56 protein-coding genes and 1 pseudogene (2 of these 57 running past the window's edge) are annotated in these 57,671 nt (G+C 37.4%); 19 read left to right on the plus strand and 38 right to left on the minus strand.

All coding sequences use genetic code 11. The annotated features are described in order from the left end of the window. Together E6H07_14310 and E6H07_14315 are read left to right on the plus strand one after the other, a co-directional pair. Positions 1-378 (plus strand): annotated as a pseudogene (locus tag E6H07_14310) (N(4)-(beta-N-acetylglucosaminyl)-L-asparaginase) (it extends 652 nt beyond the left edge of the window). A gap of 131 nt (positions 379-509) precedes the next feature. Then, a complete protein-coding gene (locus E6H07_14315; GenBank protein ID TMI62585.1) occupies positions 510-1,262 on the plus strand; it encodes a copper homeostasis protein CutC in 753 nt (250 codons plus the stop codon). A gap of 57 nt (positions 1,263-1,319) precedes the next feature. Here the strand turns inward: E6H07_14315 and E6H07_14320 are convergent, their stop codons facing one another. After that, entirely contained in the window at positions 1,320-3,248 is a 1,929-nt protein-coding gene (locus tag E6H07_14320; GenBank protein TMI62586.1) for a TlpA family protein disulfide reductase, read from the minus strand. 274 nt (positions 3,249-3,522) lie between these two features. On the opposite strand from E6H07_14320, the gene E6H07_14325 reads away from it, so the two are divergent. Next, the gene (locus tag E6H07_14325) at positions 3,523-4,527 is read left to right on the plus strand and encodes a hypothetical protein (protein TMI62587.1); all 1,005 of its coding nucleotides are present in this window, start codon (positions 3,523-3,525) and stop codon (positions 4,525-4,527) included. Positions 4,528-4,634: 107 nt separating this feature from the next. Here E6H07_14325 and E6H07_14330 read toward each other — a convergent pair whose 3' ends face one another. From E6H07_14330 to E6H07_14350, 5 genes are all read right to left on the minus strand, one after another. Beyond that, entirely contained in the window at positions 4,635-5,393 is a 759-nt protein-coding gene (locus tag E6H07_14330; GenBank protein ID TMI62588.1) for a hypothetical protein, read from the minus strand. A 260-nt stretch (positions 5,394-5,653) separates the two neighbouring features. After that, positions 5,654-6,010 carry a hypothetical protein gene (locus tag E6H07_14335; GenBank protein TMI62589.1) on the minus strand — a complete coding sequence of 119 codons (357 nt, stop codon included), beginning with the start codon at positions 6,008-6,010 and terminating at the stop codon, positions 5,654-5,656. Further along, positions 6,003-6,296, minus strand: coding sequence for a hypothetical protein (locus E6H07_14340; GenBank protein ID TMI62590.1), 294 nt, complete (start codon positions 6,294-6,296; stop codon positions 6,003-6,005). The genes E6H07_14335 and E6H07_14340 overlap by 8 nt, the downstream gene beginning before the upstream one ends. Positions 6,297-6,535: 239 nt before the next feature. Continuing rightward, a complete protein-coding gene (locus E6H07_14345) occupies positions 6,536-6,910 on the minus strand; it encodes a hypothetical protein (GenBank protein ID TMI62591.1) in 375 nt (124 codons plus the stop codon). Positions 6,911-7,650: 740 nt separating this feature from the next. Beyond that, on the minus strand, positions 7,651-7,728 hold the full coding sequence (locus tag E6H07_14350; GenBank protein TMI63076.1) for a hypothetical protein: 78 nt from the start codon (positions 7,726-7,728) through the stop codon (positions 7,651-7,653). Between the two features lie 1,033 nt (positions 7,729-8,761). Here E6H07_14350 and E6H07_14355 point away from each other — a divergent pair. Continuing rightward, complete coding sequence (locus tag E6H07_14355; GenBank protein TMI62592.1) at positions 8,762-10,474, plus strand: TlpA family protein disulfide reductase; 1,713 nt, start codon at positions 8,762-8,764, stop codon at positions 10,472-10,474. 614 nt (positions 10,475-11,088) lie between these two features. On the opposite strand, the gene E6H07_14360 is transcribed toward E6H07_14355, so the two are convergent. From E6H07_14360 to E6H07_14400, 9 genes are all read right to left on the minus strand, one after another. Beyond that, positions 11,089-11,586, minus strand: coding sequence for a hypothetical protein (locus E6H07_14360; GenBank protein ID TMI62593.1), 498 nt, complete (start codon positions 11,584-11,586; stop codon positions 11,089-11,091). Between the two features lie 189 nt (positions 11,587-11,775). Further along, positions 11,776-12,456: a hypothetical protein gene (locus E6H07_14365; GenBank protein TMI62594.1), complete on the minus strand. Its 681-nt coding sequence runs from the start codon at positions 12,454-12,456 to the stop codon at positions 11,776-11,778. A gap of 206 nt (positions 12,457-12,662) precedes the next feature. Further along, positions 12,663-13,232, minus strand: coding sequence for a hypothetical protein (locus E6H07_14370; GenBank protein TMI62595.1), 570 nt, complete (start codon positions 13,230-13,232; stop codon positions 12,663-12,665). A 310-nt stretch (positions 13,233-13,542) separates the two neighbouring features. Next, positions 13,543-14,193 (minus strand): hypothetical protein, encoded by a 651-nt coding sequence (locus E6H07_14375; protein ID TMI62596.1) that lies wholly within the window; start codon positions 14,191-14,193, stop codon positions 13,543-13,545. Positions 14,194-14,376: 183 nt separating this feature from the next. Next, positions 14,377-14,700 (minus strand): hypothetical protein, encoded by a 324-nt coding sequence (locus E6H07_14380; protein TMI62597.1) that lies wholly within the window; start codon positions 14,698-14,700, stop codon positions 14,377-14,379. 202 nt (positions 14,701-14,902) lie between these two features. Beyond that, complete coding sequence (locus E6H07_14385) at positions 14,903-15,430, minus strand: hypothetical protein (protein ID TMI62598.1); 528 nt, start codon at positions 15,428-15,430, stop codon at positions 14,903-14,905. A gap of 132 nt (positions 15,431-15,562) precedes the next feature. Further along, positions 15,563-16,015: a hypothetical protein gene (locus E6H07_14390; GenBank protein TMI62599.1), complete on the minus strand. Its 453-nt coding sequence runs from the start codon at positions 16,013-16,015 to the stop codon at positions 15,563-15,565. A 181-nt stretch (positions 16,016-16,196) separates the two neighbouring features. Then, complete coding sequence (locus tag E6H07_14395) at positions 16,197-16,592, minus strand: hypothetical protein (GenBank protein ID TMI62600.1); 396 nt, start codon at positions 16,590-16,592, stop codon at positions 16,197-16,199. A gap of 164 nt (positions 16,593-16,756) precedes the next feature. After that, the gene (locus tag E6H07_14400; protein ID TMI62601.1) at positions 16,757-18,217 is read right to left on the minus strand and encodes a PLP-dependent aminotransferase family protein; all 1,461 of its coding nucleotides are present in this window, start codon (positions 18,215-18,217) and stop codon (positions 16,757-16,759) included. Between the two features lie 184 nt (positions 18,218-18,401). On the opposite strand from E6H07_14400, the gene E6H07_14405 reads away from it, so the two are divergent. Both E6H07_14405 and E6H07_14410 read left to right on the plus strand, forming a co-directional pair. Further along, positions 18,402-18,890 carry a GNAT family N-acetyltransferase gene (locus E6H07_14405; protein ID TMI62602.1) on the plus strand — a complete coding sequence of 163 codons (489 nt, stop codon included), beginning with the start codon at positions 18,402-18,404 and terminating at the stop codon, positions 18,888-18,890. A gap of 5 nt (positions 18,891-18,895) precedes the next feature. Continuing rightward, positions 18,896-19,984, plus strand: coding sequence for a branched-chain amino acid aminotransferase (locus E6H07_14410; protein TMI62603.1), 1,089 nt, complete (start codon positions 18,896-18,898; stop codon positions 19,982-19,984). Positions 19,985-20,024: 40 nt separating this feature from the next. Here the strand turns inward: E6H07_14410 and E6H07_14415 are convergent, their stop codons facing one another. Together E6H07_14415 and E6H07_14420 are read right to left on the minus strand one after the other, a co-directional pair. Continuing rightward, entirely contained in the window at positions 20,025-20,483 is a 459-nt protein-coding gene (locus E6H07_14415; protein TMI62604.1) for a DUF2716 domain-containing protein, read from the minus strand. 688 nt (positions 20,484-21,171) lie between these two features. Continuing rightward, positions 21,172-21,567 carry a hypothetical protein gene (locus E6H07_14420; protein TMI62605.1) on the minus strand — a complete coding sequence of 132 codons (396 nt, stop codon included), beginning with the start codon at positions 21,565-21,567 and terminating at the stop codon, positions 21,172-21,174. Between the two features lie 260 nt (positions 21,568-21,827). Between E6H07_14420 and E6H07_14425 the strand changes: the two genes are divergently transcribed. Continuing rightward, positions 21,828-22,265 (plus strand): hypothetical protein, encoded by a 438-nt coding sequence (locus tag E6H07_14425; protein TMI62606.1) that lies wholly within the window; start codon positions 21,828-21,830, stop codon positions 22,263-22,265. A 53-nt stretch (positions 22,266-22,318) separates the two neighbouring features. Here the strand turns inward: E6H07_14425 and E6H07_14430 are convergent, their stop codons facing one another. From E6H07_14430 to E6H07_14470, 9 genes are all read right to left on the minus strand, one after another. Then, positions 22,319-23,383, minus strand: a complete 1,065-nt coding sequence (locus tag E6H07_14430; GenBank protein ID TMI62607.1) for a Fic family protein — start codon at positions 23,381-23,383, stop codon at positions 22,319-22,321. A 170-nt stretch (positions 23,384-23,553) separates the two neighbouring features. Continuing rightward, positions 23,554-23,994 carry a hypothetical protein gene (locus tag E6H07_14435; GenBank protein ID TMI62608.1) on the minus strand — a complete coding sequence of 147 codons (441 nt, stop codon included), beginning with the start codon at positions 23,992-23,994 and terminating at the stop codon, positions 23,554-23,556. A gap of 93 nt (positions 23,995-24,087) precedes the next feature. Continuing rightward, positions 24,088-24,951 (minus strand): sugar phosphate isomerase/epimerase, encoded by an 864-nt coding sequence (locus E6H07_14440; protein ID TMI62609.1) that lies wholly within the window; start codon positions 24,949-24,951, stop codon positions 24,088-24,090. A 21-nt stretch (positions 24,952-24,972) separates the two neighbouring features. Beyond that, a complete protein-coding gene (locus E6H07_14445) occupies positions 24,973-25,617 on the minus strand; it encodes a gluconate 2-dehydrogenase subunit 3 family protein (GenBank protein TMI62610.1) in 645 nt (214 codons plus the stop codon). A 33-nt stretch (positions 25,618-25,650) separates the two neighbouring features. After that, positions 25,651-26,037, minus strand: a complete 387-nt coding sequence (locus E6H07_14450; GenBank protein ID TMI62611.1) for an endonuclease domain-containing protein — start codon at positions 26,035-26,037, stop codon at positions 25,651-25,653. A 78-nt stretch (positions 26,038-26,115) separates the two neighbouring features. Continuing rightward, on the minus strand, positions 26,116-27,807 hold the full coding sequence (locus E6H07_14455) for a GMC family oxidoreductase (GenBank protein TMI62612.1): 1,692 nt from the start codon (positions 27,805-27,807) through the stop codon (positions 26,116-26,118). A gap of 181 nt (positions 27,808-27,988) precedes the next feature. After that, positions 27,989-28,885: a TIM barrel protein gene (locus E6H07_14460; protein TMI62613.1), complete on the minus strand. Its 897-nt coding sequence runs from the start codon at positions 28,883-28,885 to the stop codon at positions 27,989-27,991. A gap of 40 nt (positions 28,886-28,925) precedes the next feature. Further along, a complete protein-coding gene (locus tag E6H07_14465; GenBank protein ID TMI62614.1) occupies positions 28,926-30,158 on the minus strand; it encodes an MFS transporter in 1,233 nt (410 codons plus the stop codon). 14 nt (positions 30,159-30,172) lie between these two features. Further along, entirely contained in the window at positions 30,173-31,459 is a 1,287-nt protein-coding gene (locus E6H07_14470) for an MFS transporter (GenBank protein TMI62615.1), read from the minus strand. 216 nt (positions 31,460-31,675) lie between these two features. Here E6H07_14470 and E6H07_14475 point away from each other — a divergent pair, with 216 nt between their 5' ends. The 5 genes from E6H07_14475 to E6H07_14495 all read left to right on the plus strand — a co-directional run bounded on the left by E6H07_14475 (position 31,676) and on the right by E6H07_14495 (position 35,714). After that, positions 31,676-32,815 carry a Gfo/Idh/MocA family oxidoreductase gene (locus E6H07_14475; protein ID TMI63077.1) on the plus strand — a complete coding sequence of 380 codons (1,140 nt, stop codon included), beginning with the start codon at positions 31,676-31,678 and terminating at the stop codon, positions 32,813-32,815. Between the two features lie 94 nt (positions 32,816-32,909). Further along, the gene (locus tag E6H07_14480; protein ID TMI62616.1) at positions 32,910-33,965 is read left to right on the plus strand and encodes a sugar phosphate isomerase/epimerase; all 1,056 of its coding nucleotides are present in this window, start codon (positions 32,910-32,912) and stop codon (positions 33,963-33,965) included. A gap of 27 nt (positions 33,966-33,992) precedes the next feature. Next, complete coding sequence (locus E6H07_14485) at positions 33,993-34,391, plus strand: c-type cytochrome (protein TMI62617.1); 399 nt, start codon at positions 33,993-33,995, stop codon at positions 34,389-34,391. 2 nt (positions 34,392-34,393) lie between these two features. Then, positions 34,394-35,152, plus strand: a complete 759-nt coding sequence (locus E6H07_14490; protein ID TMI62618.1) for a DUF1080 domain-containing protein — start codon at positions 34,394-34,396, stop codon at positions 35,150-35,152. A gap of 136 nt (positions 35,153-35,288) precedes the next feature. Then, a complete protein-coding gene (locus tag E6H07_14495) occupies positions 35,289-35,714 on the plus strand; it encodes a DUF1761 domain-containing protein (GenBank protein TMI62619.1) in 426 nt (141 codons plus the stop codon). Between the two features lie 12 nt (positions 35,715-35,726). Here E6H07_14495 and pyk read toward each other — a convergent pair whose 3' ends face one another. Together pyk and pfkA are read right to left on the minus strand one after the other, a co-directional pair. Then, on the minus strand, positions 35,727-37,220 hold the full coding sequence (pyk, locus tag E6H07_14500; GenBank protein TMI62620.1) for a pyruvate kinase: 1,494 nt from the start codon (positions 37,218-37,220) through the stop codon (positions 35,727-35,729). Between the two features lie 18 nt (positions 37,221-37,238). Then, positions 37,239-38,231 carry a 6-phosphofructokinase gene (gene pfkA / locus E6H07_14505; protein ID TMI62621.1) on the minus strand — a complete coding sequence of 331 codons (993 nt, stop codon included), beginning with the start codon at positions 38,229-38,231 and terminating at the stop codon, positions 37,239-37,241. A 172-nt stretch (positions 38,232-38,403) separates the two neighbouring features. Here pfkA and E6H07_14510 point away from each other — a divergent pair, with 172 nt between their 5' ends. The 3 genes from E6H07_14510 to E6H07_14520 all read left to right on the plus strand — a co-directional run bounded on the left by E6H07_14510 (position 38,404) and on the right by E6H07_14520 (position 42,324). Further along, positions 38,404-40,554, plus strand: coding sequence for a S9 family peptidase (locus E6H07_14510; GenBank protein ID TMI62622.1), 2,151 nt, complete (start codon positions 38,404-38,406; stop codon positions 40,552-40,554). Positions 40,555-40,671: 117 nt separating this feature from the next. Continuing rightward, positions 40,672-41,415, plus strand: coding sequence for a hypothetical protein (locus tag E6H07_14515; GenBank protein TMI62623.1), 744 nt, complete (start codon positions 40,672-40,674; stop codon positions 41,413-41,415). A gap of 21 nt (positions 41,416-41,436) precedes the next feature. Continuing rightward, entirely contained in the window at positions 41,437-42,324 is an 888-nt protein-coding gene (locus tag E6H07_14520; GenBank protein ID TMI62624.1) for an SDR family oxidoreductase, read from the plus strand. Positions 42,325-42,408: 84 nt separating this feature from the next. Here E6H07_14520 and E6H07_14525 read toward each other — a convergent pair whose 3' ends face one another. The 5 genes from E6H07_14525 to E6H07_14545 form a co-directional block, all read right to left on the minus strand. Further along, positions 42,409-43,005: a DUF1684 domain-containing protein gene (locus tag E6H07_14525; GenBank protein TMI62625.1), complete on the minus strand. Its 597-nt coding sequence runs from the start codon at positions 43,003-43,005 to the stop codon at positions 42,409-42,411. A gap of 14 nt (positions 43,006-43,019) precedes the next feature. Continuing rightward, a complete protein-coding gene (locus E6H07_14530) occupies positions 43,020-43,967 on the minus strand; it encodes an arginase (protein TMI62626.1) in 948 nt (315 codons plus the stop codon). Between the two features lie 240 nt (positions 43,968-44,207). Continuing rightward, positions 44,208-44,993 carry a universal stress protein gene (locus E6H07_14535; protein ID TMI62627.1) on the minus strand — a complete coding sequence of 262 codons (786 nt, stop codon included), beginning with the start codon at positions 44,991-44,993 and terminating at the stop codon, positions 44,208-44,210. 86 nt (positions 44,994-45,079) lie between these two features. Further along, complete coding sequence (locus tag E6H07_14540) at positions 45,080-45,607, minus strand: DUF1905 domain-containing protein (protein TMI62628.1); 528 nt, start codon at positions 45,605-45,607, stop codon at positions 45,080-45,082. Next, on the minus strand, positions 45,576-46,292 hold the full coding sequence (locus E6H07_14545; protein ID TMI62629.1) for a hypothetical protein: 717 nt from the start codon (positions 46,290-46,292) through the stop codon (positions 45,576-45,578). The genes E6H07_14540 and E6H07_14545 overlap by 32 nt, the downstream gene beginning before the upstream one ends. Before the next feature lie 126 nt (positions 46,293-46,418). Here E6H07_14545 and E6H07_14550 point away from each other — a divergent pair, with 126 nt between their 5' ends. The 3 genes from E6H07_14550 to E6H07_14560 all read left to right on the plus strand — a co-directional run bounded on the left by E6H07_14550 (position 46,419) and on the right by E6H07_14560 (position 50,959). Next, positions 46,419-48,044, plus strand: coding sequence for a beta-lactamase family protein (locus E6H07_14550; GenBank protein ID TMI62630.1), 1,626 nt, complete (start codon positions 46,419-46,421; stop codon positions 48,042-48,044). A 55-nt stretch (positions 48,045-48,099) separates the two neighbouring features. Next, positions 48,100-50,016 carry a beta-N-acetylhexosaminidase gene (locus E6H07_14555; protein TMI62631.1) on the plus strand — a complete coding sequence of 639 codons (1,917 nt, stop codon included), beginning with the start codon at positions 48,100-48,102 and terminating at the stop codon, positions 50,014-50,016. 100 nt (positions 50,017-50,116) lie between these two features. After that, entirely contained in the window at positions 50,117-50,959 is an 843-nt protein-coding gene (locus tag E6H07_14560) for a hypothetical protein (protein ID TMI62632.1), read from the plus strand. Here the strand turns inward: E6H07_14560 and E6H07_14565 are convergent. Continuing rightward, a complete protein-coding gene (locus E6H07_14565) occupies positions 50,956-51,534 on the minus strand; it encodes a pentapeptide repeat-containing protein (protein ID TMI62633.1) in 579 nt (192 codons plus the stop codon). The genes E6H07_14560 and E6H07_14565 overlap by 4 nt on opposite strands. Before the next feature lie 102 nt (positions 51,535-51,636). On the opposite strand from E6H07_14565, the gene E6H07_14570 reads away from it, so the two are divergent. Beyond that, positions 51,637-52,185 (plus strand): thioredoxin family protein, encoded by a 549-nt coding sequence (locus E6H07_14570; protein TMI62634.1) that lies wholly within the window; start codon positions 51,637-51,639, stop codon positions 52,183-52,185. Between the two features lie 9 nt (positions 52,186-52,194). Here the strand turns inward: E6H07_14570 and E6H07_14575 are convergent, their stop codons facing one another. The 4 genes from E6H07_14575 to E6H07_14590 form a co-directional block, all read right to left on the minus strand. Further along, a complete protein-coding gene (locus E6H07_14575; protein ID TMI62635.1) occupies positions 52,195-54,606 on the minus strand; it encodes a PKD domain-containing protein in 2,412 nt (803 codons plus the stop codon). Positions 54,607-54,772: 166 nt separating this feature from the next. Then, positions 54,773-55,777, minus strand: coding sequence for a hypothetical protein (locus tag E6H07_14580; GenBank protein ID TMI62636.1), 1,005 nt, complete (start codon positions 55,775-55,777; stop codon positions 54,773-54,775). A gap of 19 nt (positions 55,778-55,796) precedes the next feature. Next, on the minus strand, positions 55,797-56,735 hold the full coding sequence (locus E6H07_14585) for a hypothetical protein (protein TMI62637.1): 939 nt from the start codon (positions 56,733-56,735) through the stop codon (positions 55,797-55,799). A 97-nt stretch (positions 56,736-56,832) separates the two neighbouring features. Next, positions 56,833-57,671, minus strand: the 3' portion of a protein-coding gene (locus E6H07_14590; protein ID TMI63078.1) for an acyl-ACP desaturase. Its footprint extends 109 nt past the window's final position; the window shows 839 of its 948 coding nt (coding positions 110-948); the start codon falls outside the window, past its right edge — the gene reads right to left on this strand; it ends in the stop codon at positions 56,833-56,835.

A 57,671-nucleotide genomic window follows, 5' to 3' on the forward strand; every position in this document is an offset into this window, starting at 1 on the left:
TGCACTACAAGCGGCGCTGGTTTTAAAATGCGTGGCAGGTTAGGCGATTCACCAATTATTGGCGCCGGTTTGTTTGTAGATAATGAAGTTGGCGCCTGCACATCAACAGGACAAGGTGAAGATGTGATACGAGTTGCGGGTTCGCATTCTGTTGTTGAACTGATGCGGCAGGGTTTATCACCTGAGGCTGCCTGTAAAAAAGTAATTGAAAGAATAGTGAAGATCAAAAAAGATAAGGTAAAAGATATACAGGTTTGTTTCCTGGCTGTAAATAAAAAAGGGATTGTTGGCGGATTTTCTATTCATCCGGGTTTCAGCTATGCACTTAAAACAAATACAGTTGATAAACTGGTAAAATCTAAAAGCTGGTTTTCATAGTGAATGGGCAATGGTGAATGGGCAATGGGCAATGGTCAATTGGCAATAAGCAATCTTGAATAGTAGTTATCTTCGTTATTCACCATTGACTCCATTGACTATTCACCATTCACCATTCACCATTCACAACTATGAATTACATTATCGAAATAGCAACATCCGATTTTGCAACTACAAAAGCTGCTGTTGAAGGTGAGGCTCATCGAATTGAACTCTGTGCTAATCTCGCTGAAGGCGGTACAACTCCATCTTATGCTCTGATTAAAAAAAGCCGTGAGGCATTTGATCTGCTTATTTATCCGATCATCCGGCCAAGAGGCGGCGATTTTCTATATACAAAAGATGAGTTTGAAATAATGAAGAATGATGTGAGACTGTGCAAAGAACTGGGTTGTGATGGGGTAGTGATCGGTTTATTGAATATGGATGGAACAATTGATATTACAAGAACTACGGAGTTGATAGAACTGGCTTATCCATTAGGCGTAACATTTCATCGTGCATTTGATCGTTGTAAAGATCCTTTTGTCGCATTGGAAGAATTAATTGACGCTGGATGTGAAAGAATTCTTACATCAGGGCAGCGAGTATCAGTCAATAGTCAACAGTCAATAATAGACAGCCAGGCTGTTGAGTTGATCGCAGAACTTAACAAGGTTTCAGATAGCAGAATTATCATTATGCCGGGAAGCGGGGTTAGAAAAGAAAATATCAAACTGCTGGCTGAGAAAACAGGTTGCACTGAATTTCATTCTTCATTGCGGGATAAAATAAAAAGCCCAATGCAGTTTATTCATCCGGGTTTTAAAACTTCCGAAGAAAGCTATACAAATAATTATATTGACCCTGAAGAGGTAAAAGCATTACGTAAAGCATTAAATTAAATAAGAAAGCCCCGTTACAAAACGGGGCTTTTACTTTTGGCTAGTGTTTATATGAAATTAAAAAGCTTTAGGTGCTGATTCTTTCGATGCCATTTCGATCATAGCAGTCAATTCAGTCATTAATTTATCGTCGCTGCCATCAAAGCCAACAGCTTTAAAACGTATCATCCCTTTTTTATCAATTACAAACTTGGTAGGGATACCATCTACTTTAAAATCAGCTACAACTTTACTATCATTGTCCATCAGCACATGAAAAGAGTATTTATTGGTATTGATAAACTCAGATACTAATTTCTCTTTGTTGTCGCCATTTTCCCAGGTATCAATAAAAACAAATTTTACATTGGGATCGTCTTTGTATTTGTTTACCATTTTCTGCATTCCGGGGAAACTAGCTTTACAAGGTCCGCACCAGGTAGCCCAGAAATCAACAACAACTACTTTATCTTTCAACTCCCCAAGATTTACTTTTTTGCCATTCAGGTCAACCAGTGCAAATACAGGAGCTTTTTCATTCAGGATTGTTTTTCTTAACTCCGCCAGCATTGTTTCTGTTGCCGACTTCTGGAGATTAGTAATATATTCATCGAAACCTGCTTCTGTTTTTTTATCTTTTACATAAGCTCTTTTCAGGATATCTTTCATTTCGCTGGTGGATTTGGCATCCATCACGAACTGTTCTATTTCTTTTACGTATTGTTTTTTAGGCAACACTTTTTCTGCCAGCAATGCATACGTGTTATTCTGGTCTGCATCTTTTCCGTTATTCACTACAATTGCAGCATCTTTAGCATAAGGGAATCCTTTTTTGTGTTCACCCATTCTGTACATGACCATACCATAAGTATCCGCAAACATGGCATACATGTATTTATTATTTTCTGTCCATTGCTTTTGAGTCATATTATCCGGTTTCTTAGCAGTTGGATTTTTCCATTGCTCCTTATAATAATTGGTAGCAAATTTTGAAAATTCTTCAGCTAATGGAAGATTATCGCTTGTCTTTTGCATTTCCCATGCGGCACTGTTGTATAACGAAGCTAGCTGTGCTTTGTCTTCGATGTTAGCATCTGCTACTGCCTGTTTGAAATTTGGCCAGTCTTTTTTAGCCAGGTATGCATAAGCAATTTGAGCTTTTATATTCGGGAGATTGGGTTTAAGATATTTCCAGTTTTCATCTGTCTCGATCTTGTTGCTGATCTCAGCAAGCAATATTTTTTTCTTTTCTATATCCTGCTCCTGGTAGAATTTATTCAGGGTTTCATTAACCACCCATTTACCATTCGGGAATTTTTCTTTTTTAACAGAACTAACAAACTTCATCTGTTCTGGTGATTTGGCCAGTTGGTAAAGACTTTCAAGATTTGAATAATCAGTTTCTTCTTTTAAACCTGCTTTTAACAATGATTCAATTTCTTTCTGAACGATCTTAGGCGCATCATCTTTTTTAATCGCAGCTAGCGTACTTACATAGCTGATGAGGTATTTTTTCTTATTATCAGGATAGAGTTCAAATTCTTTCTCCATTGCAGCCAATGCTTTTTCATTATTCCGGTCCACACCTAACTGGCGACCCCAATATTGGTAAAAGCCGCTAAGAGCCATGTACGCTCCATCACGGGGTTTATCATCATTATACAAAATGATGGTATAGCCGTCATTAAAATTATTATCAAATTTTTTATCAGCACTAAAGGACAAATAAATAAAATGCATGCCTGTATCAATCGTAAATGAGCCTGAATACTTGCCTGCCGACTTCTGTAGTACAATATCATCGGCTGTTCTTTTAGCCATGCCATTTTGGTAAACAATACCCTCAACCGGTTTGATGGTATTGGCAATATCACCTGCGGGTTCGTAAGTGAAAGTAATAACATCACCCGGTTTGGGTTTTTCTGGTGTATAGGTAAATTTTTGCTGGGCCTGTGTTGTTACTGCTACGAATAATAACAAGGCGGTAAATAGTTTTTGGTAAAACATGGCGTTAATTTTAGAGTATGAAAGGTAGGAAAATCCGGGATGTAAAATGTGAAAATATTGGATTGGTGTCGGGTAAATGTCTTTAAAGCATTGCAGTCCGCCCGGGGTCTTCACAATAGACGGCAATCAAATCTAAGAAAACTTGTTGTGGGACAACGAGGAGTTAAAAATATGAAAGGTTAAAACATATAATATGATGTGATGCAGTAACTTTAAGTCCCGAGGTCTCGCCACCAGATACTTTATGTTTGTCTAGTCCTGAAAAATAGTTATGATGAAAGTTCTGTTGATATTAATCTTTTTTATTGCACCTGTAATTGGAAATTCAAAAAGTATTGAAAAGTATTACTTGATTACATTCAAGGCTGAAGAATATTTATTTCATAACGAGTTTGCATTATCCTGTAAGGAATATAGTAAAGCATTTAAAACAGGCTTTGCTTTTTATGCCGATCTACGAAATGCTTTTAAAGCAGGGTTATTATCAGGGAATGATTCATATATTAAAAAATTTTGGGCTATAATAATTGCTTTACCCGAAGTTGCCAATAGCATCAAAAACGATCCAACAATAATTGGCTTCTGTAAACCTTCTATGCAACAGGAAATTTTAGCTTATAGGAAGGAAAGGCAGAAAACGGATTTTGAAAAAATAATTGATTCTGTTATTCTTATTGATCAAAAGGCTCGGCGGGAATGCAGAAATAACATGACGGATACTTGTAAAATCAGGTTTAAAGTACTTGACAGCATAAACCTGATGAAACTATATCGTCTATTACATAAAACAAATTATACTGAGAGGGAATTTGGGTATAAAACCCAAGAATATATTTATTTAATTGCATTACATGCTCGCCGCTGGGGTTATAAATTTCTGGATTCTTTATTAAAAGAAAACATCAAAAAAGGGAGAATGAAGTCGGTTTTCTTTGCACACCTGATTTCATATAGAAGTGATATTGATTACGTGAATAAAATTTATTTAAATAATCAGAAAAGCATCGGTTTTGATCAAATGGTATGGGTTGTAAATAACAAAGTCGTACAATTTAATAGAACTGATAGCTTAATTGATTTATACAATACGAATCGAAAAGAATTATTTATTTCAAAAACCGAGAATGATATATTAAAGCATGCCCTTATAACAAAGAATAAATTATTTGCCGGATGCGAGAAAGATCTAGTAGTAGATTTTTTTAGGATGGAAATGTCCGACCAACAGTTTATTGATTTTTTAAACAACTTGCGAAGCAAAAAAATGATAAAGGAATGATTTTTCAAGGTCCCGCAGCAGCAGTATCATTTTTTCGAAATCTTTCTTGCGAAAACCTCGTTCTGACAGAATACTATGTTGTGCGCTGCTATTGGAAAGCAGCGATACTAATTTGACTTAAACGTTATTTTTTTAGGCAGATGACCTAAAGTAAAAACTGAGTCGATGTAATCTAATATCTCTCCCTTATTATATTTGTTGATTACACCGTGTCCAGGTAGAGGAATAAAAAAAGTGCCTTCTTTTTGTTGAAATAGATCATCCACATCAGAGGATATTGTAACTAGCTTGTTGTTAGTTATTTTGTACAACTTATATTCAAGACTGTCAAAATTTGTAATACTATCTTTTAGAATTAAATTTCCGTAATTGTATGTCTTAATTATTTTTCCTTTAACATACAGATTTATGTATCCATTTTTGTCTTTTATAAAAACGTCCTTAAATACATTTGTTTTAATGCTGTCTTCGAATTTTTCAATTGAAGGAAGTATAGGCATAATCTTTCCAGCTTTAATGTAGAACCATCCATAGTTGGTAACACCAAATGATTTTATAAACGCTATGTAATCTTTAGAAAGTCTAAACGCTTTATTTGTATTTTCGATTTCATACTTTACAGAATGTTTTGGGTTTGAAATATCTTGCTTTGTAATACCTAAGTCGTAAGAAAAATGACCTAATGCTTTGTGTCTAACAAGCCCTAAGATGTACAAGCCTTTGTCTGGATAAGCTTCCAAAGTGTCAATTTCATCCACTCCTGAAAAATTACTTTCCTTTAAAACGAGATTACTCTTGTGGTAGAAATAGTTATAAGCAAGGTAGCCAATAATAATAATAACGATAAGCAGAAGATATTTTTGCATTATACTGGCTCGGATTTTTTAAAGTTTCTAATAAGTAGCCTACAACTCGCCGCTTTGTGTAATGTTTTGTTCCAAATTTAATTAATAATCAGTTTAAACTGGAACAAAAAAGCAAATCATTCTTTCTGTTCATCCGGGGCTCGCAGCAGCAGTATTATTTTTTCGAAATCTTTCTTGCGAAGACCCCGGGCGGACAGAAGTTTTATAAATTCGAAAAGGGCTGCGATGTGTGGCCCTTTTTTATTTTTGATGGAAACCGATTATTTTTTCCATTCCTTAACTTCAAAAGAGTTTACAGTAGAGTCTTTGTCAAAATGTAACAGTAGAGTTTGGGTATAAATTGGGTCAATGTCGTTACCATAATCTTCGTCAATTTTATATCCAATGTTCATCGTACTGTCCAAGGAATGTTGTGGTTGTCCGAGTAATGAAATTATGTCCTGATAACTTTTTCCTTTCAAAGGGATGTTCTTAGTTAAGTCGTCAACCATTGATTTTCTTTTTGGGAAAGTCATTAGGTCCCCAACTTCCGCCCATTTCTTTTTGTCAAACATTTGATGGGTCTGGCAAGAATAAAGTGTCAGTATTAATAAAGCTGAATTTAAAAATTTAGCCATCTCCTTTTCGTCCTTTTATGAATGAAGAGAAACGTTCGGTCAAAAAAGCATAAAAGACGACGTTCAATAATAGTCCTGAATAGAAAGTTGCTGTCGTCTGATTGAAAAAATCCCAAAATAATGTGTGTGTCGGAAAACGAAATACTTTAAAAAGAGAAGCAAGGATAGAACTGTTCATGGTTCCTTCGTCATATGCCCAAGCACCAAAGAATGATACAACAGTCAATAAACCAAATGCAAAAAAGAAAACTGTCAAAGCTCCAATATTTATACGGTGTCTTAGCATTTTGAGGTGTCAATATATTTGCATACAACTCGCCGCTTGGCGTTGTCTCTTGTTCCAAATTTAATTAATAATCAGTTTAAACTGGAACAAAAAAGCAAATCATTCTTTCTGTTCGTCCGGGGCCTCGCAGCAGCAGCAGTATTATTTTTCCGAAATCTTTCTAGCGAAGACCTCGGGTGGACAGAAAGTTTATATTCTTCAGCCAGCATTGCAGAAAATCCCTTGTTGTAGGCAGTAATTCATGTCGTAATGCGATTGTCTTGAGGTTTTGTTTTAGCTTCTTTCAACTTCAATATGAGCCCAACAAAAATGGCTGTAACAGAATATGCAATTATTATGTCTTGGCTCATGCTTCCTTTAATAATTGCTTGAGTGATGAATATCCCTAAAACCGTAACCGCGATTAAGATAAATTTCGAACCCCAAAAATTTATGTCCTGCTTTGATAAAAAATAAAAACAGATCAGATAAATTAAAAAGGTTGGAATAGAAAATGCGATACTAAAAAGTAGTGTTATTGGATAAACTTCTAATAATCCAACTATTTCATGAGGGTTTGTCCCAAAAATATATTCTATAGCTTGTGAGGTAAATGGAGCTATTAAGAGTGTCAAAGCCCAATGTGTAAAAATGTACGTTCGCCGCATTTTTCTGTTTATATTTTGTGAAGCATATCAGGTGTAAACGTCATAACTCCTCAATTAGAAAGTGTCTTGCTGTATTGCCTACAACGGCTAGGGCTTTCTGCTGTGCTGATATTCTATGATTCTTCAGCCCAAACCGTCGGTGGGTAAAGTTAATGTAGTTGATGTTATATTCGGTTGGCGTAGTGTCTTGTTCCAAATTTAATTAATAATCAGTTTCAACTGGAACAAAAAAGTAAATCATTCTTTCTGTTCGTCCAGGTCTCGCAGCAGCAGTATTATTTTTTCGAAATCTTTCTTGTGAAGTCCCCGGGCGGATCGAAAAAAATATTGGTAAACTGCCTGCATGGCGTGGCGTAAATGGCGATGCGTGGATATTTACGGATGAGATTGTGGTGAAGTAGAAAGAATTTAGGATAGCAATTTGAAGATAATTATGGCTAAAACCTCGTACGGACTGAATTTCACCTAGTATCCAATGAGTCACTCTTTTTATAATCACTAGGCCCTTGAGATGGTCGACTTTCATTGTTGAAGTTTGGAAAAATAATTCTAATCAAAACTGCAACAATTATTACTATAAGTATAATTGCAGTAATTTTTCTTGCTGAATTCTTATACTTAGCAGCGAAATATGAAGATCCCATAAATTTATTTTAACAATCAATAAAACTTGTGATGGGCCCGGAACTTAAAGTTAATGTGATAAGTTAAATAAAATCAATCATCCCTTCAATATCCGAAGGTTGAAACCATTTCATCTCTTTATCCTTCCTGAACCAGGTCATCTGCCTCTTCGCATATTGCCTTGTATTAGTCTTCTGTTCATCCGGTGTCTCGCAGTAACAGTATTATTTTTTCGAAATCTTGCTTGCGAATACCCCGGGCGGACAGAGGTAAATGGCTTTAAAGCATTTTTTTCACCAGCCTACCCAACATCATCAGGGCATAATCCACATCATTATTCCAGGGTTTGCCAAAACTGATCCGGATAAAATTCTTATAACTAATGCCTGACGAAAATATGTTCTGTTCGTCCGGAGTTTCGCAGCAGCAGTATTATTTTTTTGAAATCTTTCTTGCGAAGACCCGGGGATAACTGAAATCATATATTTATTCACATACCGCAAGTGGAAGTAACATGTTATAAATACTTTCTGCTGAAGATAATCTAATACTAAAGGAAGCATTATTTCTCAAAAGGTGTTTTTCCAGGGAATCTTGAGAAGGAAATAAGTGTTTGTTAATTTTTCCCTTATCAAAATTTATTAGAAGAAATTTATCCCTTAATTCAGAAATTATGTAGCAATTCCTCCAACTTATTTTTTTTACAGTGTCTATAACAATTTCATACTTTTCTGACCCAGCGTGTTGAAATAAGACAGCAAAAACACTCTCAGTTTTTTTTGCTAAGTAAAAATTGCATGATAAACATTTTTTTGCATCGAACTGTTTGTCATTCTCAGTGCACGATGACAATAATAATATAAAAAAAATAATCCTAATTTTCCTCATTGATCTTTCAATTTTGTAGGTAATTTAATCAGTTTCCGGGTAGATGCCCAAATTAAAGAGACATTTTCTGATTGATGTTCCATTTTGTCCTTTTTTAGATTTACAAATTCTGTAAACCTATTTCAGGACTAGACATTTTCGAAATCTTTCTTGCGAAGACCCCGTGCGGACAGAAGGCTAAGATTAACTAACTTTGATGACGAAAATTAATCTGCAAGTTGCCTATAAAAGATTGGTTTCTGCTATGATCGTTCTTAGGAAACTTTTCAGATACAGCAAAACGCAATAAAAAATATCACAGTAATTATGCGATCTCTTTTTTTCTTCTTTCTGACTTTCAGCATATGCGTAGATGCGCAACAAAAGTATGCCGAGCCATTAACGATCGCAGACCCGGCAATGGATGGGTATTTACAAAAAAAGCGTCCCGCTATACTGACCATTAAAATTATTAATGCACCTGACACGATTACGAAAGTCCAGGTTAAGTGCAGTTTTGTTAGGTTCGGTTCGGTTTTCCAATCAAACAAGTTTTATCAATTTGACAAGAACGGTTTTCTGAAAATTGTCTTAGATGACCGCTTGCCCTATCAACAGGTTTGGCTGGATATTGATCATTACTTATATGCGGGACTTTATGTTAATGAAGGCCTGATTGTAACCATCGATGCCCGTAAAATAAAGAATGATGAAAGATTTTATATGATCGATGATGGAGTGGAATATTCTGATGTCGATGGTGAATTGAATAGGGTCATGAACAAACACACAATTTACAAGCAAGATATTAGAAATGGATTGAGCGACCAGTTTTATGCAGTATCGAGGACGAGAAGGCAGTACGGTGAGGACGAGTTTCTTTCCAAATTCGACTCCATCTATCAAGCAATCAACGCCATTGACGATGAATTTATAAAGTACTATCCAAATTTCAAATGGGCCATACATAATAATCTCACCGCTGAATATTACGGTGGACTGTGCATGGCTTACTGGGGTGATAAAATGCCTGATAGTTTATTTAAAAAAATAGATTCTTTCTCCCCCTATTTTTCAAGTAACAATGGACTACTTTTTTATAATTATTTTTTTAATTATCTCATTTTAAAAAATGATAACCCCAGGGTAAACATGGATGAACAATTGTACAGCAATTATATAAACTACGGTCCGGAACAGCGAGCTGTCCTTGATTCCTTGAAATATTATTCACAGGTGCCGGAAGCTCAAAAGAAGGAAGCATTAAAAGAGATCAATAAGAAAAAACAAGAACTGTTTCTTGGCGACATAGTAAAAATAAATACCAGTAATCTTTTGCATTTAATTGATAGCCTTTATACGCCACCAAAGTCCGATATTTTAAAAACATTCTTGCTTGCGAAGGGGAAAATTGAGTTTGGTAAAACATATCCTGAGATAATAAAAACGATGCAGACTAAATGGTGCAGAAATATTGCAAGCAGAGAATTAAATGAGTCAATATTAAAGCAAAAACAAATTGATGGTCTGCTCGCAAAAGGAACCCAAATCAAAGAGAGCAATTCGTTTATCGGTAAACCATTGGGATCTCTCACATTCAATGCAAACCTTTACAGGCTGGATAGTGTTAAGAATCTTGACGAATTTATTGTCCATCTAAAATCAAAATTTCCCAATAAGGCTTTGGTCATTGATTTTTGGGCGACGTGGTGTGCCCCCTGCTTGAAGGAATTACCTGCGAGTAAAAAACTACAAGAAGCCAACAGCGATCTTCCAATCGCATTTATTTACATCTGCACTAATTCCAGTTCAAATATCACAGTTTGGAAAAACAAGATTGCGGATCTGCAAATTCCAGGTACACATATTTTTGCAGATGACAAACTTGTGAGTGAATTGCAAAGTAAATTTAATGCTGAAAAAGGTTTTCCAGCCTATGTGGTTATAGACGCAAACGGAAAACTGAAACCAAAAGCGATTGATTGGATGCACTCTCTGGACAGAGATAAATTAAAAAATGCTGTGGGAATCTACCAATAACTGTACAGTCATTGTTTTAAGCTTCTATTCATCCGGGTCTCGCAGCAGCAGTATTATTTTTTCGAAATCTTTCTTGCGAAGTCCCCGGGCGGACAGAAATGAAATTCAGTTTTGAAAAGAAATGTTTGCTAAAAGATGAGGACAATATAGATAATTAGGAGAAGTATTAATTCTACTAACCAAATCGCTAAAACTCGTTCTCTAATAATTAGTCTAACTATCACATCGGCGGCACCTAATATAAAAAAAGCTGGAAAAAACAAACCCCCGACAAAATGCGTCCATTTCGTGGTATCTCCCTGAAATCTATTTTTATCAATGATAAATGCAATAAAGCAGAATAAAAGTGCCAGAATAAACGGGGACAAAAAATAGAAAACTGTTTTTGCTAAACTACTTCTACGTCTTAGATTCATGATTTGTTTACTTACACGTCTTAATTACGCCCAACTCGCCGCTTGGCGTAGTTTCTTATTTCAAATTTAATTAATAATCAGTTTAAACTGGAACAAAAAAAGCAAATCTTTCTTTCTGTTCGTCCTGTGTCTCGCAGCAGCAGTATTATTTTTTCGAAATCTTTCTTGCGAAGATCCCGGGGGACAGAAGGTATTTAGTTACTCAGTTTCCTTTCTTATCCATTTGTTTTTGTCAAGCTTTGTTGTGTCAACTTTTTTTGAATACAAGATTTGTTTTGTTAGAGATTTCATTTTATAAAACTCATACTTTGGTAAATCGCTGTCATATGCTCCGCAGTCATAGTGTCTTTTGATGACTTTCAATGAGGTGTCTGATTTGTTTACAAACAAAATATCGTCAGTTATGTAACCGCACATTGTCCTGCCAAAAACATATACACTCAAAAAAAGGAAAGAAACAATAGCCAAGAAAATTATCAGAGCTTTAGATGTTCTGTTTTCAGGGCTTATGACTTTTTTCAGAAGTGTCAACAAAACGGCTACAGGAAAAATCAGCCAAACTAGCGCATAAAAGGTTTCAGCAGAGCTTTCATTACTGAATTGGAACGGCATGTACTGGCCAATAGTTAAGACAAAGAGGCATAGGACAATCCAAGAAATACTAGTCCAAAAAATTATTCTTAAAAATAGTATCATGTAAAATCGAGTTTGTAAAGATAATTACCGTGTTAATGCAGTTAAGAATATATTCTACAGCCAGCAACCCTGGGTCTCGCAGCATCAGTATTATTTTTTCGAAATCTTTCTTGCGAAGATCCCGGGTGGACATAAAAAAAGATCAAAATTTGTTTGGTTTTTTACACAGTTCATGTTAGGTGCAGTGTTTTACTGGTCAGCATTTTTAGGTCGAAATAAGACTTTCCCTTTTTTGATAGCTAAGCTATCACCTTTAATCATTACAGTTTGGTTTCCAAAATCAAAGGGAACGGGGTCTCCGTCGAGGGTCGTGCCCGCGAAATTGACTGTGATAGTGACCTCTTTTGTTTCTTTTCTAAAGGTGTGAAATGGATTGTCGTTTTCCTTCCAATGGTTAGAAGGGCGTGCTTCGTAATCCAAGAAGAACCCTCCATAATCCTTTTTTGAAACAATTAATCTTCCTAACGAGTCGACCGATCCGTATGTAGTCTTAAAAGTTACAGTGTCGTTATAAATGAGACCTAAAAACACACTTGACATTGGTTTATTAAAATAGTCGTACACAAACAATGAGACACTATCTGTCTCTTCAGCATTTATGAATTTAACTGTAGACTTGGGGTATGCCTTTGAGCTATTGAATCCTTTTAACTGAAGTTCATTTTTTTTGATTGCCCACGTTCCCTTTCCGTAATATACTTTCCCGCATTCGCAGGAGGATGTACTAAAGAATAGGCCATCGGAACTCAAAATTAAATGATTACTAAAGAAGAAACCCTCCGGATTTCGAAACTCCCTGTAAATGGCGGGCGGTTGTTGCCCAAAAGATAGATTGGATAGCAACAATACAAATAGAGTCAGTTTAGACATTTATGGATGGTTAATATTGCACCTAATTCGCCGCTTGGCGTTATATCTTTTTTCAAATTTAATTAATAATCAGTTTCAACTGGAACAAAAAAGCAAATCATTCTTTCTATTCGTCCGGGTCTCGCAGCAGCAGTATTATTTTTTCGAAATCTTTCTTGCAAAGACACCAGGCGGACAGAAAGCAGAAAATCCCATGTTATCGGCTGTTATATCTCGCAGCCCATTTGTATTGCTGCCAAAAAAATAAGATTATAAAATTTATGATTGGGTTTCTCTTTTCGAGTAAATACAATGTTAGTAAAACAAGGTCGCCGATTAAAACTAGACCATGTATAATTCTTAAGTCGCCAAATGATTTCGTTGTATCCAATAGTGACATCCCAGCTTTCAATAATAGCCGCTTCCTTGAAATCGATCTTTAAAATGGAAGAATCGAAACGGTTTAGGATGGTGTCTAATGATTTTGTTGTCTTAAGTTTAAGATTATTGAATATACTGTCAAATGCTATTGGGGCTTCTTGTAACATGACGTAAAACTGCTCAGTCAATCCTCTTGTCACACCAATAACATTTTGGTCTTTTCGGAAATACTCAAAATGAACACTAAACCAGTTGTCGTGGTTTGGATTAGTGAAATTTGAAAATTCAATGTCTGTCCCCGGAATTTTTGTCCAATGCTGAGCAGTCGCTGTTAAGCAAGAAAATAGAATGATTATTTGTAATAGTGTTTTCATAATTGCACACAACTCGCCGCTTTGAGTTATGTCTTGTTCCAAATTTAATTAATAATCAGTTTAACTGGAACAAAAAAAGCAAATCATTCTTTCTATTCGGCCAGGTCTCGCAGGAACAGTATTATTTTTTCGAAATCTTTCTTGCGAAGACTCTGGGCGGATAGAAATAGTTTCAAATTTTTCGATGACTTTGTCTTTTTCAATAGTGCCAATCAATTATGTCTGGCTCAAAGGGGTCACAAAATGATCCTCTAAAATTCATTGTTAAGATTGTTTGTATTCTTTGTGAATTCTTTCATGTCGATGGGTTGTTCGTTACAAAAGTTAAACCACACTTGCACAAAACCTGATGTTAGCGGCAGCTCTTTCTGAAACGTTTCAAATCTAAAACTTCTACACGGCCTGTTGTACGAATCCATTTTACGGTTCCATAGTCCCGGCTTAACCACACAGTTGCTTTGTCTGGTTTTGTTGACCTGTCATACACCATTAAGTTAAGCCTCAGACATTTTTTTAATAGGGTATCTCCAATAGAGATATCTTCAAATTGAAAATCCTTTATAAAAATTTCCATCACAAAGCTCCATTTTAATTTAGCCAGGTCGAAGGGCTTTGGAAATTTTAAATTTGGCGGTAGAATATGATTGAAATTATCCTTTGTCAATTCAGTGGGACTTTGATTCTCGGTAAGTGATGCTAACAATACCGAATCATTCTTAAAAATCATAGCAGACCCATGAAAACTTGCCAATTGTGCCCAAATTCCAGCCGTGTCGGATGCATGAGAAATATAGTAGGCTGTGTCACTCCCAATTAGAATTTTTCTATAGACCAAATTAATTGTATCATGAAGTCCGGAAGCATGGAAAGAATTGTAAACACAATTATAGATTAGAGTGTCACATTTGGGCTTCAAATAATCAGAGAGGTTGAGACCTGAAGTTTGTCCATTCGCAACCGTACCGAAGCTGAATACAAATGAAACTATTAATATTATTCTCATGATTTAGATGTCTGCCGAATTGCCGCTAACTCGCCGCTTGGCGCAATGTCTTGTTCCAAATTTAATTAATAATCAGTTTAAACTGGAACAAAAAGCAAATCATTCTTTCTGTTCGTCTGGGTTTCGCAGCAGCAGTATTATTTTTTCAAAATCTTTCTTGCGAAGACCCCGGACGGACACAACTTAAGAACCGCAAAGTCCGACAAACTGGTTTGTATAATGCCAAACAAACAAAACAATAATAGCTAAATTGATTGCACTTAAATACAAGAACTCCCGTGAGCTCAAACGTTTCTCAAATTTTTGTTGAATAAACCAGTTAAGAAAAGTGACGAGACATAAATAAATCAAACCGCTAAAAGTGAGTTCTTTGATGCGCTCAATCACAACGCCCCTGATCTGGTCGCAAGGTGGAATACGGACGATTAAACCATAAGAAAGAATTGTCATCCACCACATCAAAACAAGGCCGCCGATATTTAGTAGGTATTTGATTGCTCTTGCCATAACGAATATTTCCGCCTGCTGCTAACTCGCCGCTTGGCGCAATGTCTTGTTCCAAATTTAATTAATAATCAGTTTAAACTGGAACAAAAAGCAAATCATTCTTTCTGTTCGTCCGGGTCTTGCAGCAGCAGTATTATTTTTTCGAAATCTTTCTTGCGAAGACTCCGGGCGGACAGAAACTAGCATAGCAAAAAACCCCATGTTATATGCCGCCGTTGGTTATCAGCCACTCTTCCAAATACTTTCTTATCTTCTCTTCTGTTTTTATAATATATCCTTCTTTCGTCAATCCATCTGCAGTATGAAAATCAAGTCCGTCCGTTTTTTCTTCCCAAATTGAAATATAGTCTGCATAGCAAGGCATAAGGCCTATATCGTCCCAGTCAAATTCTGTTTTATTGATTATCTCATTAAGCTTTTCAAGCTCAGGGTATGTGTCAGTTTTTTTGTCAATAATAGATTTTGCATAAAAAGCAACAACATTTATTAAAGCTTCTCTTCTTTCTTTAAGTCTCAAGCCGAGTTCCTTTAACGCGGTTCTAAAATAATCCCTAAGTACAAATGAATTGTCTGTCACATTATGTCCTGCTAGAATACGAAGTGATTCAGAGTCGTAACCTTCTTCAAGCCCTGTCATTGCAATATCAGGAAGGTCTTTGTCTGTAAGAAAACTTAAAGTATAAGCTGATAATTTCTGATGAAAAGTCATAATAGATGGCACATAACTCATTAATTGCCGTAATGTCTTGTTCCAAATTTAATTAATTCTGTTCATCCGGTGTCTCGCAGTAACAGTATTATTTTTTCGAAATCTTGCTTGCGAATACCCCGGGCGGACAGAATACCAAAGTTGTAGGCAGTTTTATTTCCAATGCTCAAGTCGCCAATTCTTTTCTAGGTATTCAATTATTAAAGTATCATTAAATATTCCATGAGGAGAGAGTGTCAAATCTTCTTTGCTAAGTTCCTTTTTTAATTCTCGTTTTAAGGTTTGGACATCCACAATATGCCAACCTAGAAACTCACCTCTAACATTATGTTGAGTCCTAACTTTTATAGGTATAGAATAATATTTTGGAATAGTAAATTGCCCTACTTTTTCGATTAGCTTTCTTTTGTACGCAATCTTTACTAGAAATTGAATACTGAATCTTTCCAAAATATCTACTTCAGTTTGAGATACCTCTGCTCTTTCTTTTATAGGTTCTAGGATCCTTACTAACTCAATTCCATGTTCCCAAACCTGGATAAATTGAATAAAGCCAAAACCTTTCTGAGTTTTGATTGCAAAAACATCACCTTGGTTAATCTTCATGGTCTAACAAAATTGCCACTAACTCGCCACTTGGCGTAGTGTCTTGTTTCAAATTTAATTAATAATCAGTTTAAACTGGAACAAAAAAAGCAAATCATTCTTTCTGTTCGTCCGGTGTCTCGCAGCAGCAGTATTATTTTTTCGAAATCTTTCTTGCGAAGACCCAGAACGGACAGAAAATTCATTTTAATAAATTCAAAATTGTAGAAATTGTTTCCTTTGTAAGACTACCATTTATTTCAGGGTCTGCCAGGTCGAATGTTATTTCTTTAATAGTTGCATTTGAAAAATCCACATCGTCGCCTAAGGTTAAGCAATCACATATATAAGATAATATAGCCAAATTGTAATCATTATCTGTTAGATCGGCGATTAATTTGCTTAGACTTGAATTGTTTATGTAAATAGCTTCATCTTCGTCAAAATGCAATGGTATTGTTGCTCCAGTTTTTGATACCAGGTCAATGTAATTAGATGTCTCTGGGTCTATACGCTTAACAAAATCTGCTATCTGAAGTGAATTGCTAAAGTATAAATTTAAATCGGAGGCTTTCATGTATTTTAAAATTGCAGCCAATTCGCCGCTTGTTGTAGTGTCTTATTCCAAATTTAAATAATAATCAGTTTAAACTGGAGCAAAAAAGCAAATCATTCTTTCTGTTCGTCCGGGTCTCGCAGCAGCAGTATTATTTTTCCGAAATCTTTCTTGCGAAGATCCCGGGCGGATAGAGGCAAATGGCTTTAAAGCATTTTTTTCACCAACCTACCCAACATCATCAGGGCATAATCTACATCGTTATTCCAGGGTTTGCCGAAACTGATCCGGATAAAATTCTTATAACTACTCCCTGACGAAAATATTTTACCGGGCACAAAGGCAATATGATGCTTGATGGCTTCCGATCTGAGCTTGAAAGCATCAATTTTTTTATCAAGCTCCAGCCACATGATAAAGCCTCCGTGAGGACGGGTAACTTTTGTGCCTTCAGGAAAATATTCAATGATCGCTTGCATGTATTTTAATGATTGCGTATGTAATGCTCTCCGAAGATTTTTTAAATGATATTCATAGCGGCCTATTTTTAGAAAATTAGCCATCGCTACCTGTGTTACAGTCGGGCAACTAATATTGTGAATGCGTTTTATCTGTTTTACTTCCTCAATGAATTTTCCGGGGATAGCCCAACCAACACGATAACCCGGTGCAAGCGACTTGGATAATGATGAACAATGCATCACCAATCCCTGCCTACCGGCAGGCAGGCTTTTTGTATCATAATACTTACATGTTTTTGGTCTTGTTTTACCAAAATATAATTCGCCATAAATATCATCTTCTATCAACGGGATATTGTGTTTTGAGATCAGTTCAACTAATTTCTTTTTATTCTCCTCGGGCATACAACTACCCAGGGGATTATTATAATTAGGAACAAACACACAGGCTTTTATTGAATTCTTTTTAATTGCTTTTTCCAAACATGCAATATCAACACCGGTGGCTGGGTCAGTTGCGATCTCAACAACTTTTAATCCCAATATTTCGATGGCCTGGTAAATACCAAAATAAGTAGGAGTTTCTACTGCCACTGTATCCCCATATTTTGTAACAGCACGAAGGCACATTGTTATTGCCTCAAGACATCCGGATGTGATGACCACATCTTCATGATTCAATTTTCCGCCCCAATTGAAAGCAAGTTTTGCAACCTGTTTACGCAACTCAATATTTCCCTGTGTATGTTCATAGCTAATGCAATGATCTTTGTGATTACGCAATGCATGAACAACTGCTTTGTTCAGCTTTGCCACCGGCAACAACGATATATCCGGAACAGCCAATGCAAGATTGGTCACATTTTCTGCAGTAATGTCTTTGTAAATTGAATTGATCATTTCCTTTACGCTTACTTCATGTGATAAGCTATCAGGCTGCGATAGTTGAGGTAATCCCGGAAATCGTTTATGGCTGAATCGTACATAGTAACCTGATTTAGGTCTTGCCTCGATCAACCCTTTTCCTTCCAGGTGATAATAGGCCTGGAAAGCCGTGCCCATGCTAATGCCATATTCTTCACTTAGTACACGGACCGAGGGGAGTTTATCACCGATCTTCAGTACCTCTTCATCAATCATTTTTTCTAAACCACCGGCTATCTGCAGGTAGAGATGATTGTCATCTGTGAATTTTGCTGAACGCATAGGTTGTTTTTTTTGGCCACAGAGTTACGCGGAGTTTGAGGAGGACCGCTGAGAAAAGCTCTGCGGCTCTCAATATCTCTAAGGTTCTCTGTGGGCTTATTTAATCTGATCTAGTCAAAAATACAATATCTGAATCTGTTTTAAAAGAGAAATTTTTAAAACCTTTGTAGAGAAATTAAAAACCATGATCGAGATCGTTGATTATAAACCCGAATATCAACCTCATTGGGAGAGACTAAACCGTGAATGGATCAAAGTGTTTTTTGAAATAGAACCTTTTGATGAATATGTTTTGCAAAACCCTGAAAAAGCCATTATAAATGATGGTGGCGCCATATTAATTGCTTTGTATAATGGAGAAGTTGCCGGCACAGCAGGGCTAAGAAAAATAGACGATGAAGTGTTTGAGTTTACAAAAATGACAGTAGGCGAGGAGTATCGAAGAAAAGGAATTGCAGAAGCAATGTGCTATGCGAGTTTTGAAAAAGCCAAACAATTGGGGGCAAAAACTGTGATCCTGTATTCAAACACATTGCAGGCTGCCGCAATTAAGATGTATGAAAAGATCGGGTTTCAGCATTTGCCGGTTGAGAACACGGTTTATAAAAGAGCTAATGTGAAAATGAAAATGGATCTAAGTGAGGTTTCAAAAAAAGAGTCATTAAACATTTAAATAGAATCAACATGGAATTGCTAACAGAGATCAAAACCACAAGAGTTAAGAACTCAAAATTAAAAGAACTCGATTTTAACCATATTGAGTTTGGCAAGCATATCTCAGACCATATGCTTGTTTCTGATTTTCATTTTGATGACCCGATGGCTATCGGGTGGAAAGAACCCCAGATCGTACCGTTCGGTAATCTTTCGGTAAGTCCGGCTACGCTGGCCTTACATTATGGACAAACTGTATTCGAAGGGATGAAAGCTTTTCGAATGGCGGATGGCCGTATCAATATTTTCCGGTTGGAAAAACATTTTGAACGTTTCAACCGTTCGCTACGCAGGATGTGTATGGCCGAAATATCATATGAAATTTTTGAAGAAGGAATGAAGCAACTCATTTCATTGGATAAAAATTGGGTACCGGGTGTTGAGCAAGGCTCACTGTATATTCGTCCGTTCTCGTTTGCAAGCGAGGCAAAGTTTGGTGTAAATCCATCAAATGAATATCGCTTTATCATTTTCACAGGACCGGTAGGGCAGTTGTTTGCCAAACCAATTAAAGTAAAAATTGAAACCAACTATATCCGTGCAGCAAAAGGCGGAACCGGTTTTGCAAAATGTGGTGGAAATTATGCGGCATCTATGTACCCTACCAAACTGGCTAAAGAAGAAGGTTATGATAATGTAATGTGGACGGATGCAAATGAGCATAAATACATTGAAGAAAGCGGTGTGATGAACCTGATGTTTGTTTTTAATGGTAAACTGGTAACACCGCCAACATCAGAAACGATACTGGATGGTGTGACGAGAGATTCTTTATTGACATTGGCAAAAGATATTGGTGTAGAAGTAGAAGAACGGCCTGTTGCCGTTGAAGAAATTATGGGTGCATTTGAAAATAAAACGATCACTGAGGCATTTGGTGCAGGTACTGCGGCTGTGATTGCCCCGATTGATACAATTGGTATAGGAGGAAAGAATTATCATTTGCCTGCTTATAATGACCAGAACATTATGTTTCGTTTAAAAAGAAGATTAGATGCAATACGCAGTGGTGTAGCGAATGATGAACATGGTTGGAATACGGTGATTGGATAAAAGGGTTTTGTTTTTTACACAGTTCATGTTGGACGCTGTTTTAGAGTGTGGTCTTTCGAATTTCAAATTCTTTTACTAAGTCGTCTCCAATTAATGTGATTGTTTCTTCCCATGGATGTCCAAACCATACATTTTGAAAGTCTTTTGTCAAAAAAATATAATAATCACCATTGGGAAGAATTGGAATCAACCATTCTCCAAATTCATTTCTCTCCATTTGTTGTCGTGGATCAAAATCGAAACACTGGTGCTGCCAATCCAAAGCGTAAAGTCTTTCATCTGCCTTAGAGATACTTTTAAATAACTCCAAGGCCAATTTTTCTAAATTCTCAAGATTTGTTTGGTCTAATAAATATTTTTCGATCGTGAATTTTTTCTGTGGCAATGAAGTCTTAATACCGGGGAAGTCATTTATACTTGGATTAAAATCAAATAGTCTGTAGAAATTTTCCCATACTTGGTCTTCGTTTTCTTTAGAAAGTTCCTTCCAATTCTTCATCTTGAATGTCTGGTTGAATAATAGCTCCCAACTCAAAAATATGCGAAAGTTTTCGGGCTTTCAAAGAGAAACATTTTTTTAAAACTTTTCTTATCTTGTTAAGGGCAATTACTTCCAAGTTTCCATCTTAAGGTTTTGCTTGTCTCCACAACCCTTGTTTGTCCAAAATGTCCGGCGAACTGTGTCGACGTAATAAAAATCGCACAATTCGTTCCGACCTTTAGTAGTATTAAAATACAGACGTGTGAAGCTCCGGCTGAAAGTACCGCCTGAGGATTCGGTTACACTATATTTCTTGGGTATGCGAAATGTCGAATCCTGAAATAGTTGAACCTCATATAATAATTTATCTTTCTCGTAACATGTTAGAATTGCTATCTGACCATTTTGCAAGAGAAGAGTTGTTTGCTTATCCTTACAGGCAGGAGTCAATAACATTAATAATAAGCAGGTAAATGATATTATTAATATTTTGAGTTTCATCTAAAATTGCGCCCAACGGGCAGGGCTAGTCTGTCAACCGAAAACTTTTTTTACGCCGTTGTTGGTGTTTTGTTTTTATTCGCTGGCAGTTTTAGTTCGCAGCACCAACAACACGAAATTAAGAAAACTAACTATACAGAGGTTGTTGGTAAAGAGTCCTGGTATTGAAAATGAATTTAATTCGCATACCAACAACGGCGTAATGTTATTCCATTATTAGTATTATCCTTTCGGATTCTTCCTTGCAATTAGAATTTAACCACCGACTCCACTCGACTAATACTTCTTTGGTTATTACATAGGTACCATTTTCGCTTTCATCACACTTGATATGCGTGAAATTTATCAAAAACTGAATAGATTTATTTTTCCCTTTTACTTTATACTTTGCCTTTCCATCTGAGTAACTAGTTTGAACCCGTTTTGCGGAGTATATATAAACTCCTTTACTAAAACTATTTGCTAATGAGTTGTAAGTTTCAATTGCTTTTCGACAAGTGGAGATATTTTCATTGCTATTTAATAGCCGAAAACCATCGTAGCCCTTTGTTTCAGGAGTGGCAAGTAAAATAATTGTAACTAGAATAAAATAGAGCTTCATAAAATTCATAGCGTTTATGCCATTGTTGGTATACAAAATACAGCTTTCCGAATAAATACTAAACGGTAATCAAAATCAGCTTCCGGATGAAACAAATACAAATCTTGAATTATCAACAGGAAATAGCAAGTATTTGCACCTCGAATAGTTTATTAGGATAAATCACCCGTTAATATGAATATTTACTATTCTCTTTTAAATATTATTTGAAATAAGAAATAAGACAGGCAAGCTGCCCGTTTTTTGTAATAGTATTAGCTATGAAAACAAAGCTGTTACTCATAATTGCACTTGTTCAATTTCCTCTCCTGGGATTTTCACAAAAAACAGAACCAATTAAATGTTCCGTCAATTTTTCTTTACTTAAAAATGATTCGGTATATATAAAAGGCATGCGAGGGAAGAAAGCAATTAGCAAGAAGTTTTTTAAAAGAAAATTTGAATTGACTGTTTCAAACAAATCATATGAGATCGTCGGGTTTTTTATCAACTGGAATGATCTGCAGGCAAAAATATATAAACGTGGCAACCGTGGTGCAAGAGTGTCTCCCGAAATCGGAATTTTTGAAAGTGATAAGAAAAAGTATTCATTAAAAAATCTTGATCCCGGAGTTGTTATCGGCTTTGATTGTATAATATTAAAAAAGGGCAACGAATACTTTAAGTCGTTGCCCGTGGCATATTATGTAGATCTTTGAACAGGCCTAAATACTCAACCCCTTCATATACTTCCTACCAGCTATTATGCTAGTTACTTATTTCCAGCCAGAATATTAAACAATGACTGATTAATGTAGTAATTATCCCGGCCGATCTTCTTTTTAACAACCAGCTTTTCTTTAGCAATAGCTTCCAGGTAGCGGATTGATGTATTGCGGCTGATATCCAGATCCAGCTGGAGGTATTCGATTTTTGTATAGGGATACATGAAAAGGTTATTCAATAAATCCTGGCTGTATAGTTTAGGAAGATTCGTTCTTAGTTTCTGTTTATAATCAAACATGAGATTTTTTATCTGGCCGATCAAAACAATGCTTTCTTTTGAAGTCTGTTCGGTTGCATCAAGCATAAACAATATCCAATCTTCCCAGTTGTCTTTTTCCCTCACTTCTTGCAGCAACCGGTAATAACGGTTTTTATTTTTTATAATATACCTGCTAAGGTAAAGCACCGGCAGATCGAGTAATTGTTTTAAAATAAGGTACAGGATATTAATGATGCGTCCGGTTCGTCCGTTTCCATCGTAAAAAGGATGTATTGATTCAAACTGGTGGTGAATGATCGCCATTTTTATCAGCGGGTCAGCATCCATCAGGGTATCATCGTTTATAAAATCAACAAGATTTTTCATGAGTTTGATAATCTCCGAATATTCCTGTGGTGGTGTGTAGACTACTTCCCCTGTTTTATCATTTAAAAGTCTTGTTCCGGGCAGTTTGCGGTATCCGGCATTGTTGCCTTCTATTATTTCCTGGATTTTCAGAATTTGATTGTTCTTTATCACTCCAGAATCATTAACCAATTTGAACCCCTTTTTTAATGCCTGTGCATATAGATGCACTTCTTTAGCTTCCGGAGTTGCATAGTGGCCGGCTGCCAGGTTGCTTTGATACACTTCATCAAATGTGCTGATAATATTTTCAACGGCAGAACTTTCTCTTGCTTCACGTAGTGTAAGCGTTTCAATCAAAATATTCTGATTGGGAATACTAGTAATAATTCCTTTCAGTTCGGCCAGTGCCTTATGGGCTGATGCTGCTTTTCGCAATACAGCTTTTGTTTCTACTTCTTTTTTGGGAGGAAGAATGGAAACCATTTGTATTAGTATTTGGGTTATTTCAGGCTAATGTAACCCAAATTTTTAACTTTTTGGGTTATGTTTTCGGAATATAACCCAAATCTGCTATAAAGTTGGTTAAATACTCAATCCCTTCATATATTTCGCATCAGCTTCTACAGCTTTATGTCCCGCCGGGGTCTTCACCATTATAATCCTATTTTCAAAGTAAATGAGGGTTGCATTTTAAAAACATATGAGTTTTGTTTTAGGAAATATATCTTTTGATTATTGAAATTAATTGTTGTTGCCCGCATTGCCTTGTGTTTGTTTTTAGACGATGCCAAATATATCGGAATGCTCGTTAGTATAAAGAGAAAACCAATACCCCCAAACGTATTTTTTATATTTTCATTTTTATATTGTCTGTCATAAATAAAGCCAGAGGGTGCTAGCTCTTCCCCTTTTGGGATCAATAAAGAAGTCAGTATACACGCAGCTCCCCCGGCCAGAAATACATTGGCTACTGTTTTTTGATTTTTACTTTTTTTCAGATAATAGTCTCTGGAATGTTTGAGATTTGTTGATTCTTGACTAAATAAATCTAATACAAAGAGTAAAAGTGTAAGAGAAAAAATAGTCTTTTTCATAATAATAAGTTTGTTGCTTACTTTTTTAAAATGCAGTTTTCGGCTTCACTGTTTTTATTTATACAAAGGGCGAAAGTTATTAGGCAATGGCTATCAGATACTCAACCCTTTCATATATTTTGCATCAGCCTCTACAGCTTTCAGTGGTGTAGTTCCATCATATCTTTCCTGCTCAACAATAAAATATTTCATCCCGGTTTTTTGTGCTGTCTTTAAGATTTTTGGCCAGTCAATACTGCCTGTGCCCAGATCGCAACTGTCAGCCTTTTCTTTTGAATCTTTCCTCCGGTCTTTAATATGGCATAAGCGGAAACGGTTTGGGTATTTCTTTAACCACGTTTCTATATCATGACCGGCAGTAACTACCCAATACATATCCAATTCAAAATCCACAAGATTTGGGTCTGTGTTTTTCATCATTACATCCTGTCCCAGTTCACCTCCCATATCTACAAATGAGTAATCATGATTGTGATAGGCAAAACGGATACCGTTCTTTTTACATATTTCGCCTTTCTGGTTAAACTCATCAGCAAATTTTTTGAACTCATCAATTGATTTCTGCGGACCCTTGTAAGGACAGATCAGGTACTTCATACCTATTTCCGCTGCTTCGGCTGCTTTCTTTTCAAAATCTTTACTGATATCGCAATGACTTGAAACGATCTCCATGCCCAGGTCGCCGATATAGGATTTGAATTCCTTATTCGTCATTCCCCAGAAAATTCCATTTGGTCCTTCAAAACTTTCTAACTGTTTGTATCCAAACGAAGCAACTTGTTTCAGCACCCCTTTCGGATCTTTTGGAAAATCATCTCTTAAAGTATAAAGCTGTAAGCCAAACTTCTTTATTTTTTTAAACTCTTCATTATTCATAAAAGAAGCAAATGCATTATTAGATGCAAGACCTGCTAATGCAAGCCCGCCACCCATTTTCAAAAACTCTTTTCTTTTCATGTGTATTGATTTCAAAATTGATTAATTCAAAGCCGTGAAAATCTTATCACCTTTTTTATAATCAAGGTCGCCAACATATTTACCGGGCACCGGCTCATATCTTGTAGCTGATGTTCTTCCTTCTTTTGAAGTGAAGTAACCAAGTATTGTCAATTGTTTCATCATGGTGAAATAATGAGCTGGCATCGTTTTTCTTTCAAAATTTGTATCGCCATTGGCCTGCGCTTTCTTTTCAAGATCATCCTGCATTTTTTCAAACTCAGCTTTTCTTTGCTCATTTGTATCCTTTACTTCCTTTTCAATTGAGACAAGTAATTCTTTTCTATGTTCAGGACTAGCTTTCATAAAATCATGGCTATGCATTTTGTTACATGCCTTGTCAAGCTCTTTCATTCCGGCATGAAATACTTCCTGGTCATCTTTTTTATAACAGTCATTGACCATCACCGTCATAAACTGTCCAACCTTAGCTTCTTTAGCACCGGCTGTTGCTGTTTTTGGAAAAATTGTTTCTGCTATTTCATCCAGGAAAGCAATATCATCTTCGCTGAATGTAGTCCCCGGCCCCGCATCGGGGTTTTTGCAACCAGCTACTAAAAACTCGCCACCGATAACAACTCCGCCGGTTACAACGGCTATCATTCTGATTAATTCTCTTCTGTTCATATAATAAACCCCCAAACCCCCTAAAGGGGGCTTTTAGACTCCGATACCCGGAGCTTTGTTATTAATAATATTGTTTACTTTTTTTTGAATTTGTTCGATCACTTTTTCTACGTTTTTGAATACATCATCGTTATTAAACCTGATAATGTTATAACCCAATAATTGCAAATCATTTTGTCTTTGTATATCGTTGTTTTTTACATCCTCGTTATTGTGAACTGAACCATCTAATTCAACAATCAACTTTGCTTTATGACAAAAGAAATCTGCTATATAGTTTCCTACTGGATGTTGCCGTCTGAATTTAAATCCGTTTATTCCATCTCTTAAATACATCCAAAGAATTTTCTCTGCCTCTGTCATGTTTTTTCTTAACCTTTTGGCATGCTCGAAAATTAAATGTGATGCACCTTCGAACATACCACCCTTTTTATATGGATTCTTTAATGACATTATAGCTATAAGGCTCTAAAGTCCCCTTTAGGGGATTTAGGGGTTTTATATATTTTGTTTTTTCAATTCATCTACAGCAAATGCAGCAGCTCTTGCTGTAAGTGCCATATAGGTCAATGACGGGTTTACACATGATGCTGATGTCATACAGGCTCCGTCAGTAACAAATACATTCTTACAATCCCATACCTGGTTATTGCCGTTCAATACTGAGTTTTTAGCATCACGTCCCATGCGGGCAGTTCCCATTTCATGAATGCCCATGCCGGGTGCATAGTCGCTTTCAAATGTTTTTACATTTTTTACGCCGGCATTTTCAAACATTTCTTTCAGGTCATTCATCATATCTACACGCATCTTTTTTTCATTGTCTCTTATTTCTACACTCATATCAAGAACAGGCAATCCCCATTTATCTTTTACATCTTTATTCAGCTTGATCAGGTTGTCATGATAAGGAAGCATTTCGCCAAATGCTGTAGCGCCTATTCTCCAATCACCCGGTTCGCTGAGTGCATCTTTTAATTCTGCACCGATACTGAGTTCTTTTACATCACGTCCCCATCCGTTCCTGCTTGCACTGCCCTGGTAACCGAAGCCACGGATATAATCTCTTTTATCACCAGCAAAATTTCTAAACCGTGGTATATAAAATCCTGTAGGGCGGTTACCGAAATAATATTTATCCTCATAGCCTTCTATTTCACCACCTGCGCCAACGCGGAAATGATGATCCATTGCATTATGTCCTAACTCGCCACTGCTGCTGCCCAAACCATCTGGCCAGATATCAGTTGCCGAGTTCATCAGTATCCATGTGGAGTTGAAAGCCGATGCACATAGGAAAACAACTTTTGCAAAATATTCTTTCACTTCGTTTGTTTCTGCATCAATTATCCGTACACCTTTTGCTTTCTTAGTTTCTTTATCATAAATAACTTCTTTTACAATTGAAAACGGACGCAGTGTAAGATTGCCTGTTTTCATTGCAGCAGGTAATGTAGATGACTGTGTACTGAAATAGGCTCCGAAGGGACAGCCATTCCAGCACATATCACGGTATTGACATTTGGTACGTTGAGGGCTATCTGCTAAAGGAGCAGTAACATGTGCAGTACGTCCGATAATTAAAGTTCTTTGATTTTTATAATATGCTTTTATTCTTGCAGCTACATCTTTTTCTACAATGTTCAGATCCATTGCGGGTAAGAAATGACTATCAGGTAATACAGCCAATTTTTCATATGAGCCTTGTATGCCTGCGAATTTTTCAACATAAGTGTACCAGCTTTCTACGTCTTTATAATTGATTGGCCATGGAGTAGCGATACCGTCTTTTTCATTGGCTAAAAAATCTTCTTCACACCAGCGATAACTTTGACGGCCCCACATAAGAGAACGGCCACCTACATGATAGCCACGATACCAGTCGAAACGCTTTGTTTCAGTATAAGGACAATCTTTATCACTGGCCCAGTAATGGAGATTGCGTTCATTCAGCGGATAATCTCTCTTAAGTTTTGGATAATCTTCTATCATTTGTTGTGTACGTCCGCCACGATGAGGATATTCCCAGACCGGTCGGTTGCTCGGTTCATAATCTTTTATATGTTCGAGAGGACGGCCACGTTCGAGCATAATTGTTTTCAGGCCTTTTTCTGTAAGTTCTTTAGCTGCCCAGCCACCACTGATACCTGAGCCAACTACGATCGCATCGAAAATGTTATTGTCTGCCATGTTTTATCGTTGATTTGTTATTTAAGATTTTTTTTGTTAACGGCTGTATTGCTACTATTAAACTATTGTTGCGTCGCACTCTTGTACGACTTGTAATTCTATTCAACTTTTTTGTCAATGGTCAATCGTGAATGGTGAATTAATAAAGACTCTACTTATTCACCATTCACTATTCACGTCCTCACACATCACATCTTTTAATTGCATCTTTCAACGCCGCAATTTTTTCATCATTTGTTTTTCCTGTTGGTATATATTCCTGCGCCACATAACCTGTATAACCTGTTTTTAAAATTGCTTCCATAATGGCAGGGTAATATAATTCCTGTGTTTCATTGATCTCATGCCTGCCGGGAACTCCTGCCGTATGATAATGACCGAAATACTCATGATTATCCTGGATCGTTCTTATCACATCGCCTTCATTTATCTGCATGTGATAAATATCATACAGTATTTTAAAATTGGGCGATCCGATCCGTTTACACAGTTCAACAGCCCATGCACTTTTATCAGCCATATAGTCTTTATGGTCAATTTTACTGTTGAATACTTCAATTTGTACAATAACTCCTTTTTGTTCGGCCAGGCCAATGATCTTTTTAATGCCTTCAGTCATATTTTTCATGCCAGTCTCATCATCCATGCCTTTGCGGTTGCCACTGAAACAAATAAGATTTTTATAGCCTGCTTCAGCGACCAGCGGAATTGCTTCTGTATAATCTTTGATCAGCCATTCATGATTGTCTTTATTATTCCAACCTTCTGTCAGGCTTCTTTTTCCGGCCGTATAGCACATGGAGCAATAAAGTCCGTGGCTTTTTATTGTCGGCCATTCTTTTGGCGATAACAGGTCAATTGCTTTCAATCCTAATTTCTTTACTTCCACACATAATTCTTCCAATGAAAGAAAGCCGTAAGTCCACTGCGTTACGGAATGATTGATATTTCCCTTCAGGGTATAATGTTCGTCCACTTTTTCGTTTTTTGAGAAGGAAGATAAAAGGGGAGATGCAGCAGCAGCAATGCTGCCCGTTGCCATTGTTTTCAGTGCCTCTCTGCGGTTTGATGTTTTCATATTAGCATATCGTTTTCCAAAGTTACAAATTGTAATTGCTCTAAACTTCAGGAATACTGTCATTTTCTGGTAAGCCAGCTACTCGTATCTGCCTTTTTTCCTTAAAGAATAAAATGAAATATATAAGTACTCCTAATGCTATATAAGCAGGCACGAACCAAATGCTCTTCCAATCATGGCCTTCTCCAATTTTATAGCTACCAACGACCTCGCCTGACACTAATGTGCCTATGAACATGCCAACTCCATAAGTAGCAAAGGTGAACAACCCTTGTGCTGCATTTTTAATTTTTTCTCCCGCTTTTTTCTCTGTGTACATATAACCTGTTACGAAAAAGAAATCGTAGCAGATACCATGTAAAATAATTCCTGCATAAAGCATCCAGATATTGGCATCAGTATTTCCATAAGCAAAGCAGATGTATCGAAGTAGCCAGGCGGTCATTCCCATCAACAACATTTTTTTTACGCCTATTCTATTAAACAAAAAAGGTATGGCGATAATGAAAACTGCTTCTGAAACTTGCCCGATCGTCATTTTGCCGGCAGCGTTATTCATGCCTAATTCATTTAGAAAAGGGTTAGCCCAACCGTAATAAAATGATAATGGAATACAAACAAGAATGGCAGCAATGAAAAATATCAGGTAGGGTTTGCTTTTAAATAAGACAAATGCTTCTGTTCCCAATGCACTTGAAGCAGAACCAGCCTGTTTACCTTTAGGCGGGGTATTTGGGAGCATAAAACTAAATAAGCCTAAAACGACTGAAACCCCTGCAGCGATCATAAATGTAGTAGTTGTCGGTTCTATTTTTAAAAAGCCAATGATCAAACCTGCTGCGATCCAACCCAGGGTTCCAAATACCCGGATCCATGGAAATTGCTTGCCGGCATCACTCATTTGATAAAATGCAATACTATTTGATAAGGCTATTGTCGGCATATAAAGCAATGAATAAAACAAAATGATCCAGTAGAAAGTTGAGCTGTCACCAACTTTTGTAGCTATAAATAATAATGCAGCGCCTAATAGATGAAGCAGACCCATGATACGTTGCGCTGAAAAAAACCGATCAGCTATCATTCCTACAAAAAAAGGAGAGATCATTGTTGCAATAGCTAATGCCGAATAAGCTTGTCCGATGGTTTTATCAATTCCTGTTTCTTTAAAATGTTCTCCCATGTAAGTACCCATAGTTACATACCATGCACCCCAAATGAAATATTGGAGAAACATCATTATCGCAAGCTGAACTCCTGTAGAGATTTTCATGCTGTCTTTTAATATTAATGTGCAGCAGCCAATGTTGGCTTAGGCTTATTACGCATATATAAATAGAGCCCTGCAAAAGCAACTATTAAAACGATCGGTATTATCAAAGTTGTGTTGATCACTTCCGGACCGGCGGCTTTGTTGGCTGCTCCTAGCGCATCTTTCATTTGCTGTGTTGCTTCCGGTCCATTATATACTTTCAGGTCGGCGCCTTCAGGTAGTTGTTTTGAAATCAGGTTATCATATACTCCGCCCATAAACATGGTGTAAATAGAAACAGCAAACATACCTGCACCACCCATCAGGTTTAATCCTACGGCACCTGTTTTGGGTAAATACTCAGATACGAAACCAAGCATACATGGCCAGAAATAACAAACTCCTGCGCCAAATATTAAGGCAGCAAAAAACAACATATTACCAGAACTATGCCCTAATAAGTATAAGCCTATTGTCGCAAGAATAGCAGAGCAAAGCAGTACTCCTTGAGGGGAAAGTTTATGAACAACCGGGCCCGCAAATGCCCGGCCGATAACCATTACACCTGTTGTAACCGTTAATATAAGTATTGAATTCTCCGTGACGTTTTTAAGCAATAATTCTATCCATTGGCCGGTAAAAAGTTCTGTTATTGCAGTACCAAACATGCAAATGATCATAAAAATGAAAAGCGGATTAGCTAATGATTTATACATTTCGCCGGTACTTACCCCACTTGCTACTCTTTCAGTGACCGGGAAACTTTGTTTTAAGAACAGGTAGCCATACAGAACTGCGGGAATGATCATCAATGCCATTTGTATTTGCCATCCAATGCCGGCTTTATCAAGGAAATAAACCAGCAATGTACCAATCACGATACCGCCGGGGAACCATAAGTGAAAATGATTCAGCTTTGTAGTTTTATCATCAGTGTATAACGAAGCGACCAGCGGGTTACAAGCAGCTTCAACTGTACCGTTTGCAATGCCAATACATAAAGTGGAAATAAACAATGCCCAGAAAGGATTGCCAAAACTTCCGGCAAAGATGGTGAGCAATATTCCCGCCATGTGAAAAACAAATGCAAGCACTAAAAGTTTTTTCATGCCGATTATGTCTACAACCATTCCCCCGATGATAACCGCCAGCGGGAAACCCCAGAATGCAGTAGCGGCTATAGTTCCCAATTCTGCCTTGTCTAATGAAAACTCAACGCCCAACCGGTTGAGAATACCGGCCCTGATACCAAAAGAAAGTGATGTAACTAATAATGCCAGGCAACTGGCAACAAAAAGCTGATTCTTGTTTACGGCTTGCATATCGTTTGGTTTGATGAAGAATAGAGGTTTTAAATGTAAAGTATTTTGTTATTCATTGTCTATTAATACTGTAAAAGTTTTCCTCAACCGTTTGCTGTAATGCTTTATTCGTTAGTTCATGCGTAATAAGAGTGAAAATAATTCTGAAAACTTTTTAATCTTATATTTATCCAAATTTTTAAATAAATATTCATCATGATCAACAGACAACTGCGTATGGGTATGATCGGCGGTGGCAAGGATGCATTCATCGGCGCTATTCATCGCTTTGCTTTTAATATGGATGGACAGGTAAAACTCGTTGCTGGTGCACTCAGCATCAAGCCAGACATAGCTATTGATTCCGGTAAAAGCTTGTATCTCGATGAGGACAGGATCTATACGGATTATAAAACCATGTTTGAGAAAGAAGCGGCCATGCCTGCAGACAAGCGATTGGATTTTGTAAGCATTGTTACTCCCAACTTCGCCCATTTTGATCCGGCAATGATGGCATTGGATAATGGTTTTAATGTAGCTATTGAAAAGCCCATAACTTTTTCATTAGAGCAGGCAAAACAATTAAAAGAAAAAGTAAAACAAACCGGGCTTACTCTTTTACTAACACATACTTACACCGGCTACCCGATGGTGAAGCAGGCAAAACAAATGATAAAGAATGGTGTGATTGGAAAAGTAAGAAAGGTATATGTAGAATACCCCCAGGGATGGTTGAGTACATTAAAAGAAAGCGAAGGCAATGCGCAGGCTTCATGGCGTACCGATCCAAAACGTAGCGGCATAGCCGGTGCAATGGGTGATATCGGTACCCACGCATTTAATATGGCAGAATATGTAACAGGAGCCCAGGCAACACATTTATGCGCCCACCTGAATGTGGTAGTGGAAGGGAGATTGCTTGATGATGATGGGGGAGTGTTTATAAAATTTGATAATGGAGCCACCGGTGTATTGATGGCAACACAAGTTGCCGCTGGTGAAGAAAACTGTATTAAAATAAGAGTGTATGGTGAAAAAGGTGGATTGGAATGGAAACAGGAAGATGCGAACACATTATTGTTAAAATGGCTTGATAAACCTACCGAGATCTATCGAGCAGGTACAGGCTATGTAAGTTCATACGCATCACATAACAGCCGTACTCCAGCTGGTCATCCGGAAGGTTATCTTGAAGCATTTGCAAACCTTTACAGAAACTTTGTGTTGACGGTTAAAGCAAAAGCAAATGGTGAAAAACCGGCAGATGAATGGCTCGATTTTCCATCAGTAGATGAAGGTATAAGAGGCATGGCATTTATTGAGAGTGTAGTTGCTTCAGGTAAATCAGATCAAAAATGGACAGAGTTTAAGGTGTGAGTTGTGAATGGTGAATTGGCAATACATTTCTGATAGTATTCTTATTCACCATTGACAATTGACCATTCACAAAAAATAAAATTTATTACAGCAAATGACTACAATCAAAGGCCCGGGGATTTTTCTTGCACAGTTCATGGGTGATAAACCACCGTTTGATAATTTTAAATCAATTTGTCTTTGGGCAAAGAGCTTGGGTTTTAAAGGTGTGCAAATTCCATCATGGGATGGACGCTGCATTGATTTGCAAAAAGCGGCTGAGAGTAAAACCTATGCAGATGAAATAAAAGGTATCGTAAATGACTGTGGTTTGGAAATAACTGAACTGTCAACACATCTTCAAGGGCAGCTAGTCGCTGTTCATCCTGCTTATGATGATCTGTTTGACGGCTTTGCTCCGGATGCTGTAAAGAAAAACCCAAAAGCAAGAACAGAATGGGCGGTGCAGCAATTAAAGTATGCAGCAAAAGCTTCACAGAATTTAGGATTGAATGCACATGCAACTTTCAGCGGCGCATTATTATGGCCAACAATTTACCCCTGGCCTCAACGTCCTGCAGGTTTGGTGGAAACAGGTTTTAAAGAGTTAGCTGATCGTTGGTTGCCGATACTGAATGTATTTGATGAATGCGGTGTGGATGTTTGTTATGAAATACATCCTGGAGAAGATCTGCATGATGGGATCACTTACGAAATGTTTTTAGAAAAAGTAAATAATCACAAACGAGCTTGCTTGTTATATGATCCATCACATTTTGTTTTGCAATGCCTGGATTATCTTGAATACATCGACAATTATCATGACCGAATAAAAATGTTTCATGTAAAAGATGCAGAATTTAATCCAACAGGTAAACAGGGTGTATATGGCGGCTACCAGGATTGGATAAATCGTGCAGGCCGTTTTCGTTCATTGGGTGATGGGCAGGTTGATTTCAAATCCATTTTTAGCAAACTGACACAATATAATTTTACTGGTTGGGCAGTAATGGAATGGGAATGCTGTATCAAGCATCCGGAAGATGGCGCCAAAGAAGGAGCGGAGTTTATAAAGAATAATATAATCAGAGTTACAGAAAAGGCTTTTGATGATTTTGCAGGACAAGCCAGTGATGAAAAGTTTAATAGAAGGATATTAGGAATGAATTAAATACATTTGCAAACAAAATTTAAACACATGAAGAAAATATTCTTATTATTTACGGTTGCTGGCATGATCGCATCATGCGGGGGCGGCGACAAAAAAGAAGAAAAGAAAGAACCTGCTGCAACCGAACAAAAAGCTGAAAGCGATGATATGAGTAGTAATCCTGTATATCAGAAAGGACTTGAGTTGATTGCACAAAACGACTGCCTCACTTGTCACAAAATTGATGAGAAATTAACCGGCCCTGCATATAAGGATGTAGCAAAAAAATATGCGGGTAAGGATACAGCTGTACAGTATCTTGCTAATAAAATTATTGCAGGTGGCAGCGGTAATTGGGGTGAAGTACCGATGGCCCCACACTCAGCACTATCTATGGATGATGCAAAAGCACTGGCACAATACGTTTTACTTTTTAAAGATAAATAAGCATGAAAAAATTATTAGTTATTCCTGTGCTGGCAATTTGCCTGAACAGTTGTATTGATAAATCATCTGAAGAAAAAGAAGATATCAAGAAAGAATCTGCAATTAATTCTTTGACTGATGAGGAAAAGAAAGAAGGCTGGCAGTTATTGTTTGATGGTACATCTACCAAAGGCTGGCATAAATATGGCGATACTGCAACCGGAAGTGCCTGGAAAATTGACAGCGGTTTATTGAAGCTTGATGCATCAGTAAAGGAAAACTGGCAGATAAAAGGCGGTGGTGATATTGTTACCGATTCTGCTTATGATAATTTTCATTTAAAACTAGACTGGAAAATTGATACATGCGGCAATAGCGGCATTATTATTTTCATCACAGAAGATACTGCTAAATATACCTGGGGATGGCAAACAGGGCCCGAAATGCAGATACTGGATAATAAATGTCATCCTGATACAGCATACATTACACATCGTGCAGGGAGCCTATACGATTTGATCACCGTTTCAAAAGTAACAGTGAAACCGGCTCTGGAATGGAACCATGTTGAAATAAAATCGTTGAATGGCAAACTGGATTTTTGGCTCAACGGAGAAAACGTTGTTTCTACTACTATGTGGGATGATAACTGGAAAAAAATGATTGCTGGCAGTAAATTTAAAGCTCATCCTGATTTTGGTACGGTTAAAAAAGGAAAACTCGGGTTACAGGATCATGGAAATAATGTATGGTTCAGAAATATTAAGATCAAAAAGCTATAGCTTTATCAAATAAGATTTTTGGAATCCCTTCAGTTTTTTGCTGAGGGGATTTTTACTTACAATGGATTAAAAAGAATTATATCTTTTAAAATCCGGAAATAAGTTTTACCTTTTACAGGACCAAAACGCTCTGATAATGGACACTTCCTTTCTTTCCCAACTCAACTGGCTGGCCATCCTTGTTGCAGCCGTTGCTTATTTTATGTTAGGCGCTTTATGGTATTCCAAATTATTATTTGCAAACACATGGATAAAAAGTACCGGTGTTGATATGAATAACCCCGATGCAAAAAAAGGCGTCGGAGGCATTATGGCATTTACTTTTATCCTGGAATTTTTAGTCTGTATCGGGTTAGCAATTTTAGTTTACCGTTTAGGGTTGTCAAGATGGATGTCTGGAGTAAAACTTGGCCTTACAACAGGAGTCTGTTTTGCTGCTACAGGGATCAGCATTTCCTATTTGTATCAAAGCAAACCAACCATTCTCAGTTTTATTGACGGGGGATACCACACCATTGGTCAGATCATTGCGGCTATTGTTCTATGCTTATGGCCGCATTAGTATTTACAGTACTTATCCTTCAATCTTAGTGATCTTTAATATATTGGTCGGCAGGTGCTGGTCTACTGGTGTACTGCCGGTATTCACTACTATATCTCCGGTTTTTATAAATTTCCTTTGCTTAAGGATCTCGATCTGGTCGTGAATAATATCATCAAGGCTATCTTCTTCATCATAATAAAATGCACGAACACCCCAGCTAAGACTCAGTTGGTTTACCACTGTTCTTTCTTTAGTAAAAATATAAAGCGGTGATTGCGGTCTGAAGCTGCTTAGCATAAAACCAGTATATCCCGTTTGCGTCATTCCAACCAATGCATTACAGTTTGTATCTCTCGCTAGTCTGCATGCATTAATACAAATAGCATCACTCAAAAAAGAAGGGGAGTGAGGTTGAGGTTGTAAATGTTCATCCAGGTTATAATTATAATCTGTACGTTCTACTTCCATAATGATCTTACACATCGTTTCAACCACCAGCGTTGGATGTTTACCAGTTGCAGTTTCTCCACTTAGCATAACTGCATCAGCACCTTCCAATACAGCGTTTGCCACATCGGTAATTTCACTCCGGTTAGGTTTCACCCTGTCGATCATACTTTCCATCATCTGTGTAGCAACTATTACAGGTTTGGCACGATGCAGGCATTTACGTATAAGTTGTTTCTGGATCAGCGGAACCTGCTCTACAGGAAGTTCAACACCTAGGTCTCCACGGGCAACCATGATACCATCTGATTCAAGAATAATATCACGGATATTCGTCAGAGCTTCGGGCTTTTCAATTTTTGCAATGATCTTGGTCTTACTTTTCTTTTCATCCAGTTTATTGCGAAGGATAATGATATCTTTTACACTTCTTACAAAAGACAAAGCCACCCAATCTAATTTTTGTTCAATTACAAATTCAAGGTCTTCCAGGTCTTTATCCGTAAGTGCCGGCAATGAAATTTTTGTATCAGGCAGGTTAATCCCTTTTTTAGATGAAAGCGTTCCACCCAAAAGAACCTGTACCTGCACATCATTATTTTTGAGTATCTGTTTTACTTTTACTTCGAGCTTTCCATCATCTATCATAATGATGTTACCGACAGATACATCATCATGCAGGTTGGGGTAAGAAACATAAATACGTTCGTGATTACCCACTAATTTTTCATTGGTAAAAGTGAGAATATCTCCTTCTTTTATTTCGATACTTCCGTTTTCAATTTCACCTACACGCAGTTTAGGTCCCTGCAAATCCCCAAGTATGGCAATATTAAACGGTTCTGATATATTGATCTGGCGAATAAACTCGATGATCTTTGCTTTATCCTCATGCGAGCCATGTGAAAAATTAAGGCGAAATACATTTACGCCGGCTCTTACCAACTCAAGTAATTTTTCATACGTGTCACATGCAGGCCCTACAGTAGCAACAATTTTTGTACGATGTGTATTGTGTGTATATCCTGCTTCTTTATCCATTTGCTTATGGAAGTATTTTTCTGCGTGTTTGCTCATACGTTTTGCTTATTCCTTTTAACTGGCTAATATTTTTACAATTCTCATCCATTCATCACTGATCTTTCCTTTATTTTTTACTGCGGTTTCAAGTGGTATATAATGCATCTTATTATTTAATATGCCAACAAATACATTATGCTTCCCTTCTAGCAGGCATTCTACTGCATGAAAACCCATGCGGCTGGCGATCAACCTATCGATACATGTCGGTGAACCACCTCGCTGTATATGTCCGAGAATACAAACCCTGATCTCAGCTTTTGGCAATTCTTCTTTTAAAATTTTTTCTACTTCTACAGCTCCGCCAAATTCATCACCCTCTGCTACAACGATCAGGTTCACTAATTTTTTCCTTCTTTCCTTTTCTTTTAATGATAAGATGATATCATTGATATCCGTTTTTCTTTCAGGTATCAGGATATTTTCTGCGCCGGTAGCAATACCGCTATGCAAGGCAATATAACCCGCATCACGACCCATCACTTCAATAATAAAGATACGATCATGTGCATCCATTGTATCCCTGATCTTATCAATAGCTTCAACAGCAGTGTTTACGGCTGTATCAAAACCAATAGTAAAATCTGTACCGGCGATATCTTTATCAATAGTACCTGCTAATCCGATCACAGGTATATCAAATTCTGAACTGAATTGTACTGCACCACGGAAACTTCCGTCACCACCGATAATGACCAAACCATCGATGCCTCTTCTTTTCAGATTATCATATGCTTTTTTTCGGCCAGCGGGTTCAAAAAATTCTTTGCAGCGGGCAGTTTTTAAAATAGTGCCTCCACGCTGAATAATATTGGCTACTGATCTAGTATCCATCTGGAAAATATCATCATCGATCATTCCCTGGTAACCTCTAACGATGCCATAAATTTCAAGACCATGATACAAACCTGTTCTAACCACAGCCCTGATGGCCGCATTCATACCAGGTGAATCACCGCCGGAAGTCATTACGCCGATCTTTGTAACTTTTCTTGTAGTTGTCGCCATTCTTATATTTTTTAAATCAATCCTGCCATTCCGCTGATCGTCCAATTTTTAAGATCCGATCTATTTTCCCGTTCATCATTTAAAAAATGCTTCCAAAAATAAGACTTTACACCCATTGAGTTAATCAATTTCAGAATCTTTACCTTTAATCGTTAACAAAATCGGAATAAATATGAAACTGCAAACGTTTGTTTTATCGTTTTTACTTGCATCATTAACACTGCATGCACAGTACACTTATCCAGAAACAAAAAAAGTTGATACTGTCACTAACTATCATGGTATGCTCGTGGCTGATCCTTATCGCTGGCTGGAAGATGATCGTAGCCAGGAAACCAAGGAATGGGTGACTGCTCAAAACAAGGTAACATTTGATTACCTAAACCAGATCCCATACCGTGAGCAGTGGTTGAAGCGGCTGGAAGAAATAAATGATTATCCCAAATATTCATCACCATCACGCAATAATGAGTATTTCTATTTTTCCAAAAATAGTGGTTTGCAAAACCAAAGTGTTTTATATCGTCAGAAAGGTTTGAACGGAAAACCTGAATTGCTGATGGATCCGAATAAGTTTTCTGCAGATGGTACCACAAGTCTTGCTGCTTTTTCTCTTTCAAAAAATGGAAAGTATGCTGTGGTTGGCAAATCAGCAGGAGGAAGTGACTGGAGAACTTTATTTGTAATGGACATGACCACTAAAAGTTATTTGCCCGATTCATTGGCTTGGGTAAAAGTATCAGGTGTCAGTTGGCAGGGCGATGGTTTTTTTTACAGCCGCTATCCTACACCAGAAAAAGGGAAAGAGTTGTCAACGAAAAATGAAAATCACCAGGTGTATTATCACAAAGTAGGTACATCACAGGCAGAAGATAAATTAGTATATGAAGATCCTGCTAATCCGCAACGCTTTCATGGTGTGTTCACAAGTGAAGATGAACGCTATGTTTTTTTGAACATCAGTGATCGTGGTAAAGGCAAAGATGGAAGTGCATTATGGTATTATGATAGCAAGAGTGACGATAAAACTTTTAAGCCGATCATTAAAGAACCTTCTGATTTTAATTATGGCTTAGTAGATGAAGTAAACGGACGATTTTTAATGACGACAAATGATGGAGCTAAAAACAGGAGATTGATCTCTGTTGATCCAAAAAATCCTAGCCCCGCCAACTGGAAGACTGTTATTCCAGAAAAAGAAGAGAACCTTGTTTCTGTTTCTTCTGCTGGCGGAAAATTATTTGTGACTTACCTGAAGGATGTAACAAGCCGAGTATATGTGTACAGCAAAACTGGTAAGCTTGAAAAAGAAGTAAAACTTCCTGCATTAGGATCGGCTGGTGGCTTTGGTGGCAATTATGATGATAAGTTTGTTTTTTACACATTTACATCTATCACATTTCCTCCGACTATTTACAAGTATGATATTGCAAGCGGTGTTAGTACTGTATTCAGAAAACCGGAAGTAAAATTCAATCCTGAGGATTATAAGTTGGAGCAGGTTTTTTATCCAAGTAAGGATGGTACAAAAATTCCCATGTTTATTGTTTATAAAAAAGGTACTCAAATGAACGGGAAGAATCCAACCATACTTTATGGTTATGGCGGATTTAATATCAGCAGCACACCTTCTTTTTCACCAACAAGAATTGCATGGCTTGAACAAGGCGGTGTGTTTTGTATTGCGAACTTACGTGGTGGAAGTGAGTACGGTGAAAAATGGCACCAGGCAGGAATGCGGGATAAAAAACAAAATGTGTTTGATGATTTTATTGCAGCAGGTGAATTCCTGATCGATAAAAAATATACTTCTAAAGATTATCTCAGTGTTCAGGGTGGCTCAAACGGAGGAACTTTAGTAGGTGCAGTAATCAATCAGCGTCCTGATCTGTTTAAAGTAGCAATACCACAGGTAGGTGTAATGGATATGCTGCGTTTTCATAAGTTCACAATTGGCTGGAACTGGATAGCTGAGTATGGAAGTAGCGATAATGAAGAAGATTTTAAAACGCTGTATGCTTATTCACCTATTCATAATATTAAAGCAGGCCCGAACTATCCGTCTACTTTAATTACAACGGCAGATCATGATGATCGTGTGGTTCCTGCACATTCATTTAAATATGCTGCTACTTTGCAGGAAAAGTATAAAGGCCAGAACCCGGTGATGATACGTATTGACGTAAACTCAGGTCATGGCGCCAGCAACCTTAAAAAGAATTTAGAAACAACCGCGGATATTTATTCTTTCATTTTTTACAATATGAAAGTGAAACCCAAGTTTGATGGAGTAGCCAAACCAATAGAGAAAAAGGCATTCTGATTTCACAACATAGTAAATGTCCTGCCTCTGGCGGGACATTTTTTATTTCCTTAACATACAAACCAACGGAGAGAAGTATTAACCAGAGTATTATATTCGTCAAGCTAAACAAACACTATGAGACGTATCTTTTATTCATTACTGTTTCTTCTTTTATCTATAGCTGGCAATACTCAGAAAGATTCGATGGATGCGATTTTTACATTCCGTATTAGTGACTACATGGTAAAGCTGGATGATTCAACAACTGTTGTGCAGGTAGCAATACCCGATTCCTGGCCGCTACGAATCAGTGAAAAGCAAATGGGAGTATTGAAATACCGCTTTGAACCTGGAAAAGATTACGATACTGCAATGATCGGCTACGGTCGTTGTTATTTAATAAAAGGAGAGTGGCATTATTTTACGATCAAGCGAACTAAAGATCGTGGGCCACAACAAGGCGATTTACTGATCACAAAATGTAAAATACCTAAAGCATATACTGGTTTGCTTTTTAATCTTGCACGGAATGGCATTAGTTTAACAAACGTATATGATGAGCCATTTTATAATTCAACTGAAATATTTTCTTTTGGACCGGCAACTGAACAAGCTTTTCTTGATTCAATGGCTGCTGATATACGTTACACAGCTAAGGCAATGCTAAAACAGGGTAGCATACCGAACCAGGTAGTAAATGGAGGAATTTATGATGGTAAGAAAGTATTTGATGCAATGCAGGCAATTACAAAAAAAGATGTTGAGAAGTTTTTAAAATATGTAAAGGTCAGTCCTTCGAAATATGCAGGGAACACATGGAAAGTTTCAGAGGTATTTGCTACATGGATGGTGAGTAAAACACCCGAAGCGATAGAATGATGATAGCTTTATATTTGTTGCATGAAGATATTAGTAACAGGTGCGAATGGTTTTGCAGGATATTATTTTGCAAAAAAGCTGCTTGAACAAAACCATACAGTTATTACCACTGGAAAAGGAGCATGCCGTCTTCCTTTTTCCAATCAACCGAATTTTGTTTACGAAGAAATGGATTTCACCAATCCTTATTCTATTGACTCAGTGTTTAACAAGTACAAGCCTGATGTAGTCATTCACTCCGGCGCCATTAGTAAGCCTGATGAGTGTGAGAAAGACCAGGTGCTGGCTTATATGGTGAATGTGGAAGGAACAGTTCACCTGATGATGAATGCAGCTGAGTATAAAAGTTTTTTCATTTTCATTTCAACAGACTTTGTTTTTTCCGGAGATACAGGAATATATAAAGAAGATGATGAAAGACAACCTGTGAATTATTATGGCCGCACAAAAATGGAAGCTGAGGATGCAGTGATGGATTATGAATATGATTGGAGCATTGTAAGAACAGTATTGGTATATGGAAAACCACAGGCAGGCCGTGACAATATTTTAACAGTTGTAAAAAACAAATTGGAGAAAGGAGAGGGGTACAATATTTTTAATGACCAGGTAAGAACACCTACTTATGTTGAAGACCTTGCTGCTGCTGTTGCGAAGATCATAGATAATAAAGCAACCGGCATTTACCATATCTCCGGCGAAGAGGTGTTGACGCCTTATCAAATGGCCATGGAAGCCGCCTCATTTTTAAATCTTGATAAATCATTGCTGAAAAAAGTGATTGCTGCAGATATGCCTCAACTTGCAATACGACCATTAACAACAGGCTTTAATATCGACAAAGCTAAAAGAGATTTAGAGTATAAGCCAACTCCTTTCAGCGAAGGGTTGAGAAAAACTTTTGAGTAGATCAGAAACGAAAACTTACCCCGGTTTTTAATAAATCTTGGTGGGAAACCGCAAAGTACAAAACAGATCAAAGATCAGTTTGAATCAATGCGCTGATTTCAGAAACTTTTTTTCTCCTGCCAGTATCGCTACATTGATCCTGTTTTCTTTTGGAGGAACCGGACAATTATATCCAGCGGTATATGCACAGTAAGGGTTATATGCTTTATTAAAATCAACTAGAAGCATATTTTCTTTAATATCGTTAATTGAAAAATCAAAATAACGTCCGCTTTCATAAGTTTCTTCGCCAGTGGTGGCATCCATAAATGGAATAAAAAGATAATCTTTAAGCTGGTTCACCTTCATTAGATCCTGCGATTGATAAACGCAAAGTGTAACAACTGTATCGTTTAGTGTGAAATATACTTTCCCATAAATTCTATGAGATTTTTTAACCAGGCCGCTTGTCTCCATCATAAACCACGGGCTGTTGTCTATTTTTTCAAACCGGCAATTAAAACGAAATTTTTCATTGATCGGATAAAACTGCAGGCTTTTTTTGTCATCACCTTTAACCACACCATGCGTTTTTACATAGTCAGTAATGAAATCTTGTAAGGAATCTTTGTAAGATTTCTCTTGAGAAAATGCAAGGCCCGAAATGAGTAAGGTTAATAAGAATAAAGTCAGTCTTTTCATCGGTCTGATCCGTTTTAGTTCATCATTAATACATTCACACTTCGCTGCAGAATATTAAATGCAATTTCTGCCATCAGGTTTTCTTTGTCAAGTGTTGGGTTTACTTCAGTTATCTCAAAACAGCAAACTTTCCGGTTCTGCATAAACTTACTTATTAGATCTTCAGCTTCTCTTTCACGCAGACCCATACCGACGGGTGTACCCGTTCCTTTTGAAATAGATGAATCAAGGCTATCAACATCAAAGGAAATATAAATATCTGTACAATCACCGAGATAGCGGGTTACTGCCCTTACAATGTTCTCAGGGCCTTTTGTTCTTACTTCTTTTGTAGTAATAACTTTAATGCCGTGTTTTTCGATCAGGTATCTTTCTTCTTTTTCATAATCCCGTAATGAAATGATCACTACATCTTCCGGCTTCACTTTAGGATGAATTTTTCCCATTCGTTTCACCTGATTCCATTGCTTTACGGTCACTTCGTCTACATCATGTACAGCACAGTCTTCATTATCTTCATCGATAGCTGCTGCAAGACTCATGCCGTGCATATTACCCGACGGAGTAGTATAAGGAGTATGCATATCAGCATGCGCATCTATCCATATCACGCCTAATTTACTTTTTGGTTTGGCGATTTTTATGCCCGCTAATGTAGCTCCTGCAATACTATGATCACCGCTGATAACAACCGGGAAAAAATTATTTTTCAATGTTTCACTCACGGATTTACTTACCCGTTCATACATCGTTATAATTCCTTTTACCCGCTTGGCATACGGCGATTCAATTGGTTCGTAGAGTAATTTATTTTCTGTAGGAATTTTTTCGGATGGAAAATGAATAAAGAAATTACTCATAAAATCCAGTGCAGCTATTTTTATAGCGTCTATACCAAGACTGGCGCCCCTGGTTCCGGCTCCAATTTCAGATGGGACTTCGATCAGTTTAATATTTTTCATATAGCGATAAGCAAATTCAGGTCAAACAATTAATGGAATAAAAAGGGAAGTAAATAAAAGTTGCCGGAAACTTAATCAGGGATGTAAAAATTGGCAGGCAATGATTGCTCTGCAAATGAAAAAACCGGCTTTATTAAATTCCTGGCAAGAAACATATCGAGGCCTCAAAGGTAGCCATTAAAACCTGAGCAATCAAGCCAATAAAATGTAATTATTATTTAACAAGAAAAGCTTGTTAACCTATTGGTGAGCAGCGAGTATCGGGATATGACTGTGATAGGCCAAACGTTTCGTATGGCTGCTATTAAACAATTTTTTTGCATTAGAATGATGGCGGGGAACCGTTATCATTATATCGATATTATAGTCTTTTGTAAAATTATCAATAGCTTCAAAGAAATCACTCATTCCGATAAAATAAAACTCTGTATCGTATTTAGCGAACATCTCCTTCAGCTTTGCTTTTCCCTGTTGATAATGATCAGTAAGAGCAACATAATGTTCGGAGTTCACATTTACAATATGCAGTTTGGGATTAAATATTTCCAATACCGATGAAAGAAATATTTCCGGGGTGGAAGCCGTTACATCTTCAAAGTCTGAAGCAAATGCAACATTTTTTAATCCTTCGAATTTTGCATTTGGCGGAATGATCAAAACGGGATAGATGGTGTTATCTACCAATTTTAGAGTGTTGCTGCCGATTAGTGTCTGACCAATGGTAGAACGACCCGTAATACCCATAGCGATTAATGTAAAACGCATGGTATGCGCCAACCTGTCGATATTTTCAACAAGGTTGCCACCTTTTTCCAATTCGTATTCCACTTTTGCGTCACCTTTTTTCACCAATTCAGCTTTCAGGCTTTCGAGATAGCTGATTGCAATATCCCGGTCTGAATCATGGTCATAATTGTGATACAATACAACTTTCGCATCAGCATGGTCAGCAAGCATCAATGCTACATAACGGGCTGCATTTAATGATGTGTCGGAAAAATCTACAGGGATAATAACTGATTTCATAAACAACTCTCGGTTTTGTAAAATAGCTCGCCGAAGATAAGGTAAATGTGGTTACTGAAAACCAGGATAGCCGCGTTAAAAACAAGTTATGGTTTATCTCTGCCGACAAACCGATCGTTGCCGGAAAGAAAGCCTATGACCTTGGTGATATTTCTATCTACCGATTCTTCTGTTTTTAGAAAATTAATATAACGGATAATCTCTTTTTGCCGCGAAGGAGTGAGTGAATCAAAAACGGTTTTTATTTTCTTGTTTTTTAATAAAGCAGTTTCTAGTTTTGGATGTATTGTTATAGCTCGGGGCAGCGGGTCATATTCAATTTCAAAATTTCCTGTATCACCAACATCAATTCCTGCAGCTTTGCGCATGGGAGTATTCAGATAAAGCCGCCACTTGCCGTTGTATCTTACCAGGTTTTGTTGATAGGGATGACCATTTATTTTTCCTTTTACAGGAATGGGGCTTTTGTCTTTACCGGCCTGTTTAAAAATTACTTTTAATACATTTTGCGGAAGTAATACATAAGGATTGACACCAATGATTTTTATAATAGCAGAAAATGAAGCCACTGTTGTAAGTTTTTTAATTGCCGGGCCTGTCAAAGATCTTTTCATCAATCACTTTGTCAATTTCAATTGAATCCATAACCAGTTCCATAAAAATCTGCCCGCCTGCTTTTTGTATTTGTGAGAATGCAAATTTCATTCCTCCAACTTCGCGGAAATCTGAAAGAAAAATTTCTATCTCTAATTCCTGGCCCCCGATCTTTCTTTTCTCTGTTGTTTTCAGGATAAGTGAGTTTGCATCCATGATATAATAAAAGACAACAGAACTATCTACTCCGGCAGTGAGTTTGATCTTATGAGTTTTGATTCCTTCAACTGTTTCTGTTCCCGCCAACTCCACTTTATTTCCCCTGGCTTTGTAATCCATCAGCTTGCCTGATATCTGTGTTTGGCTTTTAAAACTATTTAATTCTGCGGCAGTAGGTTCTATTATACCGGTGTTTCCGGACAACGGATTTATTTTCCATCCTTTCCCATTTTTATAGGCTTCAATAATTTTTACACCCTGCACATCTACATCTGTTCTTACCGCTTTACCATTTATAATTCTTATGTTGAGGGGGAGTAGCATTCCCTGTTGTTTGATCTTACCTTTCATAGTCACGGTTTTTACATCCCTGAATTTTTCTATACCACCCATTGCTGCAGTAAATTTTGCAATAATATCTTCTACAGTTTGCGCAGGAGAAGTAAAGAAAAGAAGGAGTAGCGGCAGGAAAACAAGTTTTTTCATAAAAATTAATTGATGCAGTAAATATATTTAAGAATGACCAGATATAATTTCCTCTTATACTTTATTTAGCTATATCATATTTACAAAAATATTTTACTTGAATAAGCTATTGGTTACCTTCACGTCATGAGAAAAGTAATACTCTTTACATTGTTGCTGCCAGCATTTATTTCCAATGCACAAAGCTGGCAGGATACAGTTAACCAGGTTGAAAAAATCATGGACCGGTATAAAGACACCGGGCCCGGTGCACAGGTGGCTATTAGCCGCAATGGAGTTATCATTTATAATTCAGCAAAAGGATTGGCGGATATGGAACACAATGTTCCGCTGACTATTAACTCAAAAATTGAAGCCGGTTCTGTTTCAAAACAATTTACGGCCGCCGCTATTTTAATATTAGTGCAACAAGGAAAACTTTCTGTAAATGATGATATCCGGAAATATTTACCTGAGTTAAAAGATTATGGCCATATTATTTACATTTATCATTTACTTCATCATACCAGCGGATTAAAGGATTGGGGTAGTGTGATATCACTTAGTGGTTGGCCACGAGGCACCCGTGCATATAATAATGATGATGCTTATCATATCATGTGCAATCAACCAACACTGAATAATATTCCCGGCGACGAGTATATTTATAGTAACTCCAATTATACGGCCCTTTCAATAATTGTTCAGCGGGTAAGTGGCATGAGCCATGCAGCATTCACAAAAAAATATTTATTCGAGCCAGCAGGAATGAAAAACACAGAATGGCGGGATGATTATGAACGCATCGTTCCCGGTCGTGCAATTGCTTACGCAAAAACACCGGATGGATACAGAACAGAAATGCCGAATGAAAATACTTATGGCCACGGCGCATTGCTTACTACAGTTGAGGATCTTTTGAAATGGAATGATTATTACCTGTCAGGGAAATTAGGCGGTCCGTCTTTATTAGCAAAGCAAACTGAAACAATGCCATTGAACAATGGTAAGAAAAATAATTATGCAGCGGGATTGGTTATAGAGATCGTGAACGGATATAAAACCATCAGTCATACCGGGGCCACGGCAAGCTATCGTTCACAACTGGAATATTTTCCTGAACTCGGTTTGTCCTTCGCATGTCTTACCAATACTTCTGATGGGGCATTTGGTAATCCGGCTGTTTTAGTCCGGAATCTATTTATAAAAACTGCTTCGCCGGCTGAACAACCAAATAATTTGAAACCAGATTCAACTATTAGTTGGAAAAAGTTTATATCATATAAAGGGAGCTACAGTAATAAAAAAACAGGTGCTGGTTTTTTGTTGTATGAAAAAGATAATGGATTATACTTTATACCGAATGGTGGACCGCTTCCTGCTTTAAATGAAAACACACTACTGGTTGGCCGGGCACAACTAAAATTTCCAACAGGTAATACTAAGCAGGTAACTTTTATTTCAGCCGCAGGAGATACAATTTTATATGAACCGGCCAAAGCAGCGGTCACTGACGAAAAATCATTAAGTGAATATGTTGGCACTTATTTCTCTGATGCAACCGAATCCTATATGTATGCTGTCATAAAGAATGGGAAACTGGTAATGTATCCAAGAACAACAGAAGAGGAAGAATTGACCTCTGTATATAAGGATGGGTTCTATGCTCCCGGACTTGAAATTTCATTTGAAAGAAATAAAAAGAAGGAGATCACTCGTTTCTTTGTAAATATATCAAGAGCAAGAAGGGTAGAGTTCAGGAAAGTAAAATAGAAAATCATATTTCTTTGCTCATTATTTTTTAACAATTTTTTTTAAAGACAATACAATGCTTAAAAAGACGAGTTTAGTTTTTCTTATCTCAATCATATGTTTCAATGCAAATGCGCAAACAAGTAAAATAAACATCATTCCTGAGCCGGTGATGATAAACGAAAAACCCGGTGTATTTACATTAAAGGATTTATATTCTATTACTATTGAGGGGAGTGATGCCGACTCGAAACGTGTATCTGAATATTTAAGAGCAGCACTAACAAGAGCAACAGGATTCGAGACATCAGCCGGAAGACAAGGAGAAACAAGTGCAATCAGGCTAAGCCTGAATAAGCAACCCGATAACGAGCTCGGCAACGAAGGCTATGTGTTGGAAGTAAATGAAAAAAATGTATTGATCACAGCGAATAAAGCAGCTGGCCTGTTTTATGGTATGCAAAGTTTTATCCAGTTACTACCAAAAGAAATTGAAAGTAGTAAGCCAGTAAAAAATATTAACTGGACAGCGCCTTGTGTAAAAATAAAAGATTACCCAAGATTCGGATGGAGAGGATTAATGTTTGATGTATCCCGTCATTTTTTTACTAAAGATGAAGTGAAGCGGTTCATTGATGATATGGTGAAATATAAATACAATCTTTTACACTGGCATCTTACGGATGACCAGGGATGGCGGATCGAAATAAAATCGTTGCCTAAACTCACTTCTGTTGGTGCCTGGAATGTACAGCGTACAGGAAAATTCGGAACCTTTTCACCCCCTGCACCCGACGAACCGAGAAACTATGGCGGTTTTTACACTCAGAATGATATAAAGGAAGTGGTACAATATGCTAAAGAAAGGTTTGTAAATATTTTGCCAGAAGTTGATGTGCCCGGTCATAGTATGGCGGCGATTGCTTCTTATCCGGAACTGACAAGTACCGCTCCCCCTGCAGGAACTTATAAAGTAAACTCTGGTGAAAAATTAATGGAGTGGCCACCGGGTGGTCATTTTTATGGGTTACTTGATAATTCATTGTGTCCTGCAAAAGAAAATGTTTATGTGTTTCTTGACAAAGTGTTTAGTGAAGTAGCAGAGTTGTTTCCTTTTGAATACATTCATATGGGTGGTGATGAAACAGCAAGAAATTTTTGGGAGAAAAGTGAAGACATTAAACAACTGATGAAGAAAGAAAATCTAAAAAACCTTAATGAAGTACAAAGCTATTTTGTAAAACGTGTAGAAAAAATAATTAACTCAAAAGGAAAGAAACTGATCGGTTGGGATGAAATACTGGATGGAGGCCTGGCGCCTAATGCGGCAGTAATGAGCTGGCGTGGATTGAAGGGTGGCATAGAGGCTGCAAAGCAGGGACATGAAGTTGTGATGAGCCCGACCGCTTACTGCTATATCGATTATATGCAAAGTGATGCAGTGATGGAGCCGCCGGTATATGCATCTCTGCGTTTAAATAAAGCATATGAATTTGAACCGGTACCTGATGGTGTTGATGCAAAGTTCATAAAAGGTGGACAAGCGAATCTTTGGACAGAGCAGGTTTATAATTACCGCCATTTACAATACATGGTTTGGCCCCGGGCATTAGCAATTGCCGAATCAGTTTGGAGTCCAAAATCAAAAAAGAACTGGAATAATTTTGCAACAAAAGTGGAAAATCATTTTACACGATTTGAAGCCGCCGATAAGAAGTATTCGCCTGCTGTTTATGATCCTATTTTTAAATCCAAAAAAGGCGCAGCTAATGAATTGCTGCTGGACATAAGTACTGAGATAACCGGGTTGGATATTCATTACAGTTTTGACAATTCATTTCCCGATAATTACTATCCGAAGTTTACACAAACCATAACAGTGCCTAAGGATGCAACCACACTGAAGGTAATTACGTACAGGAATGGGAAGGCAATGGGAAGAATGACGGTAATGCCTGTGGAAGAGCTTAAGAAACGGGCAGGTATAAAATAGAGATATCTGAACATTTTTAATTAATAATTTGTTATCCCGGTGAACAGATTAAGAAAAAAAGCCGGGAAGCAGTTACATTTACAGAATAAAATAATAAAACATGAATTCGAAAATTTTAGCTTTTGCTACATTTCTTTTTTTAGGGTCAACAGCTTTTTCACAGTCAGTAAAACTGTCACTTGGTGCCGGTGCAAAATATGAAGTGATTACTACAATGAAGATGTCTTCATCCGCCAATGCAATGGGCCAGACAATTGAGACAGGCATGGATAATGAAAACACCGAGCTTTTTGATGTGAAATCCGTTACAACAAATAATAACGAACTGAGTGCAGTCCTCAAACGGATAAAGTTTAACCTCTCGGGAATGGGTCAGGACATGAGCTATGACAGCGATAATAAAGAAAGCAAAGGTGAATTAGCCGAAGCCTTTGGTAAGAAAGTAGGAAAACCTTACCAGGTATTATATGATGATAATGGCAAAGTGCTTAATAAAGATGTGGTCGCTGAAGCAAAGCCTGAAATGCCGATACCCGGTGCGCCGGCGCCTTCTGGAAAAGTTGAACTTATCGATGAAATATTTATAGGGAAGCAATTAACAAACGGATACAGTTGGTATGATTCCACGACTACTGATGTCGACAAAATGAAAACAACAATTAAAGGAACTTATAAAGTGCTGAGTGTGCTGAATAATAATGCTACTATTATGTTTGAAGGAATTCAGCAGCAAACCGGAGTAATGGAGCAAATGGGCATGGAATTGAATATGAGCGGAACGAGTAATGTGACAAAAGAATTCTTACTTGATTTAAAGACCGGGCTCATCATCCAGTCAAATACAAAAACAAAAGGCACCAGCAATATTGAAGTGATGGGCACAAACATACCTGTAGAAACGGATGTGACAACGACAAAAAAGATCAAATTGGTGCAGAACTAATCGCCAGAAATAATAATATCATATTTAAGCAGTAAGCCTGCAACAGAGGGAAATGAAAATTTCCCTTTCTTTATTTTGTTGAGTTCAGGATCGATGGAATAATTAAATGCAGTTCGGAGATCGGCTTTTTCCAGTATTGTGTTCTCAAATTTTGTGTCCTTCAGATCGCATTTATCAAAATTGGATTCAGTTAGATCGGTTTCAGTAAAATCAGCTTCCTGTAAACTACATCCTCTGAAACTTGTCTTTTTCATTTTGCGTTTATAGAAAGAACAGAAATTGAGTATGCAGTTATCAAACCTTGCAGAAAAAATAAATTCATTGCAGTTTTCAAAGTGAAGACCAAGCATTTTACAATCTTTGAACAGAACATCGCCAAATGTGGTTTGAATGACTTTTGCTGAACTAAGATTACAGTCAATAAACTCACAATCGGTAAAATTAATGTCCGACAGATCGATGCCGGAGAAATTACAATTCAGAAAATAGCAACCCTCATAATCTGCTTTTTCAATTTGCTTTTCTGTATAATCTTCTTTTTCATATTTCTGATCTGTGATATAATTCTTTTGCATTTGCTTCTATAATTTTTCAGGTTGACGGTAAAAGTACTGAAAAGGATATTTTAACTTTCGGATTCAGATTCATTGTTTAATTTTCAGGTTAAATAAGTTGATATGAATAAAATAAGTATAGCCTTACTGTTGATTTTCAGTTTTACTTCAATTATAGCCCAGGAACCACCTGCTTCTGCCGATGCAATAATGAAAGAAGCTTATGCAATAGCTAAAAAAGAAAACAAAAAAGTATTCGTGATATTTCATGCGTCCTGGTGCGGCTGGTGTAGAAAAATGGATACCTCGATGAGTGATGCTTCTTGTAAAAAATTCTTCAATGATAATTTTGTAGTCCGTCATATGGTAGTGGATGAGAGCAAAGACAAAAAAAACCTGGAGACACCCGGTGGACAAGAGTTTAAAACAAAATACAGGGGCGAAGGAATGGGTTTGCCCTTCTGGTTGATATTTGATAATAAAGGCAACCTGCTGGCAGATGCTAAAATAAGACCTGCAGGCGCCAGTATAGATACAGAAGGAAACAATACCGGCTGCCCGGCTAACGAAGAAGAGGTAAACTATTTTGTTGAAGTGTTGAAGAAAACTACTTCATTAAAAAATGATGAATTAGAAATGATCAGGAAACGATTCAGGAAAAACGAAATGTAATTTTCTTTATTACCTGACAATGGTAACAATTCCCTTTTCAGCTTTTGTGATATTATCGAAAGTTGTGTATTCGATCATCCAGACATATACACCTATTGGCTGGTCAGCTCCTTTATATTTTCCATCCCATCCTTGACCCATTGTTGAAGTAGTAAATACAGGATTTCCCCAACGATTATAGATAGAAAATTTATTCAGCGATTTCATCCCAACGAGATAAGGGATCAAAAGATCATTAAGACCATCCCTATTGGGTGTAAAAGCAGTAGGCATATAGATCCCTATTTTTTTTACTACCACTATTTTTACTGTATCTGTTGTAACGCAAGTATGTTTGTCAGTAATTTCAATGGTATATTGAACATCACCGGTTCCGGTAAATTGAGTATGGGCACTTGCATAATTGGTTAGTTGTGCCCGTGGACGCCAGTTATAAGTATTTCCAATTGTATCCCGGGCACTGATCGCTTTAGTGTTTCCCGTTAATACAACAATATCGGGATAACGAATTCCAGCGGCTTGTTTATTTACAAGCACTGATTTAGTAACTGACTGGGGATCGTCTTCACAACCCAACATCGTCATTTGAAGAGTAACATCAATTCTGCCGGGGTTGGTATAAGTAAGTGGCAATGGATCTTTCAAAGAAGAAACAGGCCCTCCATTATTAAAACTCCAGTTATAATCTGCCTGCGGTATTCCGTTTTGATTGCTCAGGTTCCTGAATAGAACAGGGCGGCCAACACAAATAGAGTCCCATGAAAAACCTGGGACACCATTTATAAAAACCCTGGCGATTCCTGTGATGCTGTCTTTGCAACCAAAGTTTGTACTTGTTACCAGCTCAATAGTGTATTGACCAACATTTGAAAAAGTTTTTATTGCATTCTGTGTTTGTAAAGAATTGCCATCGCTGAATTTCCAGGTATAGTTCATCGGTGCCGCGTCACTCACTGACGATGCATTGGTAAAAGCAAAAGCATTATTTGTTACACATCCTGTATCCAGCAACGGTGAAAAAAGTGCTTGCGGTATTGCATGAATCTGTATAGGTATACTCCTTGTTGAATCTATACAACCATTCTCATTTACCTGTGCCCAGTAACTGCCCGTTATTGTGGGTTGATAGCTGCTGGATATAGCGCCGTTAATAGGACTATTATTAAAATACCATTGAGTGGAAACAGATGAATTGCTTGCTGTTAAACTGCCCGCCAATGGATCACCCACACAATATTGATTTTTTCCCGTTAATCGTATTGAAGTATCCACTGTCTTCGGAAAAATAATTACAGTATCATAGCCGGAACAGCCTGTCCATGGGTTTGTTGTTTTTAAAACGAATTCTGTTGGTGTGTTTGTAATACCCCATCCCATTGGGTTTGATATCGTGGGGTCACTTACCTGGTTGGCCGGCGTCCATGCATATATGAAATCCGGAGTTGGCGGACTTCCTACCTGCACCTGTCGATAGTTACATGCAGTGGCATCAATACCTGCATCTGAAAAAGTCTGTGAGATTGTCATCGTTGCATATAAGGTATCCCTGCACCCGAAACCGGGATAAGGAATGACGATTACAGGAAACACAGTACCTACTGATGGCGGCGGTGACAGTGTTAATAGCTGTGTATTGGAGAGCAGTTGTGTAAATGTATTATCAGCATACCATTCATATGACTGAAAACCAAAAGGGGCCGTTAGTATGGTGCGATTCTCACCAACACAAATAGTAGTACCCTGGATAGCACCACTGCAATTTGAATTAACATCTATATAAGCATATCCAAAATGGGCACGGGGTGTACAGTCACTTGTTATAAATTCAATTTCAATAGTTCTTCCTGCAAGTCCCGTAAGGTTAAGTGTAACAGGTGTCCAGTCTTTATACAATACACTTGGATTAATTGGTGAAGTTCGAAAGCCTGGCAAGGATGATGAAGCGATAAAATCAAATGTAACACAAGGCAGTTGTGCACCTGTCGTGAGGTCAGTTATTTTTGCTCTGAAACGTGGCTGTTCTTCAATTGTATGATTAGGATTTTGAAGTACCACTGCATACTGGAAAAAAATAGAAAATACAGGTGCATTTGCGGGAATAACATAGGTATATGAAATACCCTCGGCTTCTGCGTTGGCCTGGGAACTACCTAATCGTACACTGAATCCGCTGCCGTTTGGACAGGACTGTGGGAAGCCACCATAAACGTCATTTCCTGATCCAGCTGGGATAATAGTATGCCTGTCATTTACCTGTCCTGTACCGGTCCACACTACTTTGTTAACCCCGTTACTAAGAATCACATTTCCGGTACGGCAAACCCAGTTAGTAAAATCTCCAAACTCAAAATCAAGATTGGGAGGGCAAACGCCGGGTTGTGCTTTAGTGGTTATACTAAAAGCATTCAAAGTAATTATCAATATGAAAAGTCTGTGCAGTATTACTGGTTAGTTTTGAAAACTTAGATAAATGGGAAAGGGAATTGGGCATTTAAAGGTAAAATATTTCTGTGAACAGAAATAACGGTATATACGACAGGCCGGAATAATATTCTGTTATTAATACTGTGTGTATTTCAACGTGTTACTATTTTACTGCGGGAATCAATGCCATTGAAGCCCAATTGGTTCCCGCTGCAGATATGAATTGATCTTTATCGTGCGGAAATCCACTGAACACAAAAGGTACAAAAGGAATAGAACGGGATTTTACTTTCCAGGAACCATCTTCATATTGTGTTTTCAGTAAAAAAGAAATTCCTTTTTGATATGCAGGATCATCCGTTTTTAATTGCCCGGTTTCATGCAATGCATATAATGCCTGCCCGGTTGCATAAGCATCCGTTTCAAGATTAGTTAACTGCGACCAACCTCCATCTTCACGTTGCGTAGCCAATAATTTTTGTGCCTGCTGCTGAATAAAATTTTTATCCCCATTGATCCATTTAAGTCCAAGTAATTGAAATATTCTTTCTTCATTTGTTTCCGGCACTTTATGCATCATCCAGGTACGGGCTTTTTCAATTCGTTGTATTGCTTCCTGTTTCATTGAAGCCGGTGCATAGTATTGAATTGCTGCAACCATCAAGGCTGTTGCAGACAAAGAATAATACTCTAACGGCGGCCGGGGATTAGGACTTACCCAACTGCCTTCTCCTGTTTGACGTTGCATTAAATTCTTTACCATCATTTCAACCACTTTAGTTGATTTATATTGGTTAGCCCATAATGCCCATAGCCTGTAACCATTTGACATAACAATTGCTACGGGGTCATCATTCTGCATTAAAACAGCTTTTTCATGACGTATTATCTGTTGAATGGTATCGAATATTTCGGTAAGAATTGTATCATTTACTTTAAATCCTTTTTCTTTTGCCATTGATAAACTTACTGCTGTCAGATCCTGGTGATGGCAGGACTGGCATCCGCCTGCATTCTCTAAAAACAAATGACTTGTATTTTGCAACAGCGGCAAACTTTTATTCACAGCCTCTTTGATTTCTTCAGGATTGTTTTCGTGTTTATTTGTCACAGTTGTAAACGCTGTTATCACAGCAACAACTCCTAAAAGAATAAACCATTTTTTCATAACAAGTTTTTTATAAGAATTATTTCGCCCCGGCTTTTTTCAATAATTCCACAGTTGCAGTATTTCCTTTTTTTGAGGCCCATGAAAGAGCAGTTGATCCATCTTTTGATTTCATGCTGACATCTGCACCGTTATCCAACAAGGCTTGCACCATTTCAACATTGTCATATTCATTATAACCAGCGTACATCAATATGGTTGTTCCTCCATAATCAGCAGAATTAATTTTTTTCGTCTTTTTCAATATTGCTTTAACAGATTCTGCATCTGTAAAAATTACAGCCGCAGCTAATGGTGTAAGCCCAAAAAAACAAATCCTATCCGGATCGGCGCCTTTATCTAATAATTGAACAATGACCGGTTTATTAAAGTTTAATACGGCATTCATTAATGCTGTTGATGAATCAAGCGAAAAAGCATTAACATCATTTTTTTTACTAAGCAATAAGGATATAGTTTCTGTATCACCAAACAAGGAAGCCCTCATCAATGCGTTTTCTTTTTTGTTATTGAGAACTGATGCATCTGCTCCTTTATCCAGCAGCATTTTTATCGTTTCATATTTGCCATGGGCAACAGCAGCAATAAGCAGGGGAGTATTGCCTGATTTTGCTTTTGCATTTATATCAGCTCCATTTTGAATCAACAATTTTGCTTTTGCAAGATCATGCAATGACCACATCAGTGGTGTTTCATCAATCTTATTCTTTGTATTTACATTAGCCCCTTTTTCAATCAGCAATTGCATGCACTCAACAGAAGAATAAAATGTTGCGATCATGAGCAAGTTGTCGCCATCTTCATCAACACTATTTGGGTCGGCTCCCTGGTCGAGTAATGATTTGATTTCTTTCAGATCATTATTTTTTACGGCTGCAAAAATTTTTGATGAGTTTGTTTGTGCATTCAATCCATAAAAGCAAACCACAGAAAGGAGGAGCAAAGCGAGTTTAAGCATTGTTCAGTAGTTGGTGTTACTAAAATTAAATTAATTATCCGGATAGGCAAAATGCAGGTTGGAGTGAAGTGTTTCAAGTAGTAAAAAGTCTGGCCCATCAAGATCTGATCCAGCTAAATTGGAATTCGACTGGTGCTTTTAAACCACGTTCAGAAATTTTTTTGAAACGTTCGGGAAGAGTCATTAAATAATCACGGGCTTTTTCGGCTGTTCCTGTAAGACTGCTGATGTTCGCTATATCCCATTCTTTTATCAGTGATTCTAAGATGTGCGTATAATCCAGGCTAGTGTACACACCGAGGCGTTGTGCCGCATCGCTGAAGTGGGTAAAAGTTTTACCGATTGTTTCGCCGGCCTGGCGTAGAAAATGGGCAGGCATTACTATACGTTTTCGCATCATGTCTTCAAAAGCCAGCATCATTTCGCTGGCATCAACCTCAAATATTTTTGTTACAAAACTTTTATAGGCTTTGGCATGGCGTGCCTCATCAGCAGCAATAACACCGCATATTTGTGAAAGTTGGTTGCTGCCATGTTTTTTGGCTAGCGTAGCTGTGCGCCGGTGAGAAATATTTGTGGCCAGCTCCTGGAAAGAAGTGTATACAAAATTTTTGTACGGATCCCTTGCAGCGCCGCTTTCCATGCCATCTGCTATTAAATACTGGGTGCTTATTTCCATCTGTTGCATATTCACACGACCAGAGAGATACAAAAATTTATTCAGCAGGTCGCCATGCCTGTTCTCTTCCGCAGACCACATCCGTATCCATTTACTCCATCCTTGCGGCTCTTCTTTTGTTATACCATCTATATCCATCAACCAGCTTTCATAAGTAGGCAGGGCTTCTTCGGTAATAGTATCGCCAACAAGAACAGCCATATAATCATACGGCAGTTCTTTACATTCTGCCTGTAGTTCTTTTATCTCTTTGGTAA

It is taken from the genome of Bacteroidota bacterium (genome assembly GCA_005882315.1).
GTDB lineage: Bacteria > Bacteroidota > Bacteroidia > Chitinophagales > Chitinophagaceae > VBAR01.

Excerpts from the sequence above, each read along its gene's own strand:
- E6H07_14315 (TMI62585.1), top strand. The coding sequence starts at position 510 with ATGAATTACATTATCGAAATAGCAACATCCGATTTTGCAACTACAAAA.
- E6H07_14320 (TMI62586.1), bottom strand. The coding sequence starts at position 3,248 with ATGTTTTACCAAAAACTATTTACCGCCTTGTTATTATTCGTAGCAGTA.
- E6H07_14325 (TMI62587.1), top strand. The coding sequence starts at position 3,523 with ATGAAAGTTCTGTTGATATTAATCTTTTTTATTGCACCTGTAATTGGA.
- E6H07_14330 (TMI62588.1), bottom strand. The coding sequence starts at position 5,393 with ATGCAAAAATATCTTCTGCTTATCGTTATTATTATTATTGGCTACCTT.
- E6H07_14335 (TMI62589.1), bottom strand. The coding sequence starts at position 6,010 with ATGGCTAAATTTTTAAATTCAGCTTTATTAATACTGACACTTTATTCT.
- E6H07_14340 (TMI62590.1), bottom strand. The coding sequence starts at position 6,296 with ATGCTAAGACACCGTATAAATATTGGAGCTTTGACAGTTTTCTTTTTT.
- E6H07_14350 (TMI63076.1), bottom strand. The coding sequence starts at position 7,728 with ATGACCTGGTTCAGGAAGGATAAAGAGATGAAATGGTTTCAACCTTCG.
- E6H07_14355 (TMI62592.1), top strand. The coding sequence starts at position 8,762 with ATGCGATCTCTTTTTTTCTTCTTTCTGACTTTCAGCATATGCGTAGAT.
- E6H07_14360 (TMI62593.1), bottom strand. The coding sequence starts at position 11,586 with ATGATACTATTTTTAAGAATAATTTTTTGGACTAGTATTTCTTGGATT.
- E6H07_14365 (TMI62594.1), bottom strand. The coding sequence starts at position 12,456 with ATGTCTAAACTGACTCTATTTGTATTGTTGCTATCCAATCTATCTTTT.
- E6H07_14375 (TMI62596.1), bottom strand. The coding sequence starts at position 14,193 with ATGAGAATAATATTAATAGTTTCATTTGTATTCAGCTTCGGTACGGTT.
- E6H07_14380 (TMI62597.1), bottom strand. The coding sequence starts at position 14,700 with ATGGCAAGAGCAATCAAATACCTACTAAATATCGGCGGCCTTGTTTTG.
- E6H07_14385 (TMI62598.1), bottom strand. The coding sequence starts at position 15,430 with ATGAGTTATGTGCCATCTATTATGACTTTTCATCAGAAATTATCAGCT.
- E6H07_14390 (TMI62599.1), bottom strand. The coding sequence starts at position 16,015 with ATGAAGATTAACCAAGGTGATGTTTTTGCAATCAAAACTCAGAAAGGT.
- E6H07_14400 (TMI62601.1), bottom strand. The coding sequence starts at position 18,217 with ATGCGTTCAGCAAAATTCACAGATGACAATCATCTCTACCTGCAGATA.
- E6H07_14405 (TMI62602.1), top strand. The coding sequence starts at position 18,402 with ATGATCGAGATCGTTGATTATAAACCCGAATATCAACCTCATTGGGAG.
- E6H07_14415 (TMI62604.1), bottom strand. The coding sequence starts at position 20,483 with ATGAAGAATTGGAAGGAACTTTCTAAAGAAAACGAAGACCAAGTATGG.
- E6H07_14420 (TMI62605.1), bottom strand. The coding sequence starts at position 21,567 with ATGAAGCTCTATTTTATTCTAGTTACAATTATTTTACTTGCCACTCCT.
- E6H07_14425 (TMI62606.1), top strand. The coding sequence starts at position 21,828 with ATGAAAACAAAGCTGTTACTCATAATTGCACTTGTTCAATTTCCTCTC.
- E6H07_14430 (TMI62607.1), bottom strand. The coding sequence starts at position 23,383 with ATGGTTTCCATTCTTCCTCCCAAAAAAGAAGTAGAAACAAAAGCTGTA.
- E6H07_14435 (TMI62608.1), bottom strand. The coding sequence starts at position 23,994 with ATGAAAAAGACTATTTTTTCTCTTACACTTTTACTCTTTGTATTAGAT.
- E6H07_14440 (TMI62609.1), bottom strand. The coding sequence starts at position 24,951 with ATGAAAAGAAAAGAGTTTTTGAAAATGGGTGGCGGGCTTGCATTAGCA.
- E6H07_14445 (TMI62610.1), bottom strand. The coding sequence starts at position 25,617 with ATGAACAGAAGAGAATTAATCAGAATGATAGCCGTTGTAACCGGCGGA.
- E6H07_14450 (TMI62611.1), bottom strand. The coding sequence starts at position 26,037 with ATGTTCGAAGGTGCATCACATTTAATTTTCGAGCATGCCAAAAGGTTA.
- E6H07_14455 (TMI62612.1), bottom strand. The coding sequence starts at position 27,807 with ATGGCAGACAATAACATTTTCGATGCGATCGTAGTTGGCTCAGGTATC.
- E6H07_14460 (TMI62613.1), bottom strand. The coding sequence starts at position 28,885 with ATGAAAACATCAAACCGCAGAGAGGCACTGAAAACAATGGCAACGGGC.
- E6H07_14465 (TMI62614.1), bottom strand. The coding sequence starts at position 30,158 with ATGAAAATCTCTACAGGAGTTCAGCTTGCGATAATGATGTTTCTCCAA.
- E6H07_14470 (TMI62615.1), bottom strand. The coding sequence starts at position 31,459 with ATGCAAGCCGTAAACAAGAATCAGCTTTTTGTTGCCAGTTGCCTGGCA.
- E6H07_14475 (TMI63077.1), top strand. The coding sequence starts at position 31,676 with ATGGGTATGATCGGCGGTGGCAAGGATGCATTCATCGGCGCTATTCAT.
- E6H07_14480 (TMI62616.1), top strand. The coding sequence starts at position 32,910 with ATGACTACAATCAAAGGCCCGGGGATTTTTCTTGCACAGTTCATGGGT.
- E6H07_14485 (TMI62617.1), top strand. The coding sequence starts at position 33,993 with ATGAAGAAAATATTCTTATTATTTACGGTTGCTGGCATGATCGCATCA.
- E6H07_14490 (TMI62618.1), top strand. The coding sequence starts at position 34,394 with ATGAAAAAATTATTAGTTATTCCTGTGCTGGCAATTTGCCTGAACAGT.
- E6H07_14495 (TMI62619.1), top strand. The coding sequence starts at position 35,289 with ATGGACACTTCCTTTCTTTCCCAACTCAACTGGCTGGCCATCCTTGTT.
- pyk (TMI62620.1), bottom strand. The coding sequence starts at position 37,220 with ATGAGCAAACACGCAGAAAAATACTTCCATAAGCAAATGGATAAAGAA.
- pfkA (TMI62621.1), bottom strand. The coding sequence starts at position 38,231 with ATGGCGACAACTACAAGAAAAGTTACAAAGATCGGCGTAATGACTTCC.
- E6H07_14510 (TMI62622.1), top strand. The coding sequence starts at position 38,404 with ATGAAACTGCAAACGTTTGTTTTATCGTTTTTACTTGCATCATTAACA.
- E6H07_14515 (TMI62623.1), top strand. The coding sequence starts at position 40,672 with ATGAGACGTATCTTTTATTCATTACTGTTTCTTCTTTTATCTATAGCT.
- E6H07_14520 (TMI62624.1), top strand. The coding sequence starts at position 41,437 with ATGAAGATATTAGTAACAGGTGCGAATGGTTTTGCAGGATATTATTTT.
- E6H07_14525 (TMI62625.1), bottom strand. The coding sequence starts at position 43,005 with ATGAAAAGACTGACTTTATTCTTATTAACCTTACTCATTTCGGGCCTT.
- E6H07_14530 (TMI62626.1), bottom strand. The coding sequence starts at position 43,967 with ATGAAAAATATTAAACTGATCGAAGTCCCATCTGAAATTGGAGCCGGA.
- E6H07_14535 (TMI62627.1), bottom strand. The coding sequence starts at position 44,993 with ATGAAATCAGTTATTATCCCTGTAGATTTTTCCGACACATCATTAAAT.
- E6H07_14540 (TMI62628.1), bottom strand. The coding sequence starts at position 45,607 with ATGAAAAGATCTTTGACAGGCCCGGCAATTAAAAAACTTACAACAGTG.
- E6H07_14545 (TMI62629.1), bottom strand. The coding sequence starts at position 46,292 with ATGAAAAAACTTGTTTTCCTGCCGCTACTCCTTCTTTTCTTTACTTCT.
- E6H07_14550 (TMI62630.1), top strand. The coding sequence starts at position 46,419 with ATGAGAAAAGTAATACTCTTTACATTGTTGCTGCCAGCATTTATTTCC.
- E6H07_14555 (TMI62631.1), top strand. The coding sequence starts at position 48,100 with ATGCTTAAAAAGACGAGTTTAGTTTTTCTTATCTCAATCATATGTTTC.
- E6H07_14560 (TMI62632.1), top strand. The coding sequence starts at position 50,117 with ATGAATTCGAAAATTTTAGCTTTTGCTACATTTCTTTTTTTAGGGTCA.
- E6H07_14565 (TMI62633.1), bottom strand. The coding sequence starts at position 51,534 with ATGCAAAAGAATTATATCACAGATCAGAAATATGAAAAAGAAGATTAT.
- E6H07_14570 (TMI62634.1), top strand. The coding sequence starts at position 51,637 with ATGAATAAAATAAGTATAGCCTTACTGTTGATTTTCAGTTTTACTTCA.
- E6H07_14580 (TMI62636.1), bottom strand. The coding sequence starts at position 55,777 with ATGAAAAAATGGTTTATTCTTTTAGGAGTTGTTGCTGTGATAACAGCG.
- E6H07_14585 (TMI62637.1), bottom strand. The coding sequence starts at position 56,735 with ATGCTTAAACTCGCTTTGCTCCTCCTTTCTGTGGTTTGCTTTTATGGA.